Source organism: Acidicapsa acidisoli (assembly GCF_025685625.1).
In the GTDB taxonomy this organism is placed as follows: Bacteria; Acidobacteriota; Terriglobia; order Terriglobales; family Acidobacteriaceae; genus Acidicapsa; species Acidicapsa acidisoli.
The window spans coordinates 115343-173013 of sequence record NZ_JAGSYI010000004.1; the positions used below are offsets into that span (position 1 = coordinate 115343).

Below are 57671 nucleotides of genomic sequence, written 5' to 3' on the forward strand. Positions count from 1 at the left end.
CCAGAAGTTCGGCGCCACCTGCCCGCTGCCCGAAAGCGACAACAGCACGTTATCGGAAACGTCCCTTGCCGTGAGAGCGAGTTCCTGAGCCTTGAGCCGGTTCACTGCGATATTCAACTTGGGCGCATTCACCTGCTGCTGCATGAACACGTCCACAGCACCCGGAACATCCTTGATCTGCTCCTGCAACATGACGGCGATCCGGGCCGTGGATGCTGCGTCTTTTCCGCGCACCTGCACATCGATCGGCGCGGGCAGCCCGAAGTTCAGCGTTTGATTCGTGATGTCGGCAGGTTCGAAGAAAAATGTGTCTTCGGGAAACTTCTCGGAGAAGTCATGCCGCAGGATCTGCATCCATTCCTGCGTCGGCCGGTGCTTGGCTGCGAGCAGCACCATCACGTCCCCATCCCCGTTACTCGTTGAATCATTCGCCGAGTAGGTCAGGTTTATGCCCCCTGGTGGCAGCCCGATGTTGTTGACCACCATCTGTAGCTGCTCCGCCGGGATCACGCGCCGAATCTCCTCGTTGACCCGCTTGAAGACCTCCGTTGCCGTTTCGATCCGCGTGCCCGCTGGTGGCCGCACATGAAACTCCATCTGCCCGGAATCCACATAGGGGAAGAAGTCCTGGCCGATCAACGGAACCAGTGCGAGCGAACCCAGCACGACCACCGCGAACGCAACCAGCGTCGTCGTCCGATGCTCCAACGCCCACTCCAGTCCGCCCTTGTACTTCTCGGCGAACCGGTCGAACCCGTGGTCAAAGCTTTTGTGAAACAGCCAGATGAAGCTTCGGCTCAGCGGCGACTCCTTCTCCTGCCCCTGATAGAGCGGCACTTCTTTCGGCAGAAGGAAATGCATCATCGTGGGCACCAGCGTACGCGACAACCCATACGAGGCGATCATCGCCAGCACTACGTTCACCGCCAGTGGTGTGAAGATGTACTTCGCCGAGCCGGAGAGCAGCGTCACCGGCACGAACACGATGCAGATCGACATGGTCGAGATCAACGCCGGCATCGCCACCTGCTCGGCGCTATCCAGGATCGCCCTGGCGAGCGGCTTCTTTTTCCCGATCCCCAGATTGCGATGCGTGTTCTCGATCTCGACCGTCGCATCGTCGACCAGCATACCCACCGCCAGCGCCAATCCTCCCAGCGACATGACACTGATCGTTTCGCCGAGAGCCGAAGACGCCTCGATCGCGAACAATGCCGCCAGTGGAATGGATGCGCTCACAATCAGCGTGCTTCGCCAACTGCCCAGAAATACGAGCATCATCATCGCGGTGAGAAACGCGGCTGTTATCGCCTCCTGCACCACATCCCGGATCGAAGCCTTCACAATCACCGATTGATCGAAGATCGGCGTCAGGGTCAACGCGGGCGGAAGCCCGGCTTTGATGCGTGGAAGCGCAGCCTTCACCTGATCCACGATGGTGAGCGTCGAAGAAGCGCCGCTCTTGATGACAGTTAACAGCGCCGACGCCTGCCCGTTCTCGCTCACATAGCTCGTCTGCGGCTGGTATCCGTTATGGACCCAGGCCACGTCTTTCATCTGAACCACGGCGCCATTCACATTCCGGATCGGCAGATCGTTCAGCTCCGCGATCGTGCCCGGGCTGCTGTTGGTCCCTACCGTGTACTCCCGGTCGCCTATCTTCTCTGTACCGGAGGGTGTGACCAGGTTCTGATTATTCATTGCGGCGGAAAGTTCCGAAGCAGTCAGGTGATTGGCCGCCAGCTGCGTTGGTTCCACGTCTACCATGATGGATCGTTGCTCGCCGCCATAAGGAAGCGGGACTGCGGCGCCCTTGATGGTCGCCAATTGCCCGCGAATAAAGTTTTGGCCGAGGTCGTAAAGGTCGATTTGCGAAAGTCCCTTTCCGCCCAGACTTACCTGAACGATGGGAACGCTGGAAGCGTCGTACTTGAGCACATACGGCGGCATGATCCCTGACGGCATCAAGTGCACAATCGACTGCGCCAGCGCCGTGACCTGCGCAATCGCGAGATCCACCTGCACGCCCGGCTGGAAATGGACTTTGACAACTCCAACGCCGCTATAGGACTGCGACTCGGTGTACTGAATGTTATTGACTGAGGTCGGCAGCGCCCGCTCGAAGACTCCGACGATGCGCTTGGACATGTCGTCGGCATCCATCCCGCTGTAGCTCCAGATAACGCTCACGATTGGGATATCAATGTCCGGCAGGATGTCCGTCGGCGTCGTCAGGATAGCTGAGACGCCGAAGATCGCGATTAACACCGCGACGATAACGAAGGTGTAAGGTCTCTGCAGCGCAAAGCGAACAATCCACATATGCGCGCTCTCCTCCGCACATGCAAATACAACGATTGAGTTCTTCCCGTCCCGCGACCGCTCTCTGGATGAGCAGGAACTACGCGCACGGGGATGCGCGCAGCTCCAGGCCTGGGAGGGCCTGACTTTAGATAACTGCTAGCTTCTCCGCAGGAATCTTCATGGCTTTAGCCTTGTCTATGTTCAGGTGCGCTTTCAGCATCTCGCTCGGTACGCGCCTGAGCCACTGGTTCAGCGAAACATCCATGAACTCCTCAGCGGCAAAGGTTTCGAGGAACACCAGATCGGTGTCTCCCGTGTTTTCGATGTAATGCGGCGCGTTGGACGGAACATACCCTACATCATTGGCGTTGAAGTCCATTGTGCGTGCATTGTCGACAGGAAAGAACACTGTCATGCGGCCTTTGCCAGCGATCCAGAACTGCCACTCCGAAGCGTTAGGGTGCCAATGAAGTTCACGCAGACCGCCGGGCTTGACCGTCACCAGGGCAGCAGCGATGTGCTTCGACACCGGGAAATTCCGCGAATCAACAATCCGTACCGATCCGCCTTTGCCCTCCTGGGTGGGCGCCATCGACTTCATATGGAAGGTGTACTGATATTTGGATGCGACCTGTCCGCCTCCGATATCAGCTTTATCCTCCTCTAAAGAAGGGGGTACCGTGCCGGGGAAAATATAAAGCGGCGCGCCTGGCGTGTTGTCGAAGTCGCTGGCTTCGAGGCCCGTGTTCTTGGCCAGAATCTCTGGCGGGGTATGAGCGACCCATTCGGAGAGAAGCATCGTGCCATCTTCTGAGAAGTTGCCCTGATTGAAGACCAGGAGGAACTCCGTACCATCCGGACCGAGGCCTTGAATCGAATGCGGAAAACCGGCAGGAAAGATCCAAAGATCTCCTTCGGTCACGTCTCCGATAAACATCGTCCCATCGGGATTCATCACGGTGACACGTGCATTTCCGTAGAGCACATAGGCCCATTCATCGGCGGTATGCCAGTGCATCTCACGGTAGCCTCCTGCAACCAGGCGCATATTGACGCCTGCAATATCGCGTGACGAAGGCAATTCGCGTTGTGTGATCTGATGCGTCCAACCGCCCTCTTCGACACGCTTCTTCACTAGATCAAAGGAGTACCAGAGGGGGCCAACGTCGCCGTGGTCGGTCGGCGGAGGAGTGTTCGAGTTCGGATTCAACGCGAGAAGGCCGCGGTTCTCCTGCGCTGGATCGCTTGACGAGTGGTCATGCTCTGCTTTCTGCGTGCTCGCCTTCTCCTGAGCATTCGCAGTCAGACCAGCGAATGCAGCAGTTGCGATGGCCGCCGAACTCAGGCCGAGAAAACTACGCCGTGAAGGATAGTCAAGTAGAGACTTTTCCTCTTCGTGATCGTTCATGATCGAAGCCTTTCGTTACTGGAATTCGCTCAGAATCTTTCAGGGGTGTTAGTGGCGTGGTCCCGCTGTCCGTGATCAACATGCCGCCGTCTTTGACGATCACGACGCCTACTCGGAAACCCCGGACGTAGCCATCTAACGAGGACAAAGCTCAACGTAAGCCGAATGTCCATCTTTCTATGCCGTCACTATACGTGTTCCCGCAAATATCCCGTGCCTGCTGCGCCGCAGCCATGATTGGAAGACTTGCTGCCACGATCAAAGCGGCAGAGGTCTTCCCAGAAACCATCGCCGGCGGATGCCGTCATTGTTCATTCTGGGGCCTTGTTCTGCCCTACCCCTTCCTTCATTTCGATTCATTGAATTGCATGTTTGGATTCATCGAAATGGATACGCTTCTCCCGATGCGCATTTTTCAAAATGTGCGGTTGATTGAGGCGCGAGATGCATGCCTTATTTTTGTTTCACCTGAACTATCTGTTGACGCCGACCGCGCTGCAGCATTCTTTCTATATCTTGGAAGGCGTTCTTGGCACTTCCCGCGCCGTTCAAATTCCAGGCCATCCAAGTAGCCAAGAACTAAGAAAAATGTGCCTATTTCGCCTCTCCGAACTTTCTAGATGACTGGAAAAAGAAACAGCAAAACTTAGAAAGTCGATAAGAGGCTCTAGACTGAATCTAATGACCTACGACGATCTCCGCCTCCTCATCGACTACAACTACTGGGCGCGCGACCGGGTGCTCGACGCCGTAGCTACGATCACGCCCGAGCAATTCATGCGCCCCATGGGCAACAGCTTCAGCTCGGTGCGCGACACCGTCGCGCATATCTGCGCCGCCGAGCGCATTTGGATCACACGTTTGAAGGGCGAAAGGCCGCAGGGACTTCAGAAACCGGACCGCCTTCCAGACGTCGACGCAGCCCGCAAGGAATGGGCCGAACTGGAAGGCGAGATGCGCGAACAACTCGCAAGATTAGGGCCGGAAGCTGTAGAGCGCACGATCGAGTATCAAGACCTTCGGGGTAACGACCAATCGGACACGCTCTGGCAAATGCTGCAGCACGTGGTCAATCACGGCACCTATCATCGCGGACAGATCACCACGATGCTGCGACAGCTGGACGCAGCGCCGCCAAAGTCCATGGATTTGATTGCCTTTTATCGCGAGCGAGATCGGAAGTCCTGACCGGGTAAGCACAGGGCTCCCCCAAACGTACGCCCGGTACGCCGCGCTCTTCGCTTCGCGAACTGCTAAGAATTGGCTCCCCGCGCCACACGCAACAAAGTTAATAACCGGCTCTAGCGAACAGATTGATAAGCGCAATTGACCTCTGAATGCGATTAGGGCCCGTCAATACTGCCCAGGCCCTGGCTAACCGAAGTTACTGTCCTTCGTAGCGAAAGCGGATGCTGCGGTCTTTGAGTACGGTCGCGCGGTTGCGGCTGTAGTCTTGCCCGTTTCTTTCCAAAGGATATGCCTGTCCATCTGTCAGGCCTTTCCAAAGTATCCGATTGAAGAGGACAGGCGGAACGCGATCCTCAGTAGACCAGTCAAACCCACGCGTCAGACTTGCCCAATATGCAGCAGAGTGTGCGTCATGAAATTCCGTTCCAAGATCACTTTGCTGACGTTGCGTACCCAGGGATTGTGAAATAGGCGCAGGAGTGATGGCACTGTAGGTCCAATCGGACTGATTGAGATCAAATGCCGCTGTCATTGGCCGCTGATAAGCATCGTTGAGATTGAGATGGCCGATTCCCAGCACGTCCTCCATGGTGCGGATCATATTCACCGTTGAGTAGCGCTCATGAACCACGCCGCTCTGCTTGACATAGGGCCCTGCGACGAAGCCGATACTGCGATGGGCATCGACGTGATCGGGACCGGCCTGTGCGTCGTCTTCGATGATGAAGATCAGTGTTGAGTCTTTGTACGGACTATGAGCGATCCGCTCGATCAGCTTGCCGACTGCGTAATCGTTGTCTGCGGTCTCTCTTTCCGGAGTATTGATGTCATCGATGGCCGTGTCGAAGTTGCCTTCATGGTCATGCATGAATCGGACAAGTTCCAGGCTGGGCAGATCGCCATGAGCAACATATTGGTCGAATTCGCGTTCCCACTCTAACTCGCGCCGGAAATCGGGATACGCGTTGTCGAAGGCGCGAAAGTAGGGATCGGTGCGGCCGACAAGTTGCGGCCTGGTGGGAACGTCAACGATCGTATGGCTTGTAAAGGGATCGGGAACCTCAGGAGTGTTAGGCGGAATGGTAGCTTCGAAACCGTAGTTGCGCAGGGTCAAACCGTGGCGCAATACGGAACTCCAGATATAGCCTTGCTGCTTTTCTCCATCCGGCCCGTCAGGTGCATTGTCGTCGTTCAGCCCAGGGAGCAGATTGGGATCATTCGGATAGTTAGGATTATTGATCTGACGCTCGGCAACTGTGGGCATATCCACATTGATGCCCCGCGGTGAGCCGCGCCCGGCATAGCTCAATGGAACCGTCTTCACATTGATGTCCATCTCGCGCGCTGAGGTGCTCCACGGCCAGCCGTTGCCGCTTACTTCACCGCTGCAATAGAAGTTGTCCAGATCGACGAACTGTTCCGCCAGCCGGTGTTGGTTGGGTGTAATGACCTTTCCGAATTCGGCAAGGCTGGGATCTCCATTGCCGCGATCGAGATCGCCGAGAACCTGATCGTATGTCCGATTTTCTTTCACAATGTAGATGACATGCTTGATGTGTTGACGAAGCGCAGCCATTACGTGTTCGTCCTGTTCGTCCGGCAACGTGTCGAGAAAGTTGTTCTCTGCGACCTGACGGGTAAGCCGCGCCAGTTCCGCCCGATCAGGTACCGGAAGGGCCTGCAGGCCCGCCTTTTCGAGTTGCAGAATGTATTGGTTCGGGATCTGGTGAGCGCGGAATCCATCGGCAGGTTGCGGAGTCCCATCGTACAGCGGATTGGGGCCAGGATTACTCTTGCTGTTGACGTCGTACAGCATTCTCCCGTCACGGCTGATGCTGACCGACTGCGGGTACCAGCCAGTGGGTATCAGGCCAACCACATGGTGCGGCTGCCCCGGCGCGAGCGTGATTACCGCGATCGCATTCATGCCGCCGTTGCTGACGTACAGCGTCTTCTGATCGGGAGACAGTACGAGACTGTTCGACGCTGCACCCGGAAGCTGTTCCTGACGCCGCAACAGGCCGCTGGGCGCCGTGGTGTGGATAGTCTCGACGACTGCGTTCGTTGCCGTGTCGATCACGGAGATCCGGTCACTGTTGTCTGCGGCCGCAAAGAGCCGCGTCTGTGTAGCGTTCAAGACCAGATTATTTGGATTTCCCAGCACCGGAATACGCGCCAGCAGCTTCGGGCTGGCCGACTTCGAAATGTCGACCACATCGATTTCCCGGTCACGCTCGCTCGACACATAGGCGATCCGGCTGCCTTTGATCGCGACACCGAATGGGGATTCGCCGCCGGCAACGCCACTCTTGGAGCGATCAATGATACCGGGGCGCAGATCGAGTTCGCCTACTTTACCACGGCTGGCGAGGTCGATGATCGAGATCGAGTCATTGTAGATGTTGGCGGCGACCAGAGTCTTGCCGTCGTCTGTCACAGCCAGATTTGCGACCGTTGGTTTTTGGCGGATGCCTACACCATGTGCATGGCCAAGCGCCATCGGTGGACCGCTCTCAGCCCAGAGACCGTTGCTTCTGGAGAAGGCATGGATATTGTCGTCGACTCCACCGGAGACATAGAACTGATTACCATCCGGCGAAAAGGCCATGCCAACGAAGGTATTGGGTACCTGGAAAACCTGCTTCTGCTCAAGCGCGCCGTGGCTCAGATCGAAAACAAATACATACTCATTCGAGTCAGCCGCCTCACGAACGCCTTTCGCATTGTTGAGACGGTTGTAGCCACTCGTCAGGATCAGGAGCGTATTACCATCAGGACTAAGGGCTGTCTTGACGGCTTGGCCTGCGGTGTAGTCAGGGAAATCCTTAAGGCCCGGATTGAGCCTCGAGAACCTGGCACCAGCCGGAGCCAGCGGCGTGACGATCTGGCCTGAAGGCACCGCTTGCGGCGCGCCGATGGGATCCTGTGCACCCACTGACGAAGCGAGACATGCGATTAGGATGGCTGGCAGGAATCCGATCCAGATAGGCGATTTCATCAGGTTATTCTCCATATTGAATGTGTCGTGGCATGTGTCCCAAGAGAATCTCGCGGTGCTGATTCGCCGGCGACGCCACTTGATTGTCACTGCCCTAGCAGCCACGTGTTGTGGATCGGCCCGGAACGGTTTGTAGCCATGTTGAGGGAGTTCCAGCGAGAAACGCCGAAACCCCCGGGAAAAAAGTTGCGATTCTGTGCCTCAGATTAGAAGAGAACCTTCAACGACAACTGCACGCGCCGAGGAAAATTCGCCTCAGTTGAACCGATGGTTCCGTAGCCAGACCAGGCGCCAGGCTGGTTGGGATTCAGCACACTGGTGCGAGTAATCGGTGTTTGCGGATTACTCGTGCTGGGAGAACCAAAGATCGGAGTGTTCGTCAAATTAAATGCCTCCGCCTTGAATTGCACATTAACCCCCTCGCTCACAGCAAACTTCTTTTCGACGCCCATGGCCGTCTGCTGCGCCCACGGGTTACGGACCGTCGTCACCGCCGACTTTGCCGTGATCGTTGTGTATTCGGGCAAGGTGGTCCAGCACGAAGCCTGGGAATTATTGAGGTAACTCTCGTAGCTCTTGTGAGAGGACTTGATATCGTACGTACCGCAGTTGTATTGATTTTGATTCGGATAGCTAACCGGAGTCCCGCCGTCGTTCGTGAAAACCCAGTCAAGCTGCCAGCCGCTGATGCCCTCGCCCAAAACCCCATGCGCGCCCGGTGCGATCCAGCCACCACGGCCAATCGGCAAACCATACAGGCCGCTGAAAGCGAAGTCCCATGGCCGATCTGTTCCGTAAATCTGATAATTCGGATTGGCATCCACCAGGCCAGCGGCACCATCGTTCAGGAATCCAGTTGCCGCCATAGCTTTCGACCACGTGAAGGAGCTGAGAAAACTCAGGCCATTGCTCAATACTCCGGTACCTGCAAAACGCTTTTCGGCTTTCAGAAGAAGGCCATTGTAATTGTCATAACCCTGGGAGTTGTCGGTAACAGTCAAGCTTCCGTCATATTGCGGATAGGGGACCATCAGGTATTTGGCCGCGATGGTCGGGTTGGCTCCCAGTGCCAACGTATTAGGAAGCGCGCCATAGAAAGGATTCGGCACCAGTTGGTCCAGATAACTCGGTGTGGCATGACCCTGCTGCCATTGCGCCGGAGTAAGGGCATTCATCTGCTTGGACGTGGGTATGTCGCTAGCGTGAACCCCTAGGTAAGTGGCCTCACCAACAATGTGCGCCGGCAGGGCAACTTGCACGCCGAGCGTGTATTGCTCCACTAGAGGAAGTTTTCGGTTGCGCAGATCGAGACTGAGGCTCTGGCCGACAAGCGTCGCCAGTCCCTGCGAGCTGCCCGGCAGCGCAGCATAGCCGTTCGGGAAAGGCACGCCGTTGTTGAAGCTCGACGCGGGATGGAGCCCGCCATCCGGCGACGAGTTATATTCCGTAGTTTGGCTCCAGGGATTCTCGTTGCCGAGTTCAGTGCCCACAGCCGTGCTCCAGGCCACGCCACCATGCACCACCATGTTCTTGTTGATGCCATAAGAAAAACCGAACTTCGGCAGAACTCGACCGAAGGTGTTCTGGTATGCGGAGAGGCTTCCGCTTTCAAACTGCACTCCGCCGAGAATGGGATTCGCCATCGCGGCGCCATTGGGCAGTTGGTTGCCAGTAGGAAAAGTGATTTGACTGGTGATCGGATTGGTGCAGGTAAAGCACATGCCTGCCAGCAGGTGATCGTGCCTTTCCCGTGGAGATGTTTCCGTTTCCCAGCGTAAACCCACGTTAAAGGTCAGGTTGCTCTTAACCTTCCAATCGTCCTGGATATAGGCGGCGTAGTAGTTGTAAGACTCGTATGGAGCGGTCTGGTACTGAACGCTGCCCGAGCCCGGATAGCCCAAAAGCAAATCGGCGAGCACCGAACCATCACTCTTAGCCTGGAAGGGATTCTGCTGAGTAAAGCCGGTAGTAAAGCTGAACGCGCCGTTGGGCTGCCCAAGGCCTGCATTCACGTCATGAAAAAGCATGAACTCCGTGCCGTAGTGCAGATTGTGCTTCCGAAGAACCTGCAGGATCGACGGGCTGAGGTCGTATGTCTCGTACATCGTTGGATCGCCCTCGTTGCCAATCATGTTGGGGTACCCGTCCCCCAGGTCGACCACCGGCGCCCATTGGCGCGAGGTAGTCGGAATCTGTGGCATCGTGAGACCCAGGTCGGCGGCAGTGAGGGTGCTGATGCCCGCGGCCACGTTGCCCGACGGGTCGTGGGCCCACATTCGATTGAAGGATGCCCGGATATCGCCGATGCGTCGTGGGCTGAAGGTGTGTGTTAAATCGACTACCTGAGTCAGACTGGAACGATAGCTGTCAGTTCCTCCCTCAGCGGCAGCGCCAGGCAGACCGTTGGAGTTGCGCGTGGTCAGGCCAGCCCACCATGCAAAGATGCCATAGATCCGTGTCGCGTCGCTGAGGTCGTAGTCAACCCGTGCGATCGGCATGTTATAGGCATAGGGAGTGCTGGTATTGAAGACGTAATTATTGACATATCCACTGCGATTGGGCGCTGGAAACAGGTCCATCATCTTCACGCCTATAGCGCTGACCCGCGAGGCGGGAATCGTGTCATTCGCAAACAGGGAGCGAGTGTACGTATTGCATCCACCAGAGGTGGTTGGAGCCGCGCAGGTTGTTGTCTCAGGATCGTAGATGCCGGTTTTGTGAACCGCGTCCAGATATCCGGTTAGATTGACATTGCCCAATGCGTCGGGATACATATCTGCGGTAGGGACAGTGGTGATGATCCCATCGGGCAGCACCTCGCGCCACCCTTCGTAACTGAAGAAGAAGTAGCCATTTTTCTTAAGAAACGGCCCGCCAATCGTGCCGCCAAACTGGTGTTGATTGTGATACTCCTTGGGGGTGCCTTGCTGGTCGAGCTCATAGCTGTTGGCTTCCATGATGGAGTTCTCCCAAAAGTCGTACAGCGTGCCGTGGAACTTAGGACTGCCGCTCTTGAGAATGGTGTTCATGATGCCCGCGCCGGCACGCCCATATTGCGCGTCGAACGTGGTCGTCATCACCTTGAACTCCTGGATCGCGTCGATGCTGGGAGCGATATTCCACGTGCCCGCCGCCGATCCGCCTTGTTCTGTGATCGGGGCGCCATTCAGCAGGAACTGATTAAAGGTACCTGGCTGCCCACTGATGGAGTAGGCATTGGTTTCATCCCAACCTCGCGTCCCGGAATTGCTGGTTGCGCCAAAAGTTGTCGTCGTGAACTTCACCCCCGGCGTCAGCGACAGGAGCATGTAAGCCTGCCGACCATTCAGGGGAAGGTTTTGCACCTTCTCCGGATCCATGACGGTGCCACCCGACGCATCAGCCGTATTCATGCCGACCTCATCCGCCTGCACAGTAACAGTCTCTGCGACTGAACCCACCTGAAGAGCAAAGTTGAGGTTAATTTTGCTGGAAACGTCGATGACGACATCCCGCTGAACCTCTTTCCCGAACCCCGGGGCTTCTGCGGAAACTACATAGGTGCCGGGTTGCACGAACGGGAGAATATAGTCTCCATCCGCCAAACTCCTGGCCGTATAGGTCTGTTGCGGACCAACCGCGGTGATGATCGCCTGGGAGATGATGGCGCCCCTGGGGTCCTTTACCTGACCCAGAATCGTACCTCGATATTCCTGCGCGCGGGCGGCTGGGATTGTCAGCAAAACTATGAGTGAAAAGAGCGTGAGAAAGGAAAACGAGAGTAGGCCACCGGACAGACTTCTTCTCGTTGACAGGATGTTCAAGGTTTTTTGGTCGAGCATGGGGATCTGAGACTCCTGTGTGATTGGTCTTTTGTCTGTGCCGCCGGCGAGGAAGCCGCAAGGCGAGTGTGAAGTACCAACACGCCAGATTGTCTCTAACGATGCTTGGTGAAATGCAGTCAATTCGCTGTAATACGCTGGTTAAACGCAATAACATATTTATTTTGTTGCATTTACTTCTCATTAATGCGACAGGACTCAAGCTCCCTTACACTGGATTTAACAATAAGCACTGCCCGTTTAACAGGGCATGAGTCGCAGGAATTGCCAAGGAACCGATCCACACGAGGTTGATTCGAGCGTTGTCCATCGACTTGATTGCCGGAACTCGATCAGCCACAGCATGAGCCACAACCTCGTGCAGAGTGAGATTACTGTTCCTCTCGTCAGGGATTCGCGTAGCGAACTGGTGGAGAGAATCGTTGCTTCGCCTTCGTTTGTAAAATCTCCTCGGCTCTGTGGCTTGCTCACGTATATCTGCACGCTGTCCCTTGAAGGGCGCGCCGACGAGATTAGTGAAATAAATATCGGCGTAGCGGTATTTGCCAGGTCACCAGGTTACGATCCCTCCGTCGACGGCATCGTGCGCTCCCACGCCAGCCGGTTGCGTCAGCGTTTGGAGCAGTATTTCAGCGAGGAAGGCTGCGAAGAGCCGATTCGCCTTTCCATCCCCAAAGGCGCATATCTACCGGTATTTGAGCCATGTATATCGACGGTGGAACCTCCGGTCGACACTTCCGATCAAGTCTCGGCTGAGGAAGACGACATCGCGATCACAGCGAAAGATGTTACGCCTCGGACCACGCCGCCGCATCTTCCTCTGACCATATGGATATTGAGCCTTGCGCTCGTCGTGGCTTGCGGGATGATCGCTTTTCTACTGGTCCATGGCCGTAATGCCGCAGTGCATTCTGCGCCCATTGCCTCACACCCGCTGTGGGGAAGGTTTTTTGGGGCTGATCAGTCTGCCATGGTGGTCTGTTCCGATGCAGGGTTGACCGTCTTGCAGGTGCTATCCGGTCATAGTTTGAAGCTCGAGGACTACCTGGACACAGACTACCGCGCCAGTTTCAGAGCTTCGGCTGGCGTTACCGCCCAGGCTCTGAGAAGCATGGTGGCGGGTCGCTACACGTCCATTGTCAATCTTCAAATTGCCAGCAGGCTTTCCCGACTCCAAGGGATTTATCCAGCTCAGATCCAGATGCGCTATGCTCGCGATCTCCGCGCGAACGACTTCAAGGATAGTTCCGTGATCCTGTTGGGATCGCACCAAACCGACCCATGGGTGGAGCTATTTGAGGCGGGCATGAATTTTACGATGCAGATTGATTCAAATCGAGAGATGGCGTCGGTTCTCAATCGCTCGCCTCTTGGAGACGAACTTTCCCATTACGATTCGAAGGGGGCTGATCCAAAGCAGACGGTATATGCAGTGGTCGCCTTGCGGCACAGTCTTGGAGGCACCAGACCAGTACTGATTCTGGAGGGAACGTCCATGGCCGGGACCGAGGCTGCTGCGGATTTCGTCCTGGAGGATATGCGCCTGTTGCCATTTCTCAACAAGATTCGCAGACCAGATGGCTCGATCCCCTACTTCGAAGTCTTGTTACAGTCGAATAGTCTGGACGGAAATGCATCTCAATCGAAGATTGTCGCTTACCGGACGTCACAGGAGTAAACATCCCCCGACAAGGTCGGCGATATCGCACAAAGCCCGCCTGGGCAATCCGACTTGCTGGGCTTCGAGGAACATCACGGAATTGATGGGCACACCCGGCAGTCTTAACAAGAGCTAGTATCGTTTACCTTGCGACAGTCCACTCGTGATGTTGTGACAGCAAATCTGGCAAATCGGCTCAGGCCTATTCCTGGGTTTGAAGGGTGACGCGACCCGTGTGGATTAGCGGTAAAGCCACATTGAAGGTTGCACCGCCACTTCTGTTGTTCTCGGCCCAAAGCCGACCTCCATGGGCCTCAACAATGGAGCGTGACACCGTCAAGCCTATACCCATGCCTTTTTCTTTTGTCGTCATAAAGGCGTCAAAGATTCGGTTAGGATCATTGACGCCCGGCCCGTTGTCGATCACTTGAACCAACATCCCGTGTGAATCTGTCGTCGCCCGGAGTACGACCACCGGGGCCACTTGTTGTCCCTCCAAGGCCTCGAACGCGTTCACGATCAGATTAATGAAGACTTGCTGGATTTGAATCTGATCGGCATGGACTACAGGCAGAGACTCTTCGAAGCAGCACTCGATAGGCACGTCACGCTTTTTCGGGTCCTCCTGCACAACTCGGACAATTTCATGAAGTATGTCCGGAATGCTGACATCTTTCTTCTCGAATGACTCCTGCTTGAAGAGTGCTCGAATATGTTGCATGGTCTCGTCAGCCGAGCGGGCATCTCGTATAACCCGTTCAATCGACCAATTCGCCTCCATCACATTCGACGGAGCGGCATTCAACCACCTCCTTGCCGCCTGTGCGTTTGCAAGTATCGACATGAGTGGCTGGTTCAGTTCGTGAGCGATCGAGCCTGCGAGTTCGGCGACGGTCGCCAATCGCGACGCCTTTGCGAGTTTGATACGTGTATCGCGAAGATGGTCTTCTGCGCGTTTTCGCTCATCAATATCAATCGAGAGACCATACCACTGAATGATCTTGCCGTACGGACCACGCAATGGTTCTCCCATCGAGTGATGCCACCGGTACTCTCCATCTGCGCGTCGCAAGCGGTTTATTGCGCTGTACGACTCTCCAGCGTTGATCGCTCGGACGAATGCCTTCGCGGTCTGCTCTCTATCATCTGGATGAATGAATCTGTCCCACCCTCGATTGAGAAGTTCATCTAAAGGAACGCCAAAATATTCGAGAACTCTTTGAGAGAGATGAGTTGGTTCCCCGGTCGGTGAGGTTGACCACAGCATTGAGGGAATTGTTTCGATGATGCCAATAAGTTCATGTTCTCGCATCTGAAGAGCGCTTTCTATCTCCTTCAATGCATCGATGTTCGTAAGAGTCCCGTACCACTTAACAACGCTTCCTCCATCCTCACGGAGAGGGAGACTGCGATACAAAAACCAGTGATAGGTTCCATCCGCGCGCCGGCAGCGTAGTTCATGCTCGACGGGCGATCCGGCGGCCAATCCCGCCTGCCAGTTTGCCAATACTCGACCGACGTCGTCGGGATGGATCGCACCGGCCCACCCCCCGCCAATCCCCTGTTCTCTGGAGAACCCCGTGTAGTCCAGCCAACTTTGGCTTATGAAATCGACGGATCCGTCTGGCTCGGCGGTCCCCACATAAGCGGGGATCGCCTCAACGAGAGTCCGAAGCTCTCCCTCGTTGCGCCGGATTCGTTCCTCTGCTTCCTTTGCCTCGGTTATATCGATGACCGCCCCAGCGAACTCGAGGTCATCGGACGCCGTTCCCAATGACCTCGCCAGGATTCGAATATACTTGACGCGATCGTCGGGAAAGAGCAAACGATACTCGCAATCGATGGCGCCACCACTAGTAGAAGCTCGTTCTACGACCTCAAACACGAAATTACGATCCTCAGGGTGAACGCGCTCCATGAACATGTCAAGCGTGACCTTCACCGCCGGATCGTATTCGAAGATGCGGTAGGTTTCATCCGACCAGGCATTCTCTCCGCTGCCGGGCTTCCATCCGAAACTACCTGTATGACTTAGCCTTTCAGCTTCGGCCCAACAGACTTCGCGACGCAGGAGTTCCTGAGTAAGAATCTCGTGCTCTGTCACATCTATGGCATTACCCACGATTCTTTTCAGAATCCCGTCTTCTACAACAGGGACACCGACGCAACGAATATGCCTAACTTCGCCATCAGGTCGCACGATGCGCTTGGTGACATCGCATCCCAAACCTTCAGCAAGCATTCGCTTGATCAGCGACGCCATGAATTCACGATCGTGCGGATGGACACGAGCCAGATACTCGTCAAGGGTGGGCGCGTCTCCTTCCGGATCGAGACCATAGATGCCAAAAAGTTCATCGGACCAGTATTCAAAGGCGCCGGTAGGCTCGAAGACCCAACTGCCAATATGACCCAGGCGTTGTGCTTCGGCTAAATGGAACTGGCTCCTCTGCGACTCATGGATGCTCTTTGTAAGTTGTTCCTCTGCTCTCTTCCGGTCATCAATGTCGATGCTTGAACCATTCCACTTAATAAGGTTTCCAACCCTATCAAATACCGGAGCTTTGAGGTGCGACATCCACCGATAGACACCATCGGCTCTTCGCACTCGTGATGTTTCCTGAAAGGGCTGGCCCTTGGCGAAGGACTCTCGCATATTTTGCACAAAGCCTTCGACGTCATCGGGATGAATACAAGAAGTCCAACCCCATCCCAACAATTTTTCCAGTGGCAAACCGCTGAAATCGAGCCATGTCTGATTAAAGAAATCGAGGTAGCCATCCGGCCGCGCAGTATGAAGAAGCGCGGGAGACGAGTCGACAATTTGACGAAGACTTAGACTCTGATCCTCAATCGAGATTGGGTTGTCATCCGCCATGGTAGAAATGGTACAACGGCGAGAAGGGGCGGTGTCGACGTAATATGGCGGTGGTCCGTATCTTCAACAATTTTCCTGAAATCGCGGCTTAGAACCGGTTGCTGGACTGAGGCCCGTTTACAAGGACGAATGATTTGGATCAGACGACTCGCGCAATCAGCTTACTTCGCCTCATGAGCGCTACCGTCATCCAACTCATTACTACTGCTGCAAGCGATACTGCCAGGCCCTTGACGAATGCCGGCGCCGACCAATGCAGTACCGCGTACTGTATCCAGATAACAAACACGTAATGCGCAAGGTAGATCCCATACGCGTTTGCGCTCAGGCTGTCCGCCCATCGCCAGGGCCGCGCAAAGCGAATCACCAGAGCCATCACAAACAGGCTCGATGCGGCGCACGAAAATGCGAATCCGATCCTCCCACCTGTCGCGATCCCGAATCGAACACACACGATCGTGACCGTGAACATCGCGGCGGAGCGGATGCACCAAAGCCACCATCCACGCGCCAGCTTTCCCGTCCGCGCAAAGAATTCGGTCTCAGTCCCGAACGCACCCAGGCAAACGCCCATTACGAAATAGACAAAGTAGTGCAAAACGCGGCTGGCCTGCACTGCAAATGGTTCCCAGCTCCACCAGGTCAGCGAGCCGAAGCGCATCGACATCGGCGCGTAGACGACTAGCGATATTGTGCCGAGCATCAAGAAGAGGAGCATCGGCCGCTTGCTCACAGCGCACACTCGAATGGCCATTGCCTCTACAGCGCGCGGAATCGCCTTGAAACTGATCACCGCTATGCAGTCGAAGACGAACAGCACCCACAAAAACCACACCGGCCCTGCGGGCCATATGCTCAACGTAAACCACGCGCTGGCATAGCTACTGAGGCGCGGCTCGCCGCCACACTGAAGATATGCCGGGTAATACGCCAGGGGAGCCAGCACGCCTGCGCCGATCACAAACGGAAGACCCAGTCTCAGCAGGCGCCGCCGGATATACATTCCTGCACTGTGGCGCTTCAATCCAGGCCACACGAAGAGTCCGGAGACAAGAAACATCAGGGCCATGAAGAAAATGTCGTTCCAGCCGACCAGCAGGTCGAAGCCAGGCCACTTTACGCTATCGATGATGGGGAATGCTGCCCACGGCAGTGTCGGGCCTGTGAAAGAATACCGAGGCGGCTTGATCGTCATGTAAGCAAGCAAGGTGTGATGGATCACCACCAGCAGCGTCACAAACGCGCGCAGATAGGAAAGCTGAAACAGCCGTTGCGTTGATGGACTTTGCATACAGTTCCGCCTTTCAGACTGAATTTGAAGACACTCCTCCTGTGGCCGCAGAAGGTTACTTCCGCACCGGCACAGAACCTTCCTCACCGCGGCGCCAGCTGCCTCTACGTGTGTGGATGAGAACTCTAGATGAAATCCTTTTTGCGCGCCTGCACGAAGAACGTGATCAGGAGCATTAGCGCAATGAGCGCCAGCTCTGCCACCAAAAGCGCCGTGGCCGTTCCGCTCCATTGCACCGTTGTGCTTCTCATGGTTCCGCCAATCTCCGGCAATCGCACGATTGACCATCCAATGCCGTTCACACCAAGTGCGCCAACCTGCGTGGCCCCTACGGTCCACGGCTGCGACTCGGTCGTTACCGCAACCGTGATCACTAGACATGTAGTCATCAAAATCTCGACGCACATGATCGTCACGAACGGAATCAATCCGTGCGGGAACCCCGGAGCCAGCAGAATCGTCGCCACGATGCCTGCCAGCATCGCACCCCACAACACGAGAAAAATCAGCAAGCCGCCAACAATCTTCGCGGTCGTATACTCCAGGAAACTAATGGGCAGGCTCATCACAAAGGGCAGAGTCTGCTGCCTTCGTTCCACTACTGCCGACATCATCACCATTGCGCCAATCCCGACCAGGATTGTAACCACAACAATGACCCCGAGAACCATCGCAATCGTCGAGCCGTGCATAGCCGCCATCGCTGCCAGGGTCGCTACGCCTCCGATTATCGAAAACAGGATCGGCATGCGGTTCAAATACCAGTCCTTCCGAATCAGCCGCCCCACCATTGTCCAGTTCATTACGGACGTCCTTCCCGCCGGCTCTCAACGCTGGCTACAAAGATTTCTTCCAAGGTCATTGCATCTACCGATTGCACCGCCGCGCCGGCCTCTTTGTAAGCTGTCACCATCGCTGGCTCAAACTGGTCCGTTGTCACCACCGGCAACCGGCTGCTTCCTTCCACATTCACCACGCCGGGCAGCCCGGGCAGCTTCGATTGCGGTGCTAGAACCAGCCTCAGTCTCCGCCATCTGTCGAGGAATGTTTCCTTGTCGGAACACTCCACGATGCGTCCGCGATCGATGAAGGCAATCTGGTCGGAAATCTGCTCGACGTCAAGTGTGTTGTGCGATGAGAAGAGAATCGTGCGTTCCTCATCTGCCAGCACCGCCATCAACTCGCCCAGCACTTCTCGGCGAGCAATCGGGTCGAGCCCCGTCGTCGGCTCGTCCAGCAGCAGCAATTGTGGCCTGCGAGCCAGAGCGAGGACCAGGGCTGCTTTCACCCGTTGTCCATGGGACATCCCCTTGATCCTCTGCTGGGCCTTCAAGTCGAACCGGCGCAAAAGACTGTCGGCGTATACAGAATCCCAGCGCCGATAAATCGACCGCACGAAGTCCATATGCCACCCGAGCGTCGGGCTACCATAGAGCCACATATCCTCTGACACGAAGCCGATCTCGAGCTTGGCCGATGCTTGTTGATCCGGCATCGTGTACCCGAGCGCATGAACCGTGCCTGCATCCTGGTGGACCAATCCCATCAGGATGCGCAGGGTTGTTGACTTGCCTGCCCCATTCGCCCCAACGAACCCCATGATGCATCCCGTCGGGAGCTTCAGATCGATCTGGTCAAGGGTGAAGTGTTTGTATCGCTTTGTAACTCCGGACATCTCGACTGCGAAGTCGATCATGACGCCTCCGTTTCCAGTTGCATGACGGTTGCTCTCAGTCTCTCGGCGATTTCATCCTCTGACAGTCCAAGCAACATCCCAATCCTCACCACCTGGCGCAGATGCTCTTCAAACTCTTCAACATAGAGGCGCTGGCCCAGGTTAGGATCCGGCGCCACGATTGATCCTTTTCCGTGCTGCGTTAGGATTACGCCCTCACGCTCAAGCTCAAGGTAGGCGCGCTTCACGGTGATCACGCTTACCTGCAGCGCGATTGCCAGCGCGCGAATCGAGGGAATCTGTTCGCTGGGCTTCCATTCTCCCGCCGCCACCCTCTGCCGGATTTGCTCCATGATCTGGAGGTACATGGGCCGGCCATCCGTTTGCGAGATGACGATTGATGTCTGCATCTGTGTATACTGAGTATATACGCAATTAGGTAGTGGTCAAGTTTTTATTTTCTGGATCGCCAATGGCGAGCTTCTAGTTCAGGCGTGGAAAAAAATCGAGCGGCGGGTTAGGGAGGGCTCTGGTCTACACCTTATCTCGATGCATTCAATGCTGAAGCCGCGTAGATCCCGCAGAAGTCGGTTGCGATCCAGGGACCTTCCGCAACTTGAACCCTCAACTGTTGTCGACGCAGAAAATCGGGAGACGGTGGCCGCTCATCGTACCCTCTCTAGCCGGTCCCGACTCTTCGGACCTCAGTCGGCGTGTCGGCTATTTTGGGTAGAAGCCTCCTTGCGGGTAGTGTTCGTCACGGCCGTCGCCCAGACGTGATCGCGGATGATTCTCCCTATGCGTTCTCTGCTCGAGGGACATGAACAGCATTACAGCTAAATCCGCGAATTCTCCACAAGATCTTCCGGCGTATCGATGTCAACTTCGCCTCCCTCAAAATCGATTGTGACCATCGCACAATCTGGCTCGCGAAGAATGTATCTCGCTCCTGCGTCTCCCCGCAACCTCAACAGTTTTTCGAATTGGTTCATTGGAAAAATGGCAGGTATTCCGGCAATCCCCGCGTACCGGGACGCAACAATAGCTGGTTCATCCGCTTCCTGATACACCTCGATAAGTCTTCGCAGATGCTCCACCGAGAGCTTAGGCTGATCGCAAACCAGCAGCAGAACAGCCGCAGCCTTCGCGCTGGATTGCTCTACCGTTCGCATTCCCTCATGGATGGAAGAAGCAATTCCCTGCTCCCAATTATGATTCGTCACCACCTGCACGCCGCTCAAATCAACCTCGGACACTATGCTTTCCCTGTGTGCGCCCAATACCACAATCACCGGCTGAGTTCCTGATTCGCAAACCACTCGAATCGTACGGGCAAGCAGCGTCTCGCCCGCCACACGTACTAACTGCTTGGGTTGACCTAGGCGGCGACTCGCTCCCGCGGCCAAAATGATGGCGGGCACTGGCATACAACATCAGTCTAGACCGAATTTAACCCGAAACGTGACGCGCAGATTGGGCTTGACCTGCGGGTTGCATAAGCTGGAGACTGAGATTTCCAGACGAAAGAAACGGTGACGGGAGAGTGCGTGACCAAAACAGCCGCGACAGCAGAGGTGTATTCCGCACATGGCGTCGATAACGTGGACAGAGGTTATGGACTGCACAAAGGCGTGCTCGGGCCCATGGAGACGCTGGCCCAGTCCGTCTCCGCAATGGCCCCCTCAACCTCGCCCTCGCTGACAATTCCTCTCGTCTTCGCGCTGGCTGGCAACGGCACCTGGTTCGTCTATCTGCTCACCACTGCTGCGATGCTCCTGGTTGGCTTCTGCATCAGCCGGTTTGCTCGCATGTCAGCCTCGCCAGGCTCCCTATACACATACACCGCGGACACTCTGCGGCCTTCGTTGGGGGCCGTTGCCGCATGGTCCCTGCTGCTCGCCTACGTCGCTACGGGAGCCTCCGTCGCAGGCGGAGCTCTCTATTACTGCAACTTGCTTTTCAGCCAGTTCTTCTCATGGACCCCTCCGGCGCTGATGACTCTCCTGCTCGTATTTGCATTGACTGGAGCCATCGCTTTCCGAGACGTCAAGCTATCCGCCGAAATGATGCTGTGGATCGAGATCGTTTCTGTAAGCTTGATTGCGATTGTGCTGGCGCTCCTGCTCGCACGCTACGGTCTCCGATTCGATATGAATCAGCTTCGTCTGAAGGGTGTGAGCATATCCGGACTCGGACCGGCGCTCGTGCTTGCCATGTTCAGCTTTGTCGGCTTTGAGTCCGCCACCACGCTCGGTGCAGAGGCTCGCGAACCGCTGAAGACAATTCCCCGGGCAGTAATTCAGTGCGCCATTCTCGCCGGCATCTTCTTCATGCTCTGCGCTTACTCGGAGGTGCTCGGCTTTCACGGCGAAACCGGAAAACTCAGCGACTCGACAAGTCCGCTGCATGTGCTCGCACGCAAGGCCGGCGTATCTCCACTTGGAACGGCAATCGATATCGGCGCATTCGTGAGCATGTTCGCCTGTGTGCTGGCCTGCACCACTGCCGCTGCCCGCGTCATGCTGCGCATGGCCCGCAGCGGGCTGATGCCCGGCATCTTCGGGCGAACACACCCGCGGTTCGGCACACCCGGCGCTGGCGTCGCTCTGACTTGCCTCGTCATGTTCGCCGCAACCGCCGGTCTCGCCTTGAATGGAGTCAGCGGAACAGACATGTACGGCTGGCTCGGCTCCGTCTCCGTCTTCGGATTCCTCACCGCTTACGCTCTTGTCGCTGTCTCTCTGCCATTCGCGCGCCGGGCTCTCGGCCAACACTCGCACACCGTAGTGGTTATAAGCTGGGTCACCGTGCTAGTCATGATAGCTGGCGTCGTTGGAAGCATCTATCCCGTCCCACCGGCTCCGGCCATCTGGTTCCCATACATCTATCTGGCGTATATGGCGCTAGGCATGGCATGGTTCCTGGTTCGGCGCAAAACAATCCACGCACAAAGAGCGATTACCTGAATCACCGAAGCACTTACGGCTGCTCTTCGCGCTCCGGCTGCAAAATCAGCAACAATACGATGGCGATCACAACAAACATGCGGAAAGCCTCCTCCTGCCCATTCCACAAACGCGATTGCCACATGAGAAACCACTCCGCGCCAACCGTCAGAAACGCCACCATCCACATCAGCAAGCCGAGCGTCAGCGCGATCACCGGAATCCGTTTCGCAGCATGGAATTCAGCGGCCGAACCCCGCACTCTGCGCAGCAATGCCATCGCTCCCCACCAGCACAGGATCGCCGTCACAGCCTCCCAGGCGATGACCGAGAGATAGAAGCTCAGGTGCCAGAAAGGCGCGTTGAGCGCCCGCCACATTCCCTTGTTGCCCGGGAATGTTGTATCCATCATCAACACATGGCGAACAAACTGGTAATTCGAATCAAAGTCGGTTGTGTTGTTGAACACAACCAACGAATAAAACAGCGCAATCGCCGACAGCAAAAGTATCTTCGCAGTGCGAATAATCATTGCTTCTTCCTTACCGGGGCAAAAGTCTTGAAATAAGCTGTAAGAGCGTCAAACGTAGCTTCATCATATCCAGCATGCGCAGGCATCTTGGCGCAGGGCTGCACGGACTGCGGATTATAAATGTACTGCTCAAATCGCGCACGATCAGTCGCGGCCCACGCCGCGAGAACAAGCCACGATCGCGACGCTCGTTCACCACCCTCCCCATAAAGCCCATGGCACCGAAAGCAATCCTGGCGCGCGATTTCGTATCCCTGCCAGACCGGCGAGTCCTTTGCCCACTTCCCTTCGGGGAGAATCGCTCCAAACACCACCGACTCCGAACGAAAATCAAGTCGAGTCACTCCGAATGGGATTTGTGCTTCGTCCTGGTGCGACAACACGCGGAACGATGGCTTGAATGTCGGATGTGAGATCAGGTAGGGGCCTAACTCGCCTCCAAACTCCGATGGTGGCCATTGATCCCGCAACCGACCATTGATCTTGAGCACGAGGATAGGATGGTGAGCAGCCAGATAGTCGCTCGGGTAATTGGAACGGTACTTGTCATAACAGATGGCCACGATCAGGTCGGAATGAGAGGCTTGACCGAAGAGCTCAGCCAGCGCACTGAGCGCAACGCCCGAAATCTCTGTCCTGCCCTTGAAATTGCTGTCGTCGGAAACGGTATAGGTCTCCTGAGGAAGCGCCAGCAGATCTTCGTACCGAACATAACGAACCGCTCCTGCGGGCAAACCAGCGAGTTCGCCCCCAATTTCGAGATCGCCCGGCGCGGATCGCTCAGAGCGCAGAAGAGACTGGCCTGCGGAAGAGGCACTTTGAACCGGAAACCAGGCAGCAGGAAGAGACAGCAAGGCTAGCCAAATCAACAGAACTGGAGAAAACATGGCTCATCCTAGCGCGGCCATAGGCGAGTCCCAAAGAAAATTCCTCGCAAAATTTGATCCAGTAGTGAGCCGTGCTACATTCATCTCAAATGACACGGGAAGAACAGCTTGCAGAATTAGGCATAACGCTGCCTGGAATACCCGCGCCCGGAGGAAATTACCTCTCGGCCAAGCGGGTGGGCGCACTTGTATATCTGGCCGGGGTAGTCTCAACCAATCACTCCGGCGTGATGTCCGGAACCATCGGCCTCGACCGCAGCGTCTCGTACGGCTATAGTGCCGCCCGGGCCTGTGCCCTGACCCAGCTTGCCGTACTCAAGCGCGAGTTAGGCTCCCTTGAGGCCGTGGCAGAAGTCATCTCTGTCAACGGCTACGTCAACGCCATCGCGGGCTTTGAAGAGTCGCCCGCCGTCATCAACGGTGCATCCGATTTGCTCGTGCAGGTCTTTGGCGAGGCAGGCAAACACGTTCGCGCCGCTATCGGCGTAAGCGCACTCCCAAGAAACGCGACCGTGGAAATTCAGATGACCGTTCGTGTGGAAGCGCCGTGAGCGAACACACCCTCGCCGCCGAGCCCACCCACTCTGTCTGGGACCGGTCTCTGAAGCCTCGCCTGCGCATCGCACCTGGCGACGAAGTGCACTTTGAGTGCGTCGATGCGAGCGGCGGCCAGGTGCATCCCGGCATGACCGTCGAGGAGTTCGGACAGATTGATCGAACCCGAATCCATGCCCTGACAGGTCCAGTCTGGATCGACGGCGCCACGCCAGGCGACGTGCTGCAAGTCGATGTGCTCGCCACTCAGCATCGAGGATGGGGCTGGTCCAGCGTCATCCCCGGCCTCGGATTTCTGAAAGAGCGCTTCACTGATCCGTATCTTTTCCACTGGCACTTGAACGGAAATGAGACTCTCTCGCTCGTGCCCGCCATACTGCCCGTGCGCCCGTTTCTCGGCGTGATGGGTGTAGCCCGAGCCAAAGACGGTAGATTCCGGACCCATCCTCCAGGCAGCTTCGGTGGCAATCTCGACGTCCGGGAACTCTGCGCCGGCTCGAAGCTCTATCTTCCCGTCTACAACGAAGGCGCGCTCTTCAGTTGCGGAGACGGCCACGCCGCACAAGGGGACGGCGAGGTCTGCATCAACGGCATCGAGTGCCCGCTGGACGTGACCCTGCGATTCAGCATCCACAAGCAACAGCGGCTCGCCGGTCCGCTCGTGGAGTCATCCGAGTCTGTCGCGCCGGATACCCGCGGCGACTCCTGGGTCGTCGTCGAATCAGACAAAGACGTCGTGACTGCGGCACAGCGCGTCACCGGCCGCATGGTCGATCTACTTATGAGGCTCTGGAGCATCCCCGAGGTCCACGCTTACATCCTCTGCAGCGTGGCGCTCAAGCTGCGGCTCAGCCAGGTGGTTAACGAACCGGTCTACACAGTAAGTGGAGCCATCAGCAAGCAGATCCTGCCCGAAATGGAGATGTTTCCAGCCGGATGACAGACTCGAATCCACGGAAGCCACAGGATTGTTTTCTGTATGACAATTCCCGATAGCGAAATTGAGATCGTCGCCTTCGGTCACGATTTCGGAAGCATCACCCTTGAATTCGAACGAAATCCACCCAAAAAGCAAGGTCCACGGGAGACAAAGCCATATCTGGGTGCGCTTTTCCGCCGGATGGCGCATTCTATCCGCCCATGTCACGCTCTTCCCCACAACGTGAACCCTGCATTCTTTTAATGGGAAACGCGACAGAATCTGTCGCGGGAAGCATTTTGTAATGACATATCCAGCGCACGATTGGCAACCGGAGCGGATAAATTTTCGGTTGATTTTTGTGCTAGGTGGGGTATCGTAAAGCTAACCCCGTAGAAATTTCGCGAGCGGTCGGACACGAGCACTACTCGTACCAACTCATCCTTCCTCTTTTTGATCTGCCCATAACGGCGGATCGGTGTATCAACCGAAGGTCTTGAATTTCCTCAAGAGACCCACGGGAAATCCCTACTTTGCGAGGCCCTGCAATTGATATTTTCAATTCGTACCAATTCCTATTCGATTCTCCGGCTGCTGATGTTGGTAGCAGTCGCAGCGCTGTGTACTTCTCCCCTGCTGGCACAGCAAACGCTTGGTGGCATCACGGGTGAGGTCACCGACAGTTCCGGCAGCGTAATTCCCAATACGGCAATAACGATCCTCGGCGAACAGACCGGACTTACACGCACAGTGAAATCTAATGGAGCTGGCGAATACCTCTTCGTGGATCTTCCAATCGGCACTTACACGCTTACCTATACCGCCGAAGGGTTCGAAGTCCAGAGCACACCCCACATTACGGTCCAGGCAGACCGCACCGCAACCATCAATGCCCAGCTCAAAGCTGGCTCCAAGGCGGAGACCATCGAGGTTGACGCTTCGCCACTCATGAATGCTACCGATACAACCAATGGCTACGTCCTCGACAGCGGGCAGATCGAATCGGCGCCCCTACCCACGGGGAGTTTCACCGGCTTGGCGATTGAATCGACAGGCGTCAGCGCAGAGCTTCCCGGCGGCACCGGGGCCAATTCCGGACTGGGCAACCAGCCGATCTGGGCCAATGGACAACGCGACACCAGCAACAGCTTTTCGCTCAATGGCGTTGATGCCACCAATCTCTTCAACGGCAAGAGCACCAGCCAGGTAGCATCCAATCGCATCATCAACAGCACCGGATCGCCTGGCGGCGGCGGTGGAGGCGTCATTCAATCCGTCGCCTCTGTCTATCTGTCCATCGGCAACGCCATCCCGACGCCTGCGCCGGAGACGCTGCAGGAAGTCCGCGTCAATGCTTCGATGTACGATGCCACACAGGGGTCTACCTCCGGCGCTCACATCGATCTGAGCACAGCCTCGGGTACCAACTCCTATCACGGCTCCATGTACGTCCGCCATGGTACAAACTGGATCAATGCCGCTCCGTTCTTCTTCAAGCAGGACAATGACGTTCCCGCCAACCTGAAGAATCCAGACCTGCATCGGCTCGTTCTTGGCGGCAGCGTTGGTGGTCCCATCATCAAGAACAAGCTATTCGGCTTCTTTGCCTATCAGCATCTAACCGTTTCCGACCAGGAAATCGGCGACGGATTTCTCAACGTACCAGTCGGTCTTAGTGATACCAACCGTAGCGCGGCCGGTATCGCCGCAATCGACAACGCACAGTTCTCCGGCGAAAACAGCGTGGGAGCATTCAACAACGGAGGAACTCCAACACCATTTACCGCCGCCCAGATCAGCAACACCGTGGTTCAACTTTTCAACTCGCCTGCCCTTCCAGGCGAACCCGGAAAGTGGCTGATCCCCAACGACACCAGCTCCACCACACTCGGCCCGGCTCAGGGCTACGATGCATTTTTGCCCGGCACCGGGCGATTCAAGGCTGACATCGCCGTCGCCGACCTGGACTTGAACGCCACCGCCAAAGACACCGTTGCGCTCAAGTACTACTACCAGCACGATCCGACCCTCGCGCCTTACTCGTACTCGAGCGTCCCCGGTTTCACCGAACACCTCGACTCCGGAGCGCAGGTTTTTTCCATCACCAACACCTATCTGATCAAATCCACCCTCAGCACCACTCAGACGCTTGGCTTCATCCGCGAAAAGGACTACGCCGATAACGAGCAGCCGTTCGGTCCCAATGCGATCCCCGGAGGCAACTACGGCACAGCTTCCCTCAATGCATTCGGCTCCAGCTACTTCCCCGGGATTTCCATCGTCAACGTCCTCGGAAGCGCCGGTTACGCCGCTGGAATCCCGAGTTCCGAAGACAACGGAATCCTCAACATCGGTCCGAACGCGGAAGGCCAGGCCGCAAACACCGGCATGTTCCAGAACCGTATCGCACCCTCCGGCAACGCCATCTGGACTCTGGGCAAACACACCCTCAGTTTCGGTGCCAACTACTCCTACACCCAGCTCAACACGATTGACAAACGCACCGGCACCGGCACCATTGCGACCGATGACTTCAGCGCATTCTCCCAGGGCTTTGTCAGCCCTGGCAGTTCATCCACCGAGTTCTATGTCAGCTCGTTCCTGCGCGGCGACGCCAACCGCTACTACCGCGCCAATCAGCTTGGCTCCTACCTGCAAGACAAGTTCCAGTTGAGTCCGAGGCTCTCTCTCACTGCCGGCGTACGCTATGACTGGGACGGCGGCTTCACTGAGAAATACGGACGAATCTTCAATTTCGACGCCAATCCCAATCCGACCAGTTGCAGCACCAAAGACCCCAATGAATATTGCTACAACGTCAGCTCTGACGTAATCGAAAGCCCTGGCCTGATCATTGCCGGCAACAACGCCAACGGCACCAAAGGCGTCAGCGACACGACCCTTACAGGTCGCCAGTGGGGCGTCGCTCCTCGCGTGGGCGCTGCGTGGCAGCCTGGGTTCTTGCACGACAAGGTAGTCATCCGAACCGGAGTCGGCATGTACTACGACCGCGGCGAATTATTCAGCTACTTCTCGCCCGGCTATGCCATCGGTACCGTCACAGGCGGACCTTTTGGCGTCAATCAGCAACTGCCGTTCGTCAACACGCAATCGTGCCCATCCGGTACGGGGCAATCCCTCTACAACGGTTACATCCCCACCTGCGGCGGCGGCGGCATCCAGAATGGAATCAACAATGGCACCTTCGTTTCCACGCCAGTCACCGCTCCAACCAACGATGCGGCAGGCAATCTAAATAATCCGTACGGAAGCACGGCGATCGCTGCCCCAACCAACCCCAAGGCCTCAGATCTCAGCAATTTCCTGCCCAACGCAAACAGCATCGAGAACTACAACTTTGCGCCGGCCGGTACACCAGGCATTGTCAATAACGGTCAGCCCATTTCACTCGGAATCTACGACCGCGCCAACAAGCTGCCCTACACCTTCAACTACACCCTGGACGTTCAGTGGCAGCCACGCAATGACCTTGCCGTCGAACTAGGCTACGTTGGCAACGTGGGCCGCCACCAGGTCATTCCGGTTCCCTTCAATCAGGCAAACATATACAACCCATCCAACCCGGCTCTGGCGGGCGGTCCCTTCCAGCAGAACTACAGCTACGGGTACACGGTCGGCGGTGCGACTCTTCCCGATGGCACCTTCTATCAGGCAAACGATGAAGGCGGCAACGTCGACCTTCGGGTCCCCTACATCGGTTACGCCGCCGAATCCATCTCCTACAAGGCAGCCGGCGTCGATGCGTACAATGCCCTCCAGGCTCACATCGAAAAACGCATGAGCCGCGGCATTCAGGTCGCCGCCTCCTACACCTACTCTCACGCACTGGACGAGCAGAGCGGACTGGGTCTTTTTTACAACGGCAGTAATGCCCTCAACCTGCGCAGCGGATATGGTTCGTCCGACTTCGACCGTACCCACGTCCTCAATTTCAACTACGTCTTCCAACTACCCGACCTCGCCAGAAAACACTCTCTGCAAGGTGACTTCATCGACGGATGGTCGCTGGTTGGCCTTACCGTGCTGCAGAGCGGCCAGCCCTACAGCATCATCGACTTCTCCGGCGCAATCGCAAGCATCTATTACTCCACCTTCGACGGCATCACCAACCCCATCGTGCCCCTGGCTAAAGGCTGCACGGCGAAGTCCGCGGTGACCGGCCACTCCGGCGCCTTCTATGTCTCCAATGGAGAGGCCGCGCTCAATCCGGCTTGCTTTACCCTGCCCATCCTCCCTGCGGGCGGTCTCGGCGGAGCCATTCCTACCTCAGACCCCTATGAAACCGGCTTCACTACCGGCCAACGCAACATCTTCCGTCAGGCTTTCCAAAAGCGCGCCGATGCCTCACTGGTCAAAATCACCAACTTCAATGAAAGATACAGCCTGAAATTCACCTTCGATGTCTACAACCTCACCAACACCACCAGCTTTGATGTTCCCGGAAACGAAGTATCGCAAAACGCAGGCTACAATCCCTTCCCTACCGGGGGCACGCCAGTCCTGCCGGGCACCTGCAATGCAGCTGGCGTCGGCACCGTCGCCGGCAGCTTCTACAGCTGCCCTTCGGGCCTTGGCATCGTAACCCACGCTATCGGTAGCCCACGCCAGATTCAGATGTCCCTTCATTTCGCCTTCTAGCCAATAACTGCGCGCCCAAATGAAGGGCGGCTCGATCGAGCCGCCCTTCCGCTTTCCGCGAAGTCCGTTCCCCAAACCACTGTGTTGACTTGGAGTCATCAGGACTAAATTCCATCTACCGTACCATCCAAACGAGCTGGTTAGAATGCGTGTATGGCGCCGAACCAAGATTCACTTGATTCAATTCAAAGTCTGCGAGCATCATTCACATCCGATTCAAATCTCAGCGCCCGGATTAGCGAATTAGCAAGGTCGTCTCTCGCCCGAGCGAACAGCAACGCAAGCAAGAACACCTACCTCTGGCGAGATGAGGCCTGGACCCTCGATGAAGCGCAGCGCTCTTCCTCACTGCCGCGTGAGGCCCCTGCTGGAAACCAAGATGGGTGGCCGCCACTCCGCGGAATCCCTGTCTCCGTCAAGGACTGTTTCGATCTTGTCGGAGCGCCCACAAGCTGCGGAACCATCTTCTACCGGGAACGGAACGGCAACGCTCAGCAGGATTCCTGGCTCGTCGAGCGATTGCGCGCCGCAGGCGCTGTGATTACTGGTAAGACTCATCTGCACCCCCTCGCCTATGGCATCACCGGCGAAAACCCTGACTTCGGCGACTGCCTTCAGCCCGGCAACGCTGGAGCACTCACCGGCGGCTCGTCCAGCGGCGCAGCCGCCAGCGTCATGGAAGGTTCCGCCATGGCCGCCATTGGCACCGATACAGGCGGTTCGGTCCGCGTGCCTGCGGCCTTGTGCGGTCTCGCCGCCTATCGCGCATCACTAGGCCGGGGAGACTGGCGCGGCGGCGCGCACCTCGCGGAGTCCTTCGACACCTTCGGTTGGCTTTTTCGCGACCTGGAAGATGGTCCCTTACTCGGATCAATCTTCGGCCCGACAGACGCGACCGGCTTGAAGTTGCCCCGCACCTTCGCGATAGTTCATGAAGATTTCCTTCACGATTGCGAGCCGGAAGTTAAGGCAAATCTGCGAAAATGTCAGGCAGAACTGGAATCGCTTGGCCTCATCGCAACCACAGTGCCAGTGGAGTGGTGGAGCGATTCCACTGATATCTATGCACCAATCCAGGCATCGGAATCAGCGCGTATCCATCGCGGCCACTTTGAGCACTTCGAATCCTCCATCCGCCGGCGCCTGCAGTGGGGGGAAACGCTCACCGAACCCGACCTAGCTCGATTCAGGCAGCGCCACGCCGCCTTCCGAGCCTACATGGACACCCTTCTCGCGAAACACGAGCTGCTCTTATTGCCAGCAGCTCCCATTGTGCGGCTCACAGCCGGAGCAGACCATAGTCAGACGCGCCCGCGCCTGCTGCGCTACACCACGCCAGCAAGCCTTTCGGGCATGCCAGCCGTCACAATTCCGTTCCATCAACACGGCCGGCCCAGCGGCGGCATGCAACTGATTGCAGCACGCGAAGACGATCCCCGGCTCCTGGCAACTGCGGCCGCTCTCGGCGTTCTTCGCAAGCCGATCGATCCAACACGGCACTCATATTAAGATTCCCGCCCAACGCCAGGAGCAACCTTCGCCAGGCCCACATCCACTAATGCAAGTGCATCCGCCAAAGCGTGTAAGCCAGAATTTCGTGCCCCATCTGCTGCCATTCGCTCGCGCTGCCCACCGCAGCCACCTGCTGCCGCGGCGAAGTCAGCACCTGCAGCCCTTCGCTCGCGCAAATCTCGCGTATGCGAAACAGATGTGCCGGATCGCTGACAATAACCACCCGGCGATAGCCGTTGGCGCGAGCAATCGCGACGATACGACGCGCCTGCTCCTCCGTGCTGCGGCTCTGCGTTTCGGCGATGATGGCCTTTTCAGGCACCCCATTTGCCATCAGGTAAGCCTGTCCCACCTGGCCCTCTGAAAAAGCATCCCCCGGCGCGCTTCCCCCCAGAGTCAGCACCACGGGAGCGATGCCATGTTCGTACAGAGCCAGCGCATGATCCAGCCGTGCGCGCAACACCGGCGACGGGCGTCCCGCATATTCCGCTGCGCCAAAGACGCAAATCACATCGGCCGGGGCGGCATGGTCTTCGTAAGCATACCGCTCGATCTGCACATAAACCCAGATGCCCCATCCCAGAGCGGACAGGAAGAAAACCGCAACGAAGTAAATCAGCAGAAAACGCGCCGCTGAAGCTATCCAGTTGCCGCGTGAATCGGCCGGGCGATCGGGTCCATCCACGGGGATGCTCATTTACCTTTGCAACGCCAAGGCGATCTCGTGTGTCGAAATCGCCCCTTCGCGCAGGATCTGCCAAAGCCCATTGTTACCCGAAAGATCGACAATCGTCGTAGGCACGGCATGGCCCGACGGTCCTCCATCCACAATCAGCGGAATCCGGTCGCCAATCTGATCGCGCACACAGGCCGCATGGGCGCACTCGCTCGCGCCGGCCAGATTCGCCGACGTTGCCGTGATCGGCAGCCCAAAACACTCCACCACCGCCCGTGCAATCGGAGCATCCGGTATGCGTAGTGCCACATTGCCCGTGTTGGCCGTCGAGCGTAGCGGCAGCTTGCCCCCCGCGCGAACAATGATCGTCAGCGGCCCCGGCCAGAATCGTTCCGCAAGCCGGTCAAATCTGTCGTCAATGTCCCGCGCCAGTTCGTATGCCTGCGCCAGCGAGGCGATCAGCAGCGACAGCGGCTTGTGCTTCAACCGGGACTTGATCTGATAGATCTGCTCGACCGCATGCAGGTTCACCGGATCGACCGCCAGACCATAGAACGTGTCAGTCGGCAACGCCACAACGTCGCCCTGGCGAAGACAGGAAACGATGTATTCGATGCGCTCAGGTTGTGGTTCGTCGGGATGAACCCGCAAAATCTCCGCGGACAAGTGCTCTACCTCGGTTCCCTGATTTCCCTTCGGATGAAGCCACAGCCGCTCACAATCCTGGCGGTATGCGAGCAAATGCCGTCTCCCGTACTATACCCGTTCCTTGCCTCGAAAGCCCACGTAAGCCGAAAGGCTACAATCTCCTAAGGTCCGGTAGGACGCAAAAGATGGCTATCCGCATTGTACAGAGTAAGCAAAATTCCCGCGTGAAAGAGCTGCGGGCAGCGCTGTCGCGACCCGGTCGCGGCAGTGCGGAAGTCGTTGCGCTCGAAGGATTCCATCTCGTCGAAGAAGCTCTCCGCAGCGGCCTCACAATCGAAACCATCTTCATCGCCCAGAACAGTGAAAGGCTTCTGAACGAGCTGAGAATTCTTGATTCCGTAGAGATTTTGGCGTTGCCAGAGGAAGTTCTGGCCTCCGCCGTCACAACCGAGACCTCTCAGCCCATCGCCGCACTCGCCCGGCCGCAGCTATGGAATTGGCCGGACCTCCTCGGCCACGCATCATCGCAGACCCTAATCGTCATCCTCGCCGGCATTCAAGACCCCGGCAATCTCGGAACCATCCTGCGCTCCGCCGAAGCCTTCGGAGCCACCGGCGCAATCTCCCTATCCGGCACGGTAAGCCACTGGAATCCGAAGGCGATGCGCGCCTCAGCAGGCAGCGTCTTTCGTCTGCCGATCCTCTCTGTCTCAGAATCCGATTGCTTCACCCATCTCCGCGAATCCAGCATCCAAACCTTGGCAGCCATGGCCCATGAAGCCCAACCGCTCTCCAAAGTCGATCTTGTCAAGTCCGTAGCCCTCGTCATCGGAGCCGAAGGCAGCGGAATCTCCGACGAAATCGCCTCACAGTGTGACGCACGGATCACAATTCCCTGCCCCGGTCCCGTCGAAAGCCTCAACGCCGGAGTCGCCGCCAGCATCCTGCTCTACGAAGCCTCGCAGCAAAGAACCACCCGTCGAGCTCGGAGGAAGGCATGAACTCCTCGGAATCGAACCTTTTCGACCTTCCATCCACCCCGGAATCCGCCGCCCGCCGCAGCCGCAGCGCACCGCTTGCCGAGCGCATGCGCCCCCGCAACCTCTCCGAATACGCCGGCCAGGAGCACCTCATCGCACCCGGCAAACCGCTCCGCGTCCAGATCGATCACGACGATCCGGCTTCCATGATCTTCTGGGGTCCTCCCGGTGTCGGCAAGACCAGTCTCGCCAAGATCATCGCCGAAACAACCCAGGCAACTTTCCTCGAATTCTCCGCCGTCCTCTCCGGCATAAAAGAAATCAAGCAGGTCATGGCCGCCAGCGAGCAGGCCTCGCAAATGGGCTCCCGGACCATCCTCTTTGTCGACGAAATTCACCGCTTCAACAAGGCCCAGCAAGACGCATTCCTGCCCTACGTCGAGCGCGGCACCATCCGCCTCATCGGCGCAACCACCGAAAACCCCTCCTTCGAAGTCATTGGCGCGCTGCTCTCCCGCTGCCGCGTCTACGTCCTGAAACAGCTCACCGAAGAGCAGATCGTCGCGCTCCTCCACCGCGCTCTCGAAGACCGCGAACGCGGTCTCGGCTCACTCAACCTCACCGCCGATGAGGAAGCCCTGACGCTTTTAGCAGGCTACTCCAGCGGCGACTGCCGCAATGCCTACAACGCCCTCGAAGTAGCCGCCCAACTGGCCGCCGAACGCGCCGGAAACAAGCATGGCCGCATCGACCGCGCTCTGGCCGAAGAAGCCCTCCAGCAGCGCGTCCTCCTCTACGACAAGACCGGAGAAGAACACTACAACCTCATCTCCGCCTTGCACAAAAGCGTCCGCAACAGCGACCCCGACGCAGCTCTCTACTGGCTCGGCCGCATGTTCACCTCCGGCGAAGACCCGATGTACCTCGCCCGCCGCGTCATCCGCATGGCCGTTGAAGACATCGGCCTCGCCGCTCCCGAGGCGCTCAATCTCTGCCTCAGCGCCCGCCAGACCATGGAGTTCCTCGGCTCTCCCGAAGGCGATCTCGCACTCGCCGAAGCCGTCGTTTACCTCGCACTCGCCCCCAAATCCAACTCTATTTACCTCGCTTACGCCGAAGCTCTCAAAGACATCGAGAATACTCGCCAGGAGCCTGTCCCGCTCCACCTGCGCAACGCCCCGACCCGCCTTATGAAAGAACTCGACTACGGCAAAGGCTACCGCTACGCCCACGACGAAGCGGACAAAGTCGCCGACATGGACTGTCTCCCTCCCTCGCTCCTCGGCCGCCGCTACTTCGAACCCACCCAGGAAGGCCGCGAAAAGCAGCTCTCGCAGCGCCTCGAAGAACTGCGTCGAATTCGCCAGGCAAAACGCGGTAGCTAATGCCTGTTACGATGGTCGCCAAAGCAGAAAGGCATTCATCGCATGCTCACCGTGTTCTCACGTACCCTGCTCATCGCAGCCCTGGCAATCGCGGCTTCGTGCAGCCTTCCCGCCCAAAGCACTCCGCCGAATGGAGCAGCCAGTTCCCCCATGAAAACCACCCTCGCAGTCCCAATCTACGTCGCCGGATTCCAGGTCCGAACCAGCAATGCGAAAGAAATGAGCGGCAATGGCGAAATCGGCAAGCTCTGGATGCGCTTCTTTCAGCAAAACCTCGCCGAGCAGATGCCGAACCGGATCGGCCAGACCCTCATGGTCGTCTACTCCGGCTATGCAAGCGACGAAAAAGGCGAATACGACTACCTCCTCGGCGCTCCCGTAACTTCAGCAGACGGAATCCCGGCAACCCTGACCGTCCGCCAGATCCCCGCCGGCCAATACGCAGTAATCACCACCGCGCAGGGTCCGGCAGCCGAAGTCGTTCCATCCGCCTGGAAGCATATCTGGGCCATGTCCCCATCAGAACTAGGAGGCCAGCGCACCTTCCTCATCGACTACGAAATCTACGACCAGCGCAGCGCTGCCCCCACCAATGCACAAGTCGAAATACACGTCGGTCTACGGCGCTAGCCAGGCTATTTCCGGCCCCTCAACCATTCTTCGTTTTGTCAAAATTCCGTGCTAAACTCGCTACGCATTTGGAGGAGAATCTCATGAGCGCACAGCCAACGTTCGTCCCCTACATTGTCGTGAACGATGCAGCAGCGGCAATCGACTTCTACAAGGCCGCGTACGGTGCCGAAGAACTCGCGCGCCACAAGGCTCCGCACAGCGACCGCATCATGCACGCTCACTTGAAAATCAACGGCGGCGACCTGATGCTGAGCGACGATTTCTCTGAGCAGATGGGCCGCACGAGCGAAACACCTCTCGCCCTCGGCGGCTCACCGGTGACCATCTGCCTGGAAGTAGACGATGCACACGCCTCCTGGGACCGCGCGGTAGGCGCGGGCGCGACAGTAACAATGCCGCTCGCCGACCAGTTCTGGGGCGCACGTTACGGTCAGCTCAAAGATCCCTTCGGCCACAAGTGGTCTATCTCGCAGATGATTGCAACGCCCAGCAATGAGGAGATGAACAAAGCCGCCGCCGAGACCTTCGCCGGCTAAGTCAGGGCTGAGGCGAGTCTCAGTCCGCGTACTTCACCGAACACCCATAAGGCCTTGTGTATGGCGTCGGAACGGGTTTGCCCGCCATCGACGCGCTCAGGGCCTCATTCAGGTAGTTCTTCGCGCCCTTGATATCCTCAACATCCGGCGTCGGCCGGTCGTCGATTGCGCCGTCATAGATAACCTTGCCCGCAGTATCGATCACCACCATCTGCGGCGTCGTCTTCGCGCTGTACAAGTGCCCAACCTTGCCATTCGAATCCATCAGCACAGCCGTCGGCGCCGCATGCATCTTGCTCAGGTAGCTGTTCTCTTCGGTTGCAGTCACATACCCCTGCTCACCCGGAGCGGAAGAAATCACCGTCAGCCACACCACGCCTTTCGCAGTCCATTCCTTCTGCAGCGATTGCATGTTACCGCTCACGTAGTGCTTCCGTGTGTATGGGCAACCCTGGTTATGCCACTCCAACACCACATATTTTCCGTGAAACTGATCCAGCGACTCACTCTTGCCATTTGAGTCGGTCGCCGTAAAGTCGGGCGCAGCCGCTCCCACCCGAAGATCTTGCGCAGTTGCAGGAAGAACAGCAACGCTGACCAGGAAAGATGCCAGCAAACAGGACAGTCGCGATAGCTGAGGATTCCAGACCATTTCGAACCTCCTTGTTTTTCGTTTGCAGTAAATTTCAACCAAATCTCAAGAAACTTGTCATCCCGAGAGAATTGTCATCCTGAACGAAGTGAAGGATCTGCTTTTTTCAGATCGTTCTAAAGATTTCCCGCCGACGCCGAAGTTGCAGCAGGCAGCTTGCTCAAAGCATCAATCACAATCCCCGGCGTCAGAGCCTCCGGCAAAAGCACCGGTGCGTCCCCTGACCCGGTCGCAGAATTGGACGAATAAAGCACATAAGCCGGTACGCCGCTGCGTCCCAAAGCGGTCAAAGCCTGCGAAATCGCATCATCCCGCTCCGTCCAATCCGCCTTCAGCAGCGCCACATTCGCCTTGCGGAAAGCCGCGTCAACCTCCGGCGTTCTCAGCGCAACCCGCTCATTCACCTGGCAGCTAAGGCACCAGCTCGCCGTAAAGTCCACAAAAACCGGCCGTCCCGCAGCCCGGTACTTATCCACAGCAGCCTGGGACCACGGCTCCCACCGGGCCCCGCCAACCCCGGAAGCTGACGTCGCAGCATTTCCCGCCACCACCGGAACAGCAAACACGTTCAACCCATAGACACAAACCGCAATAGTAAAAACGATTACCAGCCCAGCAGCCACGCTCGGAATACGCCGCGCAGGCCATCGCCCCATAATCCATCCCGCAATCGCCAGCAGCAGAAAGACTGTCAGCAGCACCGCCACCGATTCGGCCCCGCGCGTTTGCGCCAGCACCCACGCCAGCCAGATCACGGTGGCAAAAATCGGCACTGCCGTAGCCTGCTTCAGCACCTCCATCCACGCCCCGGGCCTCGGCAAAAGCTTCGTCCACGCCGGCTGAAAGGTCAGCAGCAGATACGGCGCAGCCAATCCCAGCGCCAGCGCCGTAAAGATCGCAAACGTCACCGCCGCACTCTGCGCCAGCGCAAACCCAACGGCCGCCCCCATAAACGGCGCAGTACACGGAGTAGCCACAATCACCGCCAGCACCCCGGTAAAGAAACTGCCCGCATACCCTTGCTTCGCGGCAAGCGAACCGCCCGCGCTCGTCAGCGTCAGCCCAATCTCAAACTGCCCCGCCAGGCTCAAGCCCAGAAAGAACAGCAGCCCGGCCATCAAGCCCAGAAAAATAGGCGACTGAAACTGGAATCCCCACCCCAGCGTAGCGCCCGCCGCCCGCAGCCCAAGCAGCGCGCCCACCAGTACCCAGAACGAAACCACAATCCCCGCCGTGTAAACCAGCCCATGCCCGCGCTGCTTATGCTGAGCCTCACCCGAAGCCTGCACCAGCGACAACCCCTTGATAAACAGCACCGGAAAGACACAAGGCATCAGGTTCAGAATCATCCCACCCAAAAACGCCAGCCCCGCAGCCCTGAAAGCATCCCCAGCCGTCGTCGGCGGCGCGGCAGCCGGAACAGAACCCGGAACCGCAGCAATCTCGTAAGCGCGCCCACCGGAAAGCTCCAGCACCCCACGCAACTGCGCCGGATTCGCCGTCATATTCGGATCTTTCTTAAGATCCAAAACCAACCCCGTCGCCATCGGGCTCACCGTCTGCGGAGTCGGATTGCTCAAAATATTCTGATCAGCCGGAAAGAACTGCGCCGAAGTCTCCCGCTGCCCAGCCAGGAACGCCAGCCGGAAGCCCGTCGCAGTCGGCTCAAAGACCGCCTTCGCCCCCTGCGGAGACGGCTCAGGAAGCCGCCCGAGCAACCGTTTGTAAATCTCAACATCCGGACCGGAAGCAGCCGTCTTACCTGCGTGGTCCCCAACCGTCGCAGCCACTTCCAGTTCAGCCTTACCCGGAATGCAAACCTCGCGGCAAACCAGCCAATCCACCTTCGCGTGCAACGGCGCAGGTCCGGGCTTAACCGTCTTCGCCACACTCAGCGTCAGCGGAAAGAGCACCTCATCTTCGTATCCGAAGTCCATCAGCGGCCCAAGCGGCAGCCGCTTCGGCGCAGGATATTGGAACTCCCCCGCAGTAATCCCGTCCGGTAGCGTCCACCGCACGTGCGGCGGCTCGCCCGAATCCCCGGCATTCTTCCAATAAACGTGCCAACCCGACTCCAGCTTGAAATAGAGGCCGATATCCGCCGGTTCCCCGGCGCTCAGTACCGTCTCAGGCACAACCAGTTGCACATGGAGATGTTTCGCATCCGCCGACGCAGATGCAGACATAGACGCGGCATACGCAGCCGCTCCCGAAACGAAGACGGCGAACAGCACGAGGAGGAAGCGGAAGCAACGCATCACGAAGTTATTCCCTCAGTTCGGGCACAGAAAACGCCTGAAACAGCAATCATCTGACGCGAAAAAAGTCAGAGAGGTTTCAGACCCGCGCCGCATGTTCCCGAAAAATGCACTCGTTCTGAATGCACTTCACGCAAGCAGCCTCAGCCCGCGCCACAGCCTCGTCATCCTGCACCCCATCCTGCAGCCAAAGATAAGGAATGTACAGCCGGATCACATCGTCCACGATTCCCGGTACAGCATCCGAAGCACGAAACACATCCACTAGATCGATCTTGCCACCCTCGACCGCAAGTGCCGTCTGCGCGTCTTCGAGCGCCGGATACGAAGTCAGAGTCTCGCCATTCACCACCACTTCGCTCAGCACCGGATTCACCGCGACCACCCGATAACCATGCCTCGCCAGATAGTTAGCGATGTTGTAGCTCGCCCGCTCCGGCTTGTTGCTGATGCCTACCACAGCAATCGTCTTCGCCGTCTGCAGCATCTCGTCAATCAGGCTCTTGCGTTCCAAAGTATCCTGCATCCCAACCTCATTCCGAAGAATTGTCATCCTGAGCAAAGCGAAGGATCTGCTTCAGCTTTCGCGGCCGCGCCCATCCGGCCAGGACCCTTATACATCCAGATCGTCGTCCCCACTACCAGATGCAACCGCCGTACCCCGGCGCTTCATTAAAAGAAAACCCCGCAGGAACGGCTCAAGATACCCATCCAGCACCTTATCCACATCGCCCACCTCAACCTTCGTGCGATGATCCTTCGCAATCCGGTAAGGCTGCAAAACATAAGACCGAATCTGCGAACCAAAATTGATCTCCAGCTTCGCGTCCTCAATGTCCTTCGTAATGGCTTTCTTCTTCGCCAACTCGTACTCATACAAACGCGAACGCAGCATCTTCATCGCCTTGTCGCGATTCTTGATCTGAGAGCGCTCATTCTGGCAAGTCACCACAATCCCCGTCGGCAAATGCGTCATGCGCACCGCCGAATCAGTCGTATTCACGTGCTGCCCGCCCTTGCCACCCGAGCGATACGTATCAATCCGCAAATCCTCCGCGCGAATGTTGACCTCAATTGAGTCGTCAATCTCCGGCGAAACATAAACGCTCGCAAACGAAGTATGCCGCCGCTTCGCCGAATCAAACGGCGAAATCCGCACTAGCCGATGCACCCCCGACTCGCCCGCCAGCAAACCAAACGCATTGTCCCCAAGGATCGTGAACGTAGCCGACTTGATGCCCGCCTCGTCTCCATCCTGGTAGTCGTTCATCTCCGTCTTGTAGCCGTTCTGCTCAGCCCAGCGCAGATACATGCGCATCAGCATCTCGGCCCAATCCTGGCTCTCCGTTCCACCGGCTCCCGGATGTACGGTCACAATCGCATTCAGCGGATCGGTCTCGCCCGAAAGCATTGTCTTGGCTTCAAGCGCATCGCAGAACTCGCGCAGCGAATTCATCTCGCGCTCCAGATCTGGCAACACTTCCTCTGCGCCTTCCTTGGCCAGCTCAAAATACGCTTCAATATCCCCTAGACGGCGAACAAGCTGCTCGTCCTCAGCAATCAACTGCTCCAGCCTCTTGCGCTCGCGCATGATCGGCTGACTCGCAGCAGGATTCGACCACATCGCCGGGTCGGCAAGCTTTGCTTCGGCTGTAGCTAGTTCGCGTTGCAGGCGGGCAGGGTCAAAGATACTCCCGCAGGTCGCGGACAGTATCGCGGAGGGGAGCGAAAGCAAATTCCAGATCGTTTACAGATGGCATTTTCGCTTCATGACCTGACTTGAATGGATTTACGGGCACATTACTCCGGTATGGCAGATATCTCTCGGGACCGTTCCCCAGGGATCGTTCTTCCCGGCCAAACCAGCAGCACCAAGCCCAGCAGTGCCAAGCTAAGTATGGCACAAAGCGCAGGCAGCCAGTCCCCGTGGACCGTATAGAACGTTAACTCCGAGTTGTAGCCGTATTCGGCAGACAACGCACCCACCCTGTGCCGCGGAATACTCTGCCGCACCGTCCCATACGGATCGATCGCAGATGTCACGCCGTTGTTCGTATCACGCAGAATCCAGCGGCGGTTCTCAATCGCCCGCATCCGAGCCATATTCAGGTGCTGCCACGGAGCGCTCGTATCGCCATACCACCCGTCATCCGAGATATTCACCAGCACCTCGGCCCCATTGCGCGCAAACTGGCGAACCTCGTCCCCAAAAACCGCCTCATAGCAAATAAATATGCCGTACGGGTGTCCGCCAATCGCGAAAGTCTTGCGATCCGCGCCATCTCCCATATCCGACAAGTTCTCCGTAAGCTGGTGCGCAAAAAACAACAGCTTCCGAAACGGAATGTACTCCCCAAACGGCACCAGATGAATCTTGTCGTACCGGCCCACAAAGCGCCCATCCGGCGCAATCACCGAAGCCGAGTTATAGAAGTGATACCGGTGCGCGGTATCCAGATCCATCCCAATATCACCCACAATCATCGGCGCTTTGTCAGCCTTGGCGATGCCAGCCATCGCCGCTCGAAACCGCGGGTCCGAGTCACGAAACGGCGCCGGAGACTCCGGCCACACCACTAAAGCCGCTGGCACTGAATCCATACCGCATTCCGTCTCTCCCTGAGTCACCCCCATCTCCGGAATTCCCGCAATGTACCCCCGATTGCAGACCTCCTGGGCAAACCGCCCAAATTGAGCAATCTGCCGGTCCCACTCCGGCCCCGCCCAGACATCGTCCTTGTCCACATCCAGATTCGGCTGTACGAGCACAGCAGTCGCCGCCGTCGGCATTCTTGGCTGCCGGATCACAAACCCCGCGCACCCCGCAAAGGCAATCGCCAAACCCAGTCCGCCGCAGAACCGCGCTCCGGAAAAATACGCGCCACGCCGCTTCTCACCCGTGCTTCCGGACGCCAACGCCACAGCCAACAGCGCATTCACGCTGGCCAACAGAAAGCTGATGCCATAAACCCCAGTCCACGGAGCCAGCCTCGTCAACAGCCCGTTATCCACTTGCGAATACCCAAGCTGATCCCACGGAAACTCCGGAATCCGCGCAATCGCAAACTCCATGGCCGTCCAGAGCAACGGAATCGCTGCAAAAGCCACCCACGCAAATTTCCGGCCAAAGGTACCCCGCCGGATCAGCGCCAGCGCCAGTCCAAAAACGCCAAACCAGAAACCCAGGTACAGGCTGAAGAGCACCAGGCACACCACTGCCATGGCCCGGCTCATATTGCCGTAGCTGTACATCGTGTTGTACACCCAGTAGCAGTTCGCCCCAAACCAAACCGCCCCCGTCCACCAACCTGCCAGAAACGACCACCCAAGCTGCCAGCGAACTCCGTTGCCGGGGAAATCCACCTGAATCCGCAGCAACCCGGCCAGCAAGGGCGCCAGCGCAAACCACGCGAAAACTGTCCGCCAAATCGGTAACGGACCAGCCAGCGGAAACGGCAAATCCAGCAGGATCGCACTCAACAACCCCGCCGAAAGCAGCCTCCACGGAACTCCACGCATGGGCCTGAGTTTAGCAGAGCAACGCCGCCAGGCCTGTCGATTTCTCCCCGCTCAGCCCAAGCCACGCCCACCGCCCACAATTCTCCCATCTCGACACATCTTCAACAGAACAGGCAACTTACACCACCCCACTAATACTCTGCGCAAAGCACCGTTCAAGTTGCGGTATGGCTGCGTGGTATCCACTTCGAATCGGCGTTACAATCGCAACCATGGCTCTCGGCATCTTCGCAATGCACGTCCTGGAGGTCATGTTCTTCGTGGGCATGGCCGGCTCGTCGATAGTGGTGATCATCAGCTTCGTGGAAGACGCCCACGAACTCTTCGGCGAGGACTAGCGGACCGAGACAATCACTCATCGCGCATTGCAATCTTCCTTCCCCCGAAAATTGCACATCCGGCAGCCACGCCAGAGTCTCCAACTTAATGTTGACTGTCTCCCAATTGCGCACTACACTCACCGCTGGGCGTCTGCGTTTCGCCTGACGGATTCAAAACTTAGAAAGCGCACTAGGAACTCTGAAACAGGGCCCGGTCGGCCGCAATCCTACTTCATGGCAACTCCCAAAACTACCCACGCCCCAATGTCCGATCGCGTACGTCTTGTTGTGGCGTCTTCGGTCATGCTGACCTTCATCTCTTTCTGGCGAGCCGCAGCCATCGTCCTGTGCGACCTCGGCTCCTCAGCCTTTTACGCAGGCGGCATCGCGGAAGAAGCAGTCGGCAAGGCGGCTCCCTGGTTCATCCTCGGCGTCATGCTCTTCTCTTTCGCGGTACGCGCGGTCTACGTCGAGAGCTGTTCGATGTTCACCCGCGGAGGCGTCTACCGCGTCGTCAAAGAGGCCCTCGGCGGTACATTCGCCAAACTCAGCGTCTCCGCGCTGATGTTCGACTACATCCTCACCGGCCCAATCTCCGGCGTATCCGCCGGGCAATACATCACCGGCCTCCTCAACGAGCTCATCGCCGTCTGCAACAACCATGGATGGCTCCCCGTCGACCTCACGGCCCGCCCCGGCCATCCCCTCTTCCAGTTCGACATGAACTACACCTCGGCGCTCTTCGCCGCGGCCGTCACCATCTATTACTGGTGGGAAAACCTCAAGGGCATCGAAGAATCCAGCGAAAAGGCCATGAAGGTCATGCAGATCACCACCGTCATGGTGGTCATCCTGCTGATCTGGGGCGTCTATTCCGTTTTCGTTCAGGGATCGCACCTTCCTCCGCTTCCCACTGCAAGCAATATGAGCTTCAGCCAGGACGCGCTGGGCTTCCTCAGAGGGACCAAGTTCGTCCCAGTCCTCGGCCTCTTCGGCGTTCTCATGGCCTTCGGCCACTCCGTCCTGGCCATGAGCGGCGAGGAGTCGCTCGCCCAGGTCAATCGGGAGATCGAACACCCCAAGCTCAAGAACCTGAAACGCGCCGCGATCGTCATCGCCATCTACAGCCTCGTCTTTACTGGCGGTGCAACCCTCCTGGCCTCGATGCTGATTCCCGACTATCAGCGAACGCACATCTACCAGGACAACCTCATCGCCGGCCTCGCCATGTTCATGACCGGCCCCGAAGTGCTGAAGATCGCCTTCCGCATCTTCGTCGTCATTGTCGGCTTCCTCATCCTCTCCGGCGCCATCAACACCTCCATGATCGGCTCAACCGGCGTTCTGATGCGCGTCGCCGAAGACGGTGTGCTCACCGACTGGTTCCGCAAGCCTCACAAGCGCTTTGGCACCAGTCATCGCATCATCAACCTCGTCTTCGGCCTCCAGATGTTCACGATCCTCATCACCCGTGGAAACGTGATCATGCTGGGTGAGGCCTACGCCTTCGGTGTCATCTGGTCCTTTACCTTCAATAGCCTGGCGATGCTAGTCCTGCGCTGGAAGTACCACGGAGAGCGCGGCTGGAAGGTCCCCCCGAATATTCGCGTCGGAAAAACGGAAATCCCGGTAGGCCTCGCATCCGTCTTCCTCGTTCTCCTGACAACCGCCATCGTCAACCTGTTCACCAAGTCCGTGGCAACCGTCAGCGGCATTGTCTTCGCTGCGGCATTCTTCGTCATCTTCTCGATCTCCGAGAAACGAAATCAGAAGCAGCATGCTCTGAACGCCCGCCAGTTGAAAGAGCACTTCCAGCTCGATCATCAGGATGTCGTCAGCCGTGAAACCGTCAAAGTCCGTCCTGGCGGCGTCATGGTCACCATGCGCGACGCGGCTAACCCCTTCGCCCTGAAGTGGGCGCTCTCTCGCACCAGCACCGACGAGCAGGACGTCGTCGTCCTGACCGTTCGCATGATGGGCGCCGGCGGACCGGAGTTCCTCGGTCCTGAAGATCAAATTTTTTCCGAGCACGAACAGATGGTCTTCACCAAAGCCATCTCCGTCGCAGAAAGCTTTGGCAAGAGAGTCTCCCTGCTCGTCGTGCCCGCCGGGGATATCTTCGCCGCGCTGATGCAGACCGCCAATTCCCTGGAAGTCGATTCCGTCGTCTCCGGTCTATCCACCAAGATGTCCGCCGAAGATCAGGCATTCCACATCGGCCAGGCGTGGGAAGCGCTCCCTGAACCGAAGCGGCAGTTGAACTTCTATGTCATCAATCCCTCCGGCGAATCCAAGGTCTATTACCTCGGCCCACACGCGCCATCCCTTCGTCCCGACGATGTGCAACTTGTACATCGCCTCTGGCTCAACCTGCGCCGCGATCCATCTATTCAGGATCTGCATCACAGCGACATCATTACCTACGCCCTGACCCGACTCGCCAGCCAGTACGCCCGCGAAAAGCAGGAAATCATCAAGGACCTGCGCGGATATAAGTCCTCCGATTATTCCGCACCGCTAAAGCTCGGCCCTTCGGAGTCCGTCCTGACAGCTGCCGGTTACTCTGCCCTCGGCGTCAAGCAAGGACCATCGGATAGTTCCGGCAAAGAATAAACTTCTTTGCCGGTAACTCCCTTGCCAGCCCAACCTGTTCCTTCTTCAAACCATCCCCACCCGTCACTCCTGTCAGATGGAAGCTCCCTCAAACCCAAGCACGCCCGCGAATCGCACTCTCTCCATCTTCCGCTCTTGCTGCTATCAATTCTCCCCCCAAAACCCAAAAAGCTGCCCCAAACACCTGAAACAATCAGAAATCTGCCGAGATATATAACTCTTTTGCCACCCTAGCGCAAAAGGCCGCAAATTTCCGTTTACAAATGATAGTAATGTTTTATATGTAGTAAATACGACCTGTTCTCTGCAATTGGGCCCTCGTTGAGCGGAGCGAGCGGGCGAAACCAGGAGGAAGCATGCAACTTTCAAAAATTTTGGCCGAGATTGACATCGAGATCGCACGGCTTGAACAAGCTCGGACCTTACTTTCCGGAGAAGCCTCGCCGACCGTTAAGAAGACGCGCAAGACCAAGTCCGCCGCCTTGGAACCTGATTCAACAGTCAAGCGCAAGAAGAAGCGGAATCTGTCGCCGGAAGGCCGCAAGAGAATCGCCGAAGCAGTACGCCGCCGCTGGGAGTTACAGAAGAAAGCTGCGGCCAAGTAACCGGAGAATCCCGTCAGCGGCTCAAGCGACAGGGCTGGAGTTAGACCAGCCCATATCGTTTGTATGTCGGCATCCTCGGATTGGATTCTCTAACCCATCAGGCGCTCAGCACATCCCCCGGCGCAACTAATGCCACTATCTCCGGATCGCTTACGAGTTTCGCCAGCTCCTGCGGGGTTCCGGTCAGCGGGGGAAATGTGCCCCAATGCAACGGCAAAATAAGTTGCGGCTGTAGGAATCGGACCGCCAGAGCCGCTTCTTTCGGACCCATCGTATAGTGGCCGCCAATCGGCAACATAGCCACATCCGGAGCGTAAAGCTCCCGGATCAACTCCATATCGCGAAACACCGTTGTATCCCCGGCGTGATAAAGTACCGGGCCGCCCTCGACTGTAAGTACGATCCCCGCGGCCTCGCCAAGATACAAAGATATCCCGCCCTCCTCGATACTCGATGAGTGCTTCGCTTCGACCAGAGTAACTGCGGCCCCCGGAACTTGAACCGTTCCGCCAAGGTTCATTCCAATCGTATGGGTAACCCCCTTGCCTGCGAAGTACTGCGCTAATTCCACCATCGCAACTACCGTCGCGCCATATTTCTGTGCAACCGGTAACACATCCGCCGTATGGTCAAAGTGGGCATGCGTAAGCAGAATGAAATCGATCTTCTCCGGCAACGCGAAACCCTTCGGGTATTTGGGATTGTGCTCGATAAATGGATCGATCAGAAGATTGGTGCCGCTGGGCAGTTGCACCAACACGGTTGCGTGCCCAAGCCAGGTCACGCGCGTTCCTTTCAGCAAATTCATGCGTTACTCCAATTCACGATGTTAACACTTTAGTAACTACCCGGATCGGCATTACCGGTTTGTTCCGACCGACTGGTCGCGGCTTGAGAAGAAAGCGGCTCACACTCGAAATCCGGACCCTCGTGTCGCATTCAGACACTTCACAAGAGACGTCGCAGCCCGACTTCCGGTCGCACAAAGCTCCGAAGGGAGTTGGGAGCGGTTCCAGGTCTCTTACCCATCGCCTGCATCCGCCCCGGTAGCTGGCGCGCGAGATCCAACGACTCATCGCGCCCGTTAGCGGACGATAATCGCTTCCGAAACCCCATCCTTGGCCAGAAACTGCTTCAGGCCGGACCAGTCCGAAAACAACCGCTCAATGTTCCGGTTCGTCATAGCGCGCTGCTGCGTCGCCGGTCGCGCCCGCTGCAATTCCACATCGTCCGTCGCAGTGATATGAAAGCGATGATAGGGTGTCGAATCCGGCTGCAGCTTGGTGTGAAAAAATGCAAGCAGCTGCCCACCCGGCGTCATCGCCCCATGCAGCGCCCGCACCACCGGAGCCACAAGCGCCTCCGGCAGATAATCGAGCGCTGTCCACATCAGGACCATGTCGAAGTTCCGCCCCGAGAAATGTAGATTCTGCCTGGCAAAGCCCTCCACATCCCAAACCGGTTTGCCGTCCTCGTCCGTTCCCGTGAGCCACTCGCCCGTCGCCGCGTCTTCCACCAGATCGGCCATATAAACGCTGTGGCCAAGGCTCGTCAGGTAATTGATGTTGGCCGGCGAAGTGCTCCCGATATCGAGGACGCGCAAACCCTCCTCGCTCGTCAACCGTTTGCGCAACGCGCCCCAGCCGCCTGAATGGCGCAGAATGCGAGGCCCGCCCGCGCCAGAGGAAGCTCCAGGCGCTGGCGGCCGATCAAACAACTTGCCTAGCATACCCACAGCCTCCTGCAATCAGATTTCCTCCGGTGCGCCATACGGCTCAAACAGTCCACCGGTCGCCTAGCCCTCGGCCTGCGTGGTAGCAGCCGGATCGGCGACCCTGGCCGGCCCCTGGGTCAGATCAACCTTGCCGCGAAAGACCGCATTGTCTTCGATCGCCAACCGCAGAGCGCGAACGTCGCCTGTTACCTGGCAACCGGCCCGCAGTTCCACTCGGCCCGTCGCGACGACATTTCCCTGCACCTGTCCCAGGATGAGAACGTCCCGCGCGGTGAGGTCGGCGGCCAACACTGCGTTGGGACCGACGGTGAGACGGCTCTCCGAAAGGCTGATCGTGCCCTCGACACGCCCATCGACAAACAGATCTTCGCTGCCCTTGACTTCGCCGCGGATGAGAACCGATTTGCCGATCCGGGCCGGTGTGTTTTCCACTGCCATTGGTTAGATCCTTCCAGAGGGCCGCTATCGGGACCCTGCCCGCAATATAGCATTTCGAGGGTCCATCCTTCCCAAAGGCGACTCAAATGACGCACATCCCTCACCCTTGTTGTGCTCCAGCCAAACAGGGCAAAACGTTGCAACTCATATTTCCTATCCGCGTCTAAGAGACAAATGGCAAAGGTCATCCGGCAAGAGCGTTTCCATGCACACTAGCGCCGTCTATCCAGATAAATCGAGTCTCGATAGGCCGCGTCTTAATAAGCCGAGACTTGCGCTTGCATCTCTTGGCGCGCTTGTCTTCGCCTGGACGGCGGCTACTGCATTGCTTGCACAGCCGCCGGAAGCGGCTCAACCGAGCATTGCCGCACCTCCGGCTCCCCTCACTGGCGAAGAAACTCAGGCGCTCGTGAAGCGAGTTCTGCAAACCGAGTTGAAGGCAGCCGAAGACCCGGCGCACCCCATGCAATACCGGTTGCGCAAGATGAGTCCGCGACTCGCCACCACCAAACTCATCGTCGAAACCAAAGACGGCGATGTCGCCCGGCTCATCGCAATTAACGACGGCCCCCTCAGTGCCGGGGATCAGAAAAACGAAGAGACGCGTCTCCAGTCCCTCCTCAACGATCCAAGCCTCCAGCGCCATCGCCAGGAGCGTGAGCAGGGAGACACCGAGCGAGCCCGCAAGGTCATGCGCGCCCTCCCCGACGCCTTTCACTATCAGTTCACCGGAATCGCAGACACGGCACAGGGACCAAGCTACAGACTGAGCTTTCAGCCCAATCCTAACTTCGACCCCCAGGACCTCGAAGCCCAAGTTTTGAAAGGCATGGCCGGCGAATTGTGGATCGACGTCGCCCAGCAGCGCGTAACGCGCCTCGAAGGCAAGCGAATTCACGATGTGGACTACGGCTGGGGAATCTTAGGCAAACTCGACCAGGGCGGAACTCTGCTTCTCGAACAAGCAGACGTCGGTAATCATCAATGGCGCACCACGCACATGGTTCTCGTGATGAACGCCCGGGTGCTCCTGAAGACCATCAAGCTCGACACGACGCTCGAACTCTCGCAGTTCTCCCCAGTAGCCGCCGGGATGAGCTATCAGCAGGCAATCCAGATGCTGCAATCCGGCGACCAGCCTGACTCCAAACCCGGATCAGCTCCGATAGCAATCTCATCCGCCCCGAGACCAGAAAAATAACAGAGTGATCCGGCTGCCCCACCCTCGCCACGTTCTCGTTTTTGTGGCCAGGTGGGATCACCGAATCCCTCGCTCTGCTTTCAACGACTAGAACCCGCTGCCGTCCCCACCCGAGCCACCATCATCGAAGCTGCCCGAATCACCGAAGTCAGATCCGCTATCTCCACCGCTATCAAATCCCGACCCCGAATCGTCGTTCCAGCTCGCATCCTGGAACTGCGCATCGCCGCCGCGGCCGAAATCGCCCTGCCCGTGCTCCGAGTGCTCTCCACCCGGCGAATCGTAGTAGTTGTTCACGACCGTCTCTTCCACAGGTCGCTCAAACCCCATTCCCGGCCCCATGCCGAAGCCGACGCCGGGCATGCCCCAGCCACCCATCCCCATGCCCATCCCGGGATGGCCAAATCCGCCGTGCAGCAGTGATTCCACGCCTTCAAACGCGAGCGCTCCTGCGGCCACGCCCGCTGCAGTCTGGGCCGCCGAACGCAAAAAGCTGGGCTGGCTAGGCGGCGCGGCGGCATATTGCGGGCCGCCATACGGCTGACCGGCATATCCCGGTTGATAACCCGGCCCAGGATTGTAAGGCGTCTGGTACTCCGGAGCCGCCTGCGGCGTGTATGCAGACTGGTAAGGAGGCGGAGGAGGTGGCGCAGGGTCGCGATGCCCCAGCAGATTGCCTAGAAAGCTCGTGGCACGCGCCGGCTGCTGCGTTTGCTGCTGCTGCAACTGCGCTACCTGTTCCTGGGCCTGCGAGAGCTGCGCCCTTGCCTGCTCCAGCGCAATGTTCTGCACCAGCACGCTCTGCGCCAGAATATAAACCGCGTCAGGGTTGGGACTGAATCCGCGCGCCAGCAGCGTCTCGGCATCCGGGTCCTTTTCCGTTAATTTTGTTGAATTTACCCGCTCGACGAGCGAGTTGAGCATCTGTTCTTCCTGAGAAGTCACGAATCGATCCTCCAGCAGCCGCTAACAGCGTTCCATGGCCGCTTCTCCAAATTGAGACGCTGGCCAGCCCGCAAAGTTGCGCCGCTGATAATACTACGCGCAGCAGAATCGCCAGGTTCCGTCGGAACCTGGCGCACCAATATGCCGCAAACACCAAATCGGATTTACCCCGATCCTGTTGGCCGACACTTCTAGCCGACTAGAGCATGAGCCCGAATCTCATGCTTGCGCACCGTAAGCCGTTCCACCAGATCGATGCGCACCTCATAACCCCGGCCAGGAGAATCCGGAATCGAGATCTCTCCCTGTGCTGAAACCGTAACTTCCGGCTCAATGATGTCTTCCGCCCAATACCGCCGCGACGCCGAGACATCTCCCGGAAGCGAGTAATTTTCCAGCGTAGAAAGCGCAATGTTGTGAGAGCGCCCAATACCGGACTCCAGCATTCCGCCGCACCACACCGGAATGCCGCGCTCAAAGGCCGCGTTATGCACCGCCAGCGCCTCGGAGAATCCGCCCACCCGTCCTAGCTTGATATTGATAATCCGGCACGATTCCATCTCGATTGCCGCCAGCGCGTCGCGCCGATTGCGGATCGACTCATCCAGGCAGATCGCCGTACTCAGGCGCTTCTGCAACATCGAATGGTAGTAAAAATCGTCATACCACAGCGGCTGCTCCACCATCAGCAGGTCAAACTGGTCAAAGCTCGCCAGGTGATCGGCATCCTTGAGCCGGTACGCCGAGTTCGCGTCGCAACTCAGGGTGATATCGGGAAATCGATCCCGAACCCGCTCGAAGACCTCGACATCCCATCCCGGCTTGCACTTCAACTTGATCCGCTGGTAGCCCGCCGCAACCTCGCGTCCGATCACATCCAGCAGTTCCGAAATCGAAGACTGGATACCGATCGAAACGCCACATGGAATCACATCCCGCACCCCGCCCAGCAACTGGCTGAGCGAAATTCCCTTCCGCTGCGCCTCAAGATCCCAGATCGCGTTTTCCAGCGTTGCCTTGGCCATCCGGTTACCGCGTACGAGGCCAAAGATCCGCGGGCACTGGCCACCGTTTTCCGGAGAGCTGGCCGCAAGCATCGGACCAAGCTCTTCAACAATCACCTGCCAGCAGGAGTCCACGGACTCCTCAGAAAAGTGGGGATGCTCTCCGGCTGTGCACTCCCCCCAGCCGATCAAACCCTCCGAATGAATCTCGGCGAGCACAACGCGACGATCCCGCGTGGTTCCAAAACTCGTCTGGAATGGGCGAACGAGCGGGAGATTCAGTTCCCGCAGGTAGATTGCGTCAATTTTCATATCGGCTCAGTCCTGGTGATTCCCCGGGTTGGGGTGTGTTCTACGGGTAGATTCGTCAAGCTGGAAACATTGCAACACTCTATTCATAGTCTGACACAGCCATCTTCCGCTTCGACTGTGAATCGGCTCTCGGGCTCCGTCCATCGGCCCAGGTGAAAGACTCCGCTTCCGTCCGCATCGCGGGTAAAGGCAACCACAGAAAGGCCTTCCGAAAAGGCCTGCTGAAACTTGCGGCGGTTTTCCGCCTGTATTGCCTGCGCAAGATGCCGTTCCCGGTCGTCTGCCTTCCACGCATAAATGGCCGCCGGAACCCGAATCTCCGCCGAATATCCACCGCTAGGCGGCGCTACAGGCCTTCCCTCGATCGCATCCGTCACTCTGGGGGACACAATCCACCATTCGGCTACCAGCCGGTCGGTCTGCAACCCGCCTTGAAGTCGAGATGAGGATACACCATAAAAGTTCTCTTCATAACGTCGAACTATGGCGCCCAGCTTGTGGATATTTAGGAAAGAATTCTTGATCTCCACTGGATCGAAGGTCCATTCGATCCGCTCGAAGCCCCGCGCCAAAGCATCCTCGCGCTGTGCCAGCTTAAGCCGAGCGCCAATATTCTGGTTGCGGAACCCCTCCCGCACCGCCAGCATATGCGAGTGCAGATAGCTCTCCGGCCTCCCGCTGCGCGATTGAGCCCCTGTCTTGACTCCCGGCAGCGAAAAAGAAAACCCGACCAGCGAAGACGCATCGCCCGTTTTGCCATTCCCAGTCTCAAAAGCGCCAAGGACCTGCCCGCCGATCTTCTGCGAAACCAGAAACACACGCCTCGGAATCACATCCCCGTCGCTGTATCCCCACACCTCGAGCTGCAAATCGACACAGGCCTGCAACTCGTCAAAGCCGCGACACTCGCGGATTACAATCATTTCCCTGCTCCTGATATAGATATAGTTTTCGAGCCAGCCGCCGAAAGCGTAACCTTCGCACCCATCCAGAGCGCCTCCAGCTCCGTCGGCGTCAAATCCGACAACGGCTTGCCCAGACTCTCGCCCGCAACCCGCTCCATCTCGCGAAAGCGCTGCCGAAACCGGGCATTTGTGCCCCGCAGCGCCATCTCCGCATCCACCTTCAGATGCCGCCCAAGATTCACCGCCGTAAACAGCAAATCCCCCAACTCCGCCTCGACCTCTGCATGAACTTGCCTTTCTTGTCCGTCATTCCCAAAGGGAATCCGCTGTTGTACAGTCTCTCGGGCCTCAACTGCCGCGACCAGCTCAGCCGTCTCCTCATCCAGCTTCGCCAGCAGATCGCGCCAGTGGCTCCAGTCGAAGCCAACCTTCGCCGCCTTCGATCCAAGCTTTGCCGCCTCCGCCAGCGCAGGCTGTGCGCGCTGCACCTCGTCCAGCAACGAATGCCGCTCCGTCTTTGCCCCGGCAGACTGCTTCTCCGCTGTCTTAATCTGCTCCCAGTTCGCGAGCACGCGCGCTGCTGAGCCATTTACAGCGGCATCCACGCTCGCCTGGTTCCCCGCAGCCGCCGAAGCCTCTTCGCCAAAAACATGCGGATGCCGCCGCACCAGCTTGCGATTCAGCGTCCCGAGCACATCGGCAATCGTGAACCGCCCCTCGTCGGCCGCCATCTGTGAATAAAACAGCACCTGCAACAGCAGATCGCCCAGCTCCTCCGCCAGATTCGGCCAGTCGCGACGCTCTATCGCGTCCAGAACCTCATATGTCTCTTCCAGCGTGTATTTGCGAATCGAGTCGAAGCTCTGCTCCCGGTCCCACGGGCACCCGTCCGGCCCACGCAGGCGCGCCATGATCGCAACCGACTCGGCAAAGGCCCCAGCCGCCTCCGGAGTCGCAGAATCGAGCGCCGAAGCCGGAGGAATCTCATCCGGCAAGATGTCGCTTGGGAGAGGCTCCATGTGAATACTGTAACCTGCGAGTGGGACAGAAACGAAGCCTCGGAGCGTGATCGAAATCTTGGCAGATCTGCATTTTCTCGGAACCATCTTCGCCGCGCTGCTCGGCCTCGCCTTCGGCAGCTTCCTCAACGTCTTTCTGACCCGCTTCCCCGAGGGCGAAAGCATCGTCTCGCCCCGCTCCCACTGCCGCAACTGCGACCACACGCTGGCCTGGTGGGAAAACCTGCCCCTGCTCAGTTGGATCATTCTCCGCGGCCGCTGCCGCGCCTGCCGCACCTGGATCGGCATCCGCTACCCGCTCATAGAACTGGCCATGGCCCTGCTATGGGCCGCCTGCTGGGCAAAATTCAGCGTTTCAGCTTTTCCCACCACAACCACCCCAGGCGCAACTCCCGAGGCCTTAGCCCAAAACATAGCCCAAAACATAATCCAGACCCTCGGCTCCGCACTCCTCTGCTGGCTTCTCATCGCCCTCGCCGCCCTCGACGCCGAACACTTCTGGCTACCCGACGCACTCACCCTCCCCGGCATCGCACTCGGATTCTTCTTTACGCTCCTGCGTAGCTGGTCCGGCGACGCCATCGACCGCTACGCAATCCTCACCCACGCCGCGACAACCTCCGCGCTCGCCATCCTCGCCTCAGCCGGCCTCGTCCTGTTCATCCGTCTCGGCTACTGGCTGGTCCGCCGTCAGGAAGGCATGGGACTCGGAGACGCAAAGCTGATGGCGCTTCTCGGAGCATGGCTCGGCCTCATCGGCGCGATGGAGAGTTTTGTCCTGTCGGTCCTTGCCGCATCGGCAGCCGCCTCCGTCTGGCTCGCAGTCTTAGCCCTTCGCCGCAAAACCAGCGAATGGGCCACGATCCCGCTCCCTCTGGGAACCTTCCTCTGCGCCGCCGCAGTCTCCGAAATCTTCCATCCCAACTGGATATTCAAGGCGATGCATCTCGATATCTTCTTCGGATAAGCCGTCGCAGCAAATCCGCACTCAAGCTCTTTGCACAGAGGCGGAAGTCAGCGGAGCCGCCTCTTCGGGAACAGCCGTCAAAGATCGCGCATAACGAATCGCGTTTCGCAACTGGACAGCATGATGCCCTGCGTGAATCGCATGGTAGCGACGCCATTCGTCGACGCGCATCACTCCAAAAAATGGATGCTCCCCGCACGCCTGTATGCCAAACTTCCGTCTCGCCGCAACCAGCAACGTGTCCATCTCTTCCGCCGCCTCCAGAAAGCGCGCCGCGATCGCCGGCCCATCCTCAGGCGTGAATTGGGTCGGTCGAAACGCCCGAATCGCAGGAATCCCCTCGGGCATGTAACCCAACCCGATCGTCTGCACCCGCAACAAAAACTCCAGCAGATTACGCCGATTCTTCGGCACATGCCCCGACTTCAACTGACGGCTCACCGAACTCGAAGTCAGTTGATAGGTCAGAATCAGATGCTCCATGATCTGCTGGGCGCACCACCGTCCCTGCCCGGGCACCGGAGGAACCTGTGCCTCTTGCAGACTTATCGTCATGACTTGTTCAGCCAGTGGTTCCAGGGCGGACTTCAAGACTGGGTGCATGTAGGCTAGCTTGCGCTGTCCCTTCAACAGCGAGAAAGAAGCAGTGGTCCCGATGTTGAAGAAAGAATATGCCAACCAGCACCCTTTAACACGACACAAATGGCGTAAACCGCAATAATTAATCGATGTACAACCAAAGACGACGCATTTGAACTACTTAGGAGGCGAGCTTTCCGATCCTGTCATCTTTGAGGACGCCGAAACCGGCGGCCGCGCCGTTTCCACCTCTTCCAGTGCCTTGCGCGCCTCGCGGTGATGCGGCCCATCCGGATCGTAGGAAAGCAACAGCTTGTAATGCTCCGCAGCTTCCTTGTAAAGCTGCAGATGACGCTCTGCCTCCGCCAAACCCCATACCGCATCGGGATTCTCCGAATCCAGCGCAAACGCAGAAGTAAACCTCGCCTGTGCCGCCTTCCAGTTCTTCTTGTCTAAATAAAAACCGCCCACATCCACGTCTTCCTTGATCACCTGCTCGCGAGTCTTATTCTTCGTCGACTTTCCCGGACGCTCGTCGCTGTCATCCGGGGCAGGCACTCGATTCAACCCCGAGCTGCTGGAAGCGAATCCGTCATCGTCCGTTGTATGCGCCGCTCCGTCCGGCGAACGAACCGGATCGCCATCCGGGTCCGCATCCCTTCGCGGCGTCGGCGCATCGGCGCCCGAACCGGAACCTGGCCGCGATCCCGCCGCGCCCGAATCCGGCCCAACCGGGATAATCGGAGCATTCGGGTCCTCCCCCGGAAACGGATTGTCCGCTGCTTTCGGCTTCGCACCAGAATCCTTCTGCGCACCGCTCTCCGGTGCTGGAGCCTTCGAATCATCTGCCGGGAACGGATTTCCCTGCTGGCCCGAGGCCGGCGCAGGCGCCGACGGTGGCGGCGCACTCTGCGCCACCAGCCCCGGGGTCGCGGCCACCAGCCACAGACCCAACCACAGGACATCCAAAACCACCCCACACCACATCCGAATTGAACAATTTCCCTGCAAATCCAACCCCAAGCCTCGCAAACTTTTCCGAGACTATCGTTCAGCCCCCTCCAATGTTACGATGCGTTTCTGGGACCTCATCCGAATGACCAATTCCACCTCAGAGACACACCACTTACAGAATATGAGATCGAGCCATCTTCCATGGGACTAATCGTTCGTTCATCGGCCATCCACGCCGCAGGCTGCTACACCACTGCGCCCGTCAACAAAGGCGAACGCATCGCCGAATACACTGGCCGGCGCATCGGTAAAGAAGAAGCCGACGCACTCTACACCGACTACCCCGTCACCTACCTCTTTGGACTCGGCGACGGCTCCATTGTCATCGACGGCTTCTGCACCGCCATGTTCATCAACCACAGTTGCGACGGCAATGCCGAAACCAGTGAAGATGAAGATGGCCGGGTCTGGATCACCGCCCTCCGCAACATCCCCGCCGACGCCGAAATCACCTACGACTACTGCCTCTACGAAGGCGGCGACGACCCTTGCACCTGCCACTGCGGCGCAGACAACTGCCGCGGATCGATGTACTCCCACGCCGAAATCAAACGCCGCAAGGCAGAAGCCCGCAAAGCCGCCAAGAAAAAACGCGGCAAACGCAAAGCCGCGAAAACAAAGAGCCGGAGCACTAGTTAAGTTCCTCTCTATCTATCGGAACCATATGTCGACCATTCAAAACGCAGAGCAGGCCAAAGAATTCCTTATCAGCCGCATTCTCGCAGAGGCCAAGCGCGAAGGCATCGAATTCACAAAAGTTGAAGAAGGCATGCTTGCCTATTCTGCCAATGAACAATCTCAGTTTTCCGCACTCAACCAGGCCTTCGAGGACGACAGCAACGAGGTCTGGTTTGAGGAAACCGTTGCAAGCCTTATCCGCAATCTGCTACAGAGAGATGGCGAAGACCACGCATCCTGGGAAGACGCTTCGAGCTTCTTGGCAGAAGACGATCACTACCTCCTCGTAATGATCGAAATGGCGAAGACTACGCGCCCATCCTCACCGGCCCGACCGCGTTATGACCGGCTAAAATTGATTGCCACAGCAGCGGCAATCGTCGCACTCTCAATGGTCTTGATGGTGATCTTCTCTCGCGGCTGATGGTTTCGCAGGGGGAAAATCCCTTCTCAATCCAACCCAGCATCAATCCCCAGCGCAAGAGCAGTGTCTTTCAACCTCTTGTCGCGCGTCCACAACCGCACCGGTGGAGTAATCAGAGTTGAAGCAATCAGATAAGCGTCCGTAAGGCCAATCCCCTTGCTGAAGAGCGAGTGGGCCTCTATCATTCGTCGCACTTCCTCAAGATGCGCGACACGCACCTGCGGTAGCCTTTCAAGCGTCTTCAGCGTCCGCCCACGGTCCCGGAGCGAGCCCAAAGCCAGTTCCGCAACAATAAACGGATGCATCAAAATGTTGCGGTCGTTCAGTTGCGCGCGCATCTCAGGCTCATCAGCGCGAAAATGCGCAATCCAAATAGCCGTGTCCGCCAGAATC

Annotated in this window: 48 protein-coding genes (2 of these 48 running past the window's edge); 19 read left to right on the top strand and 29 right to left on the bottom strand. The window is 57.8% G+C overall.

What is annotated here, in order from left to right; genetic code table 11:
* Together OHL23_RS22490 and OHL23_RS22495 are read right to left on the bottom strand one after the other, a co-directional pair.
* A protein-coding gene (locus OHL23_RS22490) for an efflux RND transporter permease subunit (RefSeq protein WP_263354253.1) crosses the window boundary here: on the bottom strand, window positions 1-2322 show its 5' portion. It extends 894 nt beyond the left edge of the window; only the first 2322 of its 3216 coding nucleotides appear in the window; the start codon lies at window positions 2320-2322; its stop codon lies off the left edge, out of view.
* A 127-nt stretch (window positions 2323-2449) separates the two neighbouring features.
* Complete coding sequence (locus OHL23_RS22495) at window positions 2450-3712, bottom strand: cupin domain-containing protein (protein ID WP_263354254.1); 1263 nt, start codon at window positions 3710-3712, stop codon at window positions 2450-2452.
* 681 nt (window positions 3713-4393) lie between these two features.
* Here OHL23_RS22495 and OHL23_RS22500 point away from each other — a divergent pair.
* Window positions 4394-4900: a DinB family protein gene (locus OHL23_RS22500; RefSeq protein ID WP_263354256.1), complete on the top strand. Its 507-nt coding sequence runs from the start codon at window positions 4394-4396 to the stop codon at window positions 4898-4900.
* A 196-nt stretch (window positions 4901-5096) separates the two neighbouring features.
* Here OHL23_RS22500 and OHL23_RS22505 read toward each other — a convergent pair whose 3' ends face one another.
* Window positions 5097-7898, bottom strand: coding sequence for a bifunctional YncE family protein/alkaline phosphatase family protein (locus OHL23_RS22505; protein ID WP_263354257.1), 2802 nt, complete (start codon window positions 7896-7898; stop codon window positions 5097-5099).
* 206 nt (window positions 7899-8104) lie between these two features.
* The gene (locus OHL23_RS22510) at window positions 8105-11719 is read right to left on the bottom strand and encodes a TonB-dependent receptor (RefSeq protein WP_263354258.1); all 3615 of its coding nucleotides are present in this window, start codon (window positions 11717-11719) and stop codon (window positions 8105-8107) included.
* A 343-nt stretch (window positions 11720-12062) separates the two neighbouring features.
* Between OHL23_RS22510 and OHL23_RS22515 the strand changes: the two genes are divergently transcribed.
* A complete protein-coding gene (locus tag OHL23_RS22515; RefSeq protein ID WP_263354259.1) occupies window positions 12063-13397 on the top strand; it encodes a hypothetical protein in 1335 nt (444 codons plus the stop codon).
* Window positions 13398-13581: 184 nt separating this feature from the next.
* On the opposite strand, the gene OHL23_RS22520 is transcribed toward OHL23_RS22515, so the two are convergent.
* From OHL23_RS22520 to OHL23_RS22545, 6 genes are all read right to left on the bottom strand, one after another.
* On the bottom strand, window positions 13582-16257 hold the full coding sequence (locus tag OHL23_RS22520) for a PAS domain-containing sensor histidine kinase (protein ID WP_263354260.1): 2676 nt from the start codon (window positions 16255-16257) through the stop codon (window positions 13582-13584).
* Window positions 16258-16396: 139 nt separating this feature from the next.
* Window positions 16397-17548 (bottom strand): acyltransferase family protein, encoded by a 1152-nt coding sequence (locus tag OHL23_RS22525; RefSeq protein ID WP_263354261.1) that lies wholly within the window; start codon window positions 17546-17548, stop codon window positions 16397-16399.
* A 125-nt stretch (window positions 17549-17673) separates the two neighbouring features.
* Window positions 17674-18351: an ABC-2 transporter permease gene (locus tag OHL23_RS22530; protein WP_263354263.1), complete on the bottom strand. Its 678-nt coding sequence runs from the start codon at window positions 18349-18351 to the stop codon at window positions 17674-17676.
* Complete coding sequence (locus OHL23_RS22535) at window positions 18351-19244, bottom strand: ABC transporter ATP-binding protein (RefSeq protein WP_263354264.1); 894 nt, start codon at window positions 19242-19244, stop codon at window positions 18351-18353. The genes OHL23_RS22530 and OHL23_RS22535 overlap by 1 nt, the downstream gene beginning before the upstream one ends.
* Window positions 19241-19633, bottom strand: a complete 393-nt coding sequence (locus OHL23_RS22540; RefSeq protein ID WP_263354265.1) for a GntR family transcriptional regulator — start codon at window positions 19631-19633, stop codon at window positions 19241-19243. Before OHL23_RS22540 ends, OHL23_RS22535 begins: the two co-directional genes overlap by 4 nt.
* A gap of 426 nt (window positions 19634-20059) precedes the next feature.
* The gene (locus OHL23_RS22545) at window positions 20060-20650 is read right to left on the bottom strand and encodes a nucleotidyltransferase family protein (RefSeq protein ID WP_263354266.1); all 591 of its coding nucleotides are present in this window, start codon (window positions 20648-20650) and stop codon (window positions 20060-20062) included.
* 120 nt (window positions 20651-20770) lie between these two features.
* Here OHL23_RS22545 and OHL23_RS22550 point away from each other — a divergent pair, with 120 nt between their 5' ends.
* Complete coding sequence (locus tag OHL23_RS22550) at window positions 20771-22189, top strand: APC family permease (protein ID WP_263354267.1); 1419 nt, start codon at window positions 20771-20773, stop codon at window positions 22187-22189.
* Between the two features lie 13 nt (window positions 22190-22202).
* On the opposite strand, the gene OHL23_RS22555 is transcribed toward OHL23_RS22550, so the two are convergent.
* Entirely contained in the window at window positions 22203-22700 is a 498-nt protein-coding gene (locus tag OHL23_RS22555; protein WP_263354268.1) for a DUF2165 family protein, read from the bottom strand.
* Window positions 22697-23587, bottom strand: coding sequence for a hypothetical protein (locus OHL23_RS22560; RefSeq protein ID WP_263354269.1), 891 nt, complete (start codon window positions 23585-23587; stop codon window positions 22697-22699). The genes OHL23_RS22555 and OHL23_RS22560 overlap by 4 nt, the downstream gene beginning before the upstream one ends.
* A 71-nt stretch (window positions 23588-23658) precedes the next feature.
* Here OHL23_RS22560 and OHL23_RS22565 point away from each other — a divergent pair, with 71 nt between their 5' ends.
* The 5 genes from OHL23_RS22565 to OHL23_RS22580 all read left to right on the top strand — a co-directional run bounded on the left by OHL23_RS22565 (window position 23659) and on the right by OHL23_RS22580 (window position 31229).
* On the top strand, window positions 23659-24138 hold the full coding sequence (locus OHL23_RS22565; RefSeq protein WP_263354270.1) for a RidA family protein: 480 nt from the start codon (window positions 23659-23661) through the stop codon (window positions 24136-24138).
* Window positions 24135-25082 carry an acetamidase/formamidase family protein gene (locus OHL23_RS22570; protein ID WP_263354271.1) on the top strand — a complete coding sequence of 316 codons (948 nt, stop codon included), beginning with the start codon at window positions 24135-24137 and terminating at the stop codon, window positions 25080-25082. Before OHL23_RS22565 ends, OHL23_RS22570 begins: the two co-directional genes overlap by 4 nt.
* Before the next feature lie 103 nt (window positions 25083-25185).
* The gene (locus tag OHL23_RS29020) at window positions 25186-25308 is read left to right on the top strand and encodes an AtzH-like domain-containing protein (protein WP_396127406.1); all 123 of its coding nucleotides are present in this window, start codon (window positions 25186-25188) and stop codon (window positions 25306-25308) included.
* A gap of 350 nt (window positions 25309-25658) precedes the next feature.
* A complete protein-coding gene (locus OHL23_RS22575; protein WP_263354272.1) occupies window positions 25659-29720 on the top strand; it encodes a TonB-dependent receptor domain-containing protein in 4062 nt (1353 codons plus the stop codon).
* Window positions 29721-29873: 153 nt separating this feature from the next.
* The gene (locus OHL23_RS22580) at window positions 29874-31229 is read left to right on the top strand and encodes an amidase (protein WP_263354273.1); all 1356 of its coding nucleotides are present in this window, start codon (window positions 29874-29876) and stop codon (window positions 31227-31229) included.
* 46 nt (window positions 31230-31275) lie between these two features.
* On the opposite strand, the gene OHL23_RS22585 is transcribed toward OHL23_RS22580, so the two are convergent.
* The gene (locus OHL23_RS22585) at window positions 31276-31929 is read right to left on the bottom strand and encodes a YdcF family protein (protein ID WP_263354275.1); all 654 of its coding nucleotides are present in this window, start codon (window positions 31927-31929) and stop codon (window positions 31276-31278) included.
* The gene (locus OHL23_RS22590; protein WP_263354786.1) at window positions 31930-32574 is read right to left on the bottom strand and encodes an L-threonylcarbamoyladenylate synthase; all 645 of its coding nucleotides are present in this window, start codon (window positions 32572-32574) and stop codon (window positions 31930-31932) included. It abuts the gene before it with no gap.
* Between the two features lie 167 nt (window positions 32575-32741).
* Here OHL23_RS22590 and OHL23_RS22595 point away from each other — a divergent pair, with 167 nt between their 5' ends.
* The 4 genes from OHL23_RS22595 (at window position 32742) to OHL23_RS22610 (ending at window position 36090) form a co-directional block, all read left to right on the top strand.
* Window positions 32742-33557, top strand: a complete 816-nt coding sequence (locus OHL23_RS22595; protein WP_263354276.1) for a TrmH family RNA methyltransferase — start codon at window positions 32742-32744, stop codon at window positions 33555-33557.
* Window positions 33554-34921, top strand: coding sequence for a replication-associated recombination protein A (locus tag OHL23_RS22600; protein WP_263354277.1), 1368 nt, complete (start codon window positions 33554-33556; stop codon window positions 34919-34921). Before OHL23_RS22595 ends, OHL23_RS22600 begins: the two co-directional genes overlap by 4 nt.
* Window positions 34922-34963: 42 nt before the next feature.
* On the top strand, window positions 34964-35551 hold the full coding sequence (locus OHL23_RS22605) for a GyrI-like domain-containing protein (protein WP_263354278.1): 588 nt from the start codon (window positions 34964-34966) through the stop codon (window positions 35549-35551).
* An 83-nt stretch (window positions 35552-35634) separates the two neighbouring features.
* Window positions 35635-36090, top strand: coding sequence for a VOC family protein (locus OHL23_RS22610; protein ID WP_263354279.1), 456 nt, complete (start codon window positions 35635-35637; stop codon window positions 36088-36090).
* Window positions 36091-36109: 19 nt separating this feature from the next.
* Here the strand turns inward: OHL23_RS22610 and OHL23_RS22615 are convergent, their stop codons facing one another.
* From OHL23_RS22615 to lnt, 5 genes are all read right to left on the bottom strand, one after another.
* Window positions 36110-36742, bottom strand: a complete 633-nt coding sequence (locus tag OHL23_RS22615; RefSeq protein WP_263354281.1) for a redoxin domain-containing protein — start codon at window positions 36740-36742, stop codon at window positions 36110-36112.
* 116 nt (window positions 36743-36858) lie between these two features.
* Window positions 36859-39000, bottom strand: a complete 2142-nt coding sequence (locus tag OHL23_RS22620) for a protein-disulfide reductase DsbD family protein (RefSeq protein ID WP_263354282.1) — start codon at window positions 38998-39000, stop codon at window positions 36859-36861.
* Between the two features lie 79 nt (window positions 39001-39079).
* Entirely contained in the window at window positions 39080-39526 is a 447-nt protein-coding gene (locus OHL23_RS22625) for a CoA-binding protein (protein WP_263354284.1), read from the bottom strand.
* Between the two features lie 87 nt (window positions 39527-39613).
* Window positions 39614-40760, bottom strand: a protein-coding gene (gene prfB, locus OHL23_RS22630; RefSeq protein WP_396127407.1) for a peptide chain release factor 2 whose coding sequence is annotated in 2 segments (ribosomal slippage) — window positions 39614-40687 and window positions 40689-40760 — 1146 coding nt in all. Because the reading frame shifts where the segments join, the coding sequence is not laid out codon by codon here.
* A gap of 40 nt (window positions 40761-40800) precedes the next feature.
* Window positions 40801-42480, bottom strand: a complete 1680-nt coding sequence (gene lnt, locus OHL23_RS22635; RefSeq protein WP_263354286.1) for an apolipoprotein N-acyltransferase — start codon at window positions 42478-42480, stop codon at window positions 40801-40803.
* 206 nt (window positions 42481-42686) lie between these two features.
* Here lnt and OHL23_RS22640 point away from each other — a divergent pair, with 206 nt between their 5' ends.
* The 3 genes from OHL23_RS22640 to OHL23_RS22650 all read left to right on the top strand — a co-directional run bounded on the left by OHL23_RS22640 (window position 42687) and on the right by OHL23_RS22650 (window position 46057).
* Window positions 42687-42857 (top strand): hypothetical protein, encoded by a 171-nt coding sequence (locus OHL23_RS22640; RefSeq protein ID WP_263354287.1) that lies wholly within the window; start codon window positions 42687-42689, stop codon window positions 42855-42857.
* Between the two features lie 216 nt (window positions 42858-43073).
* Window positions 43074-45452 carry an APC family permease gene (locus tag OHL23_RS22645; RefSeq protein ID WP_263354289.1) on the top strand — a complete coding sequence of 793 codons (2379 nt, stop codon included), beginning with the start codon at window positions 43074-43076 and terminating at the stop codon, window positions 45450-45452.
* Window positions 45453-45808: 356 nt separating this feature from the next.
* Window positions 45809-46057, top strand: a complete 249-nt coding sequence (locus OHL23_RS22650; protein ID WP_263354290.1) for a hypothetical protein — start codon at window positions 45809-45811, stop codon at window positions 46055-46057.
* 97 nt (window positions 46058-46154) lie between these two features.
* Here the strand turns inward: OHL23_RS22650 and OHL23_RS22655 are convergent, their stop codons facing one another.
* From OHL23_RS22655 to OHL23_RS22665, 3 genes are all read right to left on the bottom strand, one after another.
* Window positions 46155-46865: a metal-dependent hydrolase gene (locus OHL23_RS22655; protein ID WP_263354292.1), complete on the bottom strand. Its 711-nt coding sequence runs from the start codon at window positions 46863-46865 to the stop codon at window positions 46155-46157.
* Window positions 46866-47141: 276 nt separating this feature from the next.
* Complete coding sequence (locus OHL23_RS22660; RefSeq protein ID WP_263354294.1) at window positions 47142-47786, bottom strand: methyltransferase domain-containing protein; 645 nt, start codon at window positions 47784-47786, stop codon at window positions 47142-47144.
* Window positions 47787-47852: 66 nt separating this feature from the next.
* A complete protein-coding gene (locus OHL23_RS22665; protein WP_263354295.1) occupies window positions 47853-48230 on the bottom strand; it encodes a bactofilin family protein in 378 nt (125 codons plus the stop codon).
* A gap of 205 nt (window positions 48231-48435) precedes the next feature.
* On the opposite strand from OHL23_RS22665, the gene OHL23_RS22670 reads away from it, so the two are divergent.
* On the top strand, window positions 48436-49431 hold the full coding sequence (locus OHL23_RS22670; protein ID WP_263354296.1) for a hypothetical protein: 996 nt from the start codon (window positions 48436-48438) through the stop codon (window positions 49429-49431).
* Between the two features lie 87 nt (window positions 49432-49518).
* Here the strand turns inward: OHL23_RS22670 and OHL23_RS22675 are convergent, their stop codons facing one another.
* From OHL23_RS22675 to mazG, 4 genes are all read right to left on the bottom strand, one after another.
* A complete protein-coding gene (locus tag OHL23_RS22675) occupies window positions 49519-50376 on the bottom strand; it encodes a DUF2076 domain-containing protein (protein ID WP_263354298.1) in 858 nt (285 codons plus the stop codon).
* A gap of 191 nt (window positions 50377-50567) precedes the next feature.
* Window positions 50568-51692: an o-succinylbenzoate synthase gene (gene menC, locus OHL23_RS22680; protein WP_263354300.1), complete on the bottom strand. Its 1125-nt coding sequence runs from the start codon at window positions 51690-51692 to the stop codon at window positions 50568-50570.
* An 83-nt stretch (window positions 51693-51775) separates the two neighbouring features.
* Entirely contained in the window at window positions 51776-52615 is an 840-nt protein-coding gene (locus OHL23_RS22685; RefSeq protein WP_263354301.1) for a GNAT family N-acetyltransferase, read from the bottom strand.
* The gene (mazG, locus tag OHL23_RS22690) at window positions 52612-53616 is read right to left on the bottom strand and encodes a nucleoside triphosphate pyrophosphohydrolase (RefSeq protein WP_263354302.1); all 1005 of its coding nucleotides are present in this window, start codon (window positions 53614-53616) and stop codon (window positions 52612-52614) included. The genes OHL23_RS22685 and mazG overlap by 4 nt, the downstream gene beginning before the upstream one ends.
* Window positions 53617-53662: 46 nt before the next feature.
* On the opposite strand from mazG, the gene OHL23_RS22695 reads away from it, so the two are divergent.
* On the top strand, window positions 53663-54583 hold the full coding sequence (locus OHL23_RS22695) for a prepilin peptidase (protein WP_263354303.1): 921 nt from the start codon (window positions 53663-53665) through the stop codon (window positions 54581-54583).
* A gap of 21 nt (window positions 54584-54604) precedes the next feature.
* Here OHL23_RS22695 and OHL23_RS22700 read toward each other — a convergent pair whose 3' ends face one another.
* Both OHL23_RS22700 and OHL23_RS22705 read right to left on the bottom strand, forming a co-directional pair.
* Window positions 54605-55261, bottom strand: coding sequence for a DUF1569 domain-containing protein (locus tag OHL23_RS22700; protein ID WP_263354305.1), 657 nt, complete (start codon window positions 55259-55261; stop codon window positions 54605-54607).
* Window positions 55262-55339: 78 nt separating this feature from the next.
* Window positions 55340-56137: a tetratricopeptide repeat protein gene (locus OHL23_RS22705; RefSeq protein WP_263354306.1), complete on the bottom strand. Its 798-nt coding sequence runs from the start codon at window positions 56135-56137 to the stop codon at window positions 55340-55342.
* A gap of 180 nt (window positions 56138-56317) precedes the next feature.
* On the opposite strand from OHL23_RS22705, the gene OHL23_RS22710 reads away from it, so the two are divergent.
* Both OHL23_RS22710 and OHL23_RS22715 read left to right on the top strand, forming a co-directional pair.
* Window positions 56318-56815, top strand: a complete 498-nt coding sequence (locus OHL23_RS22710) for an SET domain-containing protein (RefSeq protein WP_263354308.1) — start codon at window positions 56318-56320, stop codon at window positions 56813-56815.
* A 25-nt stretch (window positions 56816-56840) separates the two neighbouring features.
* Entirely contained in the window at window positions 56841-57278 is a 438-nt protein-coding gene (locus OHL23_RS22715) for a hypothetical protein (protein ID WP_263354310.1), read from the top strand.
* 26 nt (window positions 57279-57304) lie between these two features.
* On the opposite strand, the gene OHL23_RS22720 is transcribed toward OHL23_RS22715, so the two are convergent.
* Window positions 57305-57671, bottom strand: partial view of a type II toxin-antitoxin system VapC family toxin gene (locus tag OHL23_RS22720; RefSeq protein WP_263354311.1) — the 3' portion only. It continues 17 nt past the right edge of the window; only the last 367 of its 384 coding nucleotides appear in the window; its start codon lies off the right edge, out of view — the gene reads right to left on this strand; it ends in the stop codon at window positions 57305-57307.

Excerpts from the sequence above, each read along its gene's own strand:
- OHL23_RS22620 (WP_263354282.1), bottom strand. The coding sequence starts at position 39,000 with ATGCGTTGCTTCCGCTTCCTCCTCGTGCTGTTCGCCGTCTTCGTTTCG.
- OHL23_RS22655 (WP_263354292.1), bottom strand. The coding sequence starts at position 46,865 with ATGAATTTGCTGAAAGGAACGCGCGTGACCTGGCTTGGGCACGCAACC.
- OHL23_RS22530 (WP_263354263.1), bottom strand. The coding sequence starts at position 18,351 with ATGAACTGGACAATGGTGGGGCGGCTGATTCGGAAGGACTGGTATTTG.
- OHL23_RS22625 (WP_263354284.1), bottom strand. The coding sequence starts at position 39,526 with ATGCAGGATACTTTGGAACGCAAGAGCCTGATTGACGAGATGCTGCAG.
- OHL23_RS22660 (WP_263354294.1), bottom strand. The coding sequence starts at position 47,786 with ATGCTAGGCAAGTTGTTTGATCGGCCGCCAGCGCCTGGAGCTTCCTCT.
- OHL23_RS22615 (WP_263354281.1), bottom strand. The coding sequence starts at position 36,742 with ATGGTCTGGAATCCTCAGCTATCGCGACTGTCCTGTTTGCTGGCATCT.
- OHL23_RS22645 (WP_263354289.1), top strand. The coding sequence starts at position 43,074 with ATGGCAACTCCCAAAACTACCCACGCCCCAATGTCCGATCGCGTACGT.
- OHL23_RS22515 (WP_263354259.1), top strand. The coding sequence starts at position 12,063 with ATGAGCCACAACCTCGTGCAGAGTGAGATTACTGTTCCTCTCGTCAGG.
- OHL23_RS22710 (WP_263354308.1), top strand. The coding sequence starts at position 56,318 with ATGGGACTAATCGTTCGTTCATCGGCCATCCACGCCGCAGGCTGCTAC.
- OHL23_RS22555 (WP_263354268.1), bottom strand. The coding sequence starts at position 22,700 with ATGATTATTCGCACTGCGAAGATACTTTTGCTGTCGGCGATTGCGCTG.
- menC (WP_263354300.1), bottom strand. The coding sequence starts at position 51,692 with ATGAAAATTGACGCAATCTACCTGCGGGAACTGAATCTCCCGCTCGTT.
- OHL23_RS22575 (WP_263354272.1), top strand. The coding sequence starts at position 25,659 with ATGTTGGTAGCAGTCGCAGCGCTGTGTACTTCTCCCCTGCTGGCACAG.
- mazG (WP_263354302.1), bottom strand. The coding sequence starts at position 53,616 with ATGGAGCCTCTCCCAAGCGACATCTTGCCGGATGAGATTCCTCCGGCT.
- OHL23_RS22500 (WP_263354256.1), top strand. The coding sequence starts at position 4,394 with ATGACCTACGACGATCTCCGCCTCCTCATCGACTACAACTACTGGGCG.
- OHL23_RS22535 (WP_263354264.1), bottom strand. The coding sequence starts at position 19,244 with ATGATCGACTTCGCAGTCGAGATGTCCGGAGTTACAAAGCGATACAAA.
- OHL23_RS22545 (WP_263354266.1), bottom strand. The coding sequence starts at position 20,650 with ATGCCAGTGCCCGCCATCATTTTGGCCGCGGGAGCGAGTCGCCGCCTA.
- OHL23_RS22610 (WP_263354279.1), top strand. The coding sequence starts at position 35,635 with ATGAGCGCACAGCCAACGTTCGTCCCCTACATTGTCGTGAACGATGCA.
- OHL23_RS22580 (WP_263354273.1), top strand. The coding sequence starts at position 29,874 with ATGGCGCCGAACCAAGATTCACTTGATTCAATTCAAAGTCTGCGAGCA.
- OHL23_RS22650 (WP_263354290.1), top strand. The coding sequence starts at position 45,809 with ATGCAACTTTCAAAAATTTTGGCCGAGATTGACATCGAGATCGCACGG.
- OHL23_RS22600 (WP_263354277.1), top strand. The coding sequence starts at position 33,554 with ATGAACTCCTCGGAATCGAACCTTTTCGACCTTCCATCCACCCCGGAA.
- OHL23_RS22685 (WP_263354301.1), bottom strand. The coding sequence starts at position 52,615 with ATGATTGTAATCCGCGAGTGTCGCGGCTTTGACGAGTTGCAGGCCTGT.
- OHL23_RS22520 (WP_263354260.1), bottom strand. The coding sequence starts at position 16,257 with ATGGCGGATGACAACCCAATCTCGATTGAGGATCAGAGTCTAAGTCTT.
- OHL23_RS22560 (WP_263354269.1), bottom strand. The coding sequence starts at position 23,587 with ATGTTTTCTCCAGTTCTGTTGATTTGGCTAGCCTTGCTGTCTCTTCCT.
- OHL23_RS22605 (WP_263354278.1), top strand. The coding sequence starts at position 34,964 with ATGCTCACCGTGTTCTCACGTACCCTGCTCATCGCAGCCCTGGCAATC.
- OHL23_RS22495 (WP_263354254.1), bottom strand. The coding sequence starts at position 3,712 with ATGAACGATCACGAAGAGGAAAAGTCTCTACTTGACTATCCTTCACGG.
- OHL23_RS22640 (WP_263354287.1), top strand. The coding sequence starts at position 42,687 with ATGGCTGCGTGGTATCCACTTCGAATCGGCGTTACAATCGCAACCATG.
- OHL23_RS22715 (WP_263354310.1), top strand. The coding sequence starts at position 56,841 with ATGTCGACCATTCAAAACGCAGAGCAGGCCAAAGAATTCCTTATCAGC.
- OHL23_RS22510 (WP_263354258.1), bottom strand. The coding sequence starts at position 11,719 with ATGCTCGACCAAAAAACCTTGAACATCCTGTCAACGAGAAGAAGTCTG.
- OHL23_RS22505 (WP_263354257.1), bottom strand. The coding sequence starts at position 7,898 with ATGAAATCGCCTATCTGGATCGGATTCCTGCCAGCCATCCTAATCGCA.
- OHL23_RS22585 (WP_263354275.1), bottom strand. The coding sequence starts at position 31,929 with ATGAGCATCCCCGTGGATGGACCCGATCGCCCGGCCGATTCACGCGGC.
- OHL23_RS22595 (WP_263354276.1), top strand. The coding sequence starts at position 32,742 with ATGGCTATCCGCATTGTACAGAGTAAGCAAAATTCCCGCGTGAAAGAG.
- OHL23_RS22670 (WP_263354296.1), top strand. The coding sequence starts at position 48,436 with ATGCACACTAGCGCCGTCTATCCAGATAAATCGAGTCTCGATAGGCCG.
- OHL23_RS22525 (WP_263354261.1), bottom strand. The coding sequence starts at position 17,548 with ATGCAAAGTCCATCAACGCAACGGCTGTTTCAGCTTTCCTATCTGCGC.
- OHL23_RS22540 (WP_263354265.1), bottom strand. The coding sequence starts at position 19,633 with ATGCAGACATCAATCGTCATCTCGCAAACGGATGGCCGGCCCATGTAC.
- OHL23_RS22665 (WP_263354295.1), bottom strand. The coding sequence starts at position 48,230 with ATGGCAGTGGAAAACACACCGGCCCGGATCGGCAAATCGGTTCTCATC.